The 51,810-nt window shown below is 71.8% G+C and carries 44 protein-coding genes and 2 pseudogenes; 27 read left to right on the top strand and 19 right to left on the bottom strand.

Annotation, left to right across the window (positions count from 1 at the left end; genetic code table 11):
• Positions 1-133: 133 nt before the first annotated feature.
• Positions 134-1,204 (bottom strand): DUF4034 domain-containing protein, encoded by a 1,071-nt coding sequence (locus ABZZ17_RS33265; RefSeq protein WP_356881783.1) that lies wholly within the window; start codon positions 1,202-1,204, stop codon positions 134-136.
• Positions 1,205-1,450: 246 nt separating this feature from the next.
• Here ABZZ17_RS33265 and ABZZ17_RS33260 point away from each other — a divergent pair, with 246 nt between their 5' ends.
• The 5 genes from ABZZ17_RS33260 to ABZZ17_RS33240 all read left to right on the top strand — a co-directional run bounded on the left by ABZZ17_RS33260 (position 1,451) and on the right by ABZZ17_RS33240 (position 5,905).
• Positions 1,451-2,401 (top strand): alpha/beta hydrolase, encoded by a 951-nt coding sequence (locus ABZZ17_RS33260; RefSeq protein WP_356881782.1) that lies wholly within the window; start codon positions 1,451-1,453, stop codon positions 2,399-2,401.
• A 176-nt stretch (positions 2,402-2,577) separates the two neighbouring features.
• Positions 2,578-3,204, top strand: coding sequence for a hypothetical protein (locus ABZZ17_RS33255; RefSeq protein WP_356881780.1), 627 nt, complete (start codon positions 2,578-2,580; stop codon positions 3,202-3,204).
• A gap of 114 nt (positions 3,205-3,318) precedes the next feature.
• Entirely contained in the window at positions 3,319-3,504 is a 186-nt protein-coding gene (locus ABZZ17_RS33250; protein ID WP_356881778.1) for a hypothetical protein, read from the top strand.
• 290 nt (positions 3,505-3,794) lie between these two features.
• Complete coding sequence (locus tag ABZZ17_RS33245; RefSeq protein ID WP_356881776.1) at positions 3,795-5,417, top strand: MFS transporter; 1,623 nt, start codon at positions 3,795-3,797, stop codon at positions 5,415-5,417.
• A 104-nt stretch (positions 5,418-5,521) separates the two neighbouring features.
• Entirely contained in the window at positions 5,522-5,905 is a 384-nt protein-coding gene (locus ABZZ17_RS33240; RefSeq protein ID WP_356881790.1) for a VOC family protein, read from the top strand.
• Between the two features lie 60 nt (positions 5,906-5,965).
• Here ABZZ17_RS33240 and ABZZ17_RS33235 read toward each other — a convergent pair whose 3' ends face one another.
• Complete coding sequence (locus tag ABZZ17_RS33235) at positions 5,966-6,295, bottom strand: hypothetical protein (protein ID WP_356881773.1); 330 nt, start codon at positions 6,293-6,295, stop codon at positions 5,966-5,968.
• Positions 6,296-6,803: 508 nt separating this feature from the next.
• Between ABZZ17_RS33235 and ABZZ17_RS33230 the strand changes: the two genes are divergently transcribed.
• Positions 6,804-7,316 carry a hypothetical protein gene (locus ABZZ17_RS33230; RefSeq protein ID WP_356881771.1) on the top strand — a complete coding sequence of 171 codons (513 nt, stop codon included), beginning with the start codon at positions 6,804-6,806 and terminating at the stop codon, positions 7,314-7,316.
• 425 nt (positions 7,317-7,741) lie between these two features.
• Here the strand turns inward: ABZZ17_RS33230 and ABZZ17_RS33225 are convergent, their stop codons facing one another.
• The 6 genes from ABZZ17_RS33225 to ABZZ17_RS33200 all read right to left on the bottom strand — a co-directional run bounded on the left by ABZZ17_RS33225 (position 7,742) and on the right by ABZZ17_RS33200 (position 14,185).
• Positions 7,742-9,151 carry a hypothetical protein gene (locus tag ABZZ17_RS33225; RefSeq protein WP_356881769.1) on the bottom strand — a complete coding sequence of 470 codons (1,410 nt, stop codon included), beginning with the start codon at positions 9,149-9,151 and terminating at the stop codon, positions 7,742-7,744.
• Positions 9,152-9,312: 161 nt separating this feature from the next.
• Complete coding sequence (locus ABZZ17_RS33220) at positions 9,313-10,554, bottom strand: ABC transporter substrate-binding protein (protein ID WP_356881789.1); 1,242 nt, start codon at positions 10,552-10,554, stop codon at positions 9,313-9,315.
• 26 nt (positions 10,555-10,580) lie between these two features.
• Positions 10,581-11,717: a branched-chain amino acid ABC transporter permease gene (locus ABZZ17_RS33215; RefSeq protein WP_356881767.1), complete on the bottom strand. Its 1,137-nt coding sequence runs from the start codon at positions 11,715-11,717 to the stop codon at positions 10,581-10,583.
• Positions 11,710-12,600 carry a branched-chain amino acid ABC transporter permease gene (locus ABZZ17_RS33210; RefSeq protein WP_356881765.1) on the bottom strand — a complete coding sequence of 297 codons (891 nt, stop codon included), beginning with the start codon at positions 12,598-12,600 and terminating at the stop codon, positions 11,710-11,712. Before ABZZ17_RS33210 ends, ABZZ17_RS33215 begins: the two co-directional genes overlap by 8 nt.
• Entirely contained in the window at positions 12,597-13,391 is a 795-nt protein-coding gene (locus ABZZ17_RS33205) for an ABC transporter ATP-binding protein (RefSeq protein WP_356881763.1), read from the bottom strand. The genes ABZZ17_RS33210 and ABZZ17_RS33205 overlap by 4 nt, the downstream gene beginning before the upstream one ends.
• The gene (locus ABZZ17_RS33200; protein ID WP_356881761.1) at positions 13,388-14,185 is read right to left on the bottom strand and encodes an ABC transporter ATP-binding protein; all 798 of its coding nucleotides are present in this window, start codon (positions 14,183-14,185) and stop codon (positions 13,388-13,390) included. The genes ABZZ17_RS33205 and ABZZ17_RS33200 overlap by 4 nt, the downstream gene beginning before the upstream one ends.
• A gap of 236 nt (positions 14,186-14,421) precedes the next feature.
• Between ABZZ17_RS33200 and ABZZ17_RS33195 the strand changes: the two genes are divergently transcribed.
• Positions 14,422-15,612, top strand: coding sequence for a helix-turn-helix domain-containing protein (locus ABZZ17_RS33195; RefSeq protein ID WP_356881759.1), 1,191 nt, complete (start codon positions 14,422-14,424; stop codon positions 15,610-15,612).
• Positions 15,613-15,706: 94 nt separating this feature from the next.
• Here the strand turns inward: ABZZ17_RS33195 and cpt are convergent, their stop codons facing one another.
• The gene (gene cpt / locus ABZZ17_RS33190; RefSeq protein WP_356881757.1) at positions 15,707-16,240 is read right to left on the bottom strand and encodes a chloramphenicol phosphotransferase CPT; all 534 of its coding nucleotides are present in this window, start codon (positions 16,238-16,240) and stop codon (positions 15,707-15,709) included.
• Positions 16,241-16,712: 472 nt separating this feature from the next.
• Here cpt and ABZZ17_RS33185 point away from each other — a divergent pair, with 472 nt between their 5' ends.
• The 3 genes from ABZZ17_RS33185 to ABZZ17_RS33175 all read left to right on the top strand — a co-directional run bounded on the left by ABZZ17_RS33185 (position 16,713) and on the right by ABZZ17_RS33175 (position 23,503).
• Entirely contained in the window at positions 16,713-18,203 is a 1,491-nt protein-coding gene (locus ABZZ17_RS33185) for an MFS transporter (RefSeq protein WP_356881755.1), read from the top strand.
• A 494-nt stretch (positions 18,204-18,697) separates the two neighbouring features.
• Positions 18,698-21,241 carry a hypothetical protein gene (locus ABZZ17_RS33180; protein ID WP_356881753.1) on the top strand — a complete coding sequence of 848 codons (2,544 nt, stop codon included), beginning with the start codon at positions 18,698-18,700 and terminating at the stop codon, positions 21,239-21,241.
• Between the two features lie 168 nt (positions 21,242-21,409).
• Positions 21,410-23,503: a hypothetical protein gene (locus tag ABZZ17_RS33175; RefSeq protein WP_356881751.1), complete on the top strand. Its 2,094-nt coding sequence runs from the start codon at positions 21,410-21,412 to the stop codon at positions 23,501-23,503.
• 7 nt (positions 23,504-23,510) lie between these two features.
• Here the strand turns inward: ABZZ17_RS33175 and ABZZ17_RS33170 are convergent, their stop codons facing one another.
• A complete protein-coding gene (locus tag ABZZ17_RS33170; RefSeq protein ID WP_356881749.1) occupies positions 23,511-24,149 on the bottom strand; it encodes a TIGR03086 family metal-binding protein in 639 nt (212 codons plus the stop codon).
• A gap of 97 nt (positions 24,150-24,246) precedes the next feature.
• Here ABZZ17_RS33170 and ABZZ17_RS33165 point away from each other — a divergent pair, with 97 nt between their 5' ends.
• Entirely contained in the window at positions 24,247-25,218 is a 972-nt protein-coding gene (locus ABZZ17_RS33165; RefSeq protein ID WP_356881747.1) for a WYL domain-containing protein, read from the top strand.
• Between the two features lie 103 nt (positions 25,219-25,321).
• On the opposite strand, the gene ABZZ17_RS33160 is transcribed toward ABZZ17_RS33165, so the two are convergent.
• Positions 25,322-25,813, bottom strand: coding sequence for an SRPBCC family protein (locus ABZZ17_RS33160; RefSeq protein ID WP_356881745.1), 492 nt, complete (start codon positions 25,811-25,813; stop codon positions 25,322-25,324).
• A 260-nt stretch (positions 25,814-26,073) separates the two neighbouring features.
• On the opposite strand from ABZZ17_RS33160, the pseudogene ABZZ17_RS33155 reads away from it, so the two are divergent.
• Positions 26,074-26,703 (top strand): annotated as a pseudogene (locus ABZZ17_RS33155) (phosphatase PAP2 family protein); the annotation flags it as partial.
• 48 nt (positions 26,704-26,751) lie between these two features.
• On the opposite strand, the gene ABZZ17_RS33150 reads toward ABZZ17_RS33155, so the two are convergent.
• Positions 26,752-27,447 carry a response regulator transcription factor gene (locus ABZZ17_RS33150; protein ID WP_356881743.1) on the bottom strand — a complete coding sequence of 232 codons (696 nt, stop codon included), beginning with the start codon at positions 27,445-27,447 and terminating at the stop codon, positions 26,752-26,754.
• Positions 27,444-28,934: a histidine kinase gene (locus tag ABZZ17_RS33145; protein ID WP_356881787.1), complete on the bottom strand. Its 1,491-nt coding sequence runs from the start codon at positions 28,932-28,934 to the stop codon at positions 27,444-27,446. Before ABZZ17_RS33145 ends, ABZZ17_RS33150 begins: the two co-directional genes overlap by 4 nt.
• Positions 28,935-29,096: 162 nt before the next feature.
• Here ABZZ17_RS33145 and ABZZ17_RS33140 point away from each other — a divergent pair, with 162 nt between their 5' ends.
• Both ABZZ17_RS33140 and ABZZ17_RS33135 read left to right on the top strand, forming a co-directional pair.
• Positions 29,097-30,290, top strand: a complete 1,194-nt coding sequence (locus ABZZ17_RS33140) for a hypothetical protein (RefSeq protein WP_356881741.1) — start codon at positions 29,097-29,099, stop codon at positions 30,288-30,290.
• A 158-nt stretch (positions 30,291-30,448) separates the two neighbouring features.
• Entirely contained in the window at positions 30,449-32,146 is a 1,698-nt protein-coding gene (locus ABZZ17_RS33135; RefSeq protein WP_356881739.1) for a DUF4157 domain-containing protein, read from the top strand.
• A gap of 301 nt (positions 32,147-32,447) precedes the next feature.
• Here ABZZ17_RS33135 and ABZZ17_RS33130 read toward each other — a convergent pair whose 3' ends face one another.
• From ABZZ17_RS33130 to ABZZ17_RS33110, 5 genes are all read right to left on the bottom strand, one after another.
• Positions 32,448-32,591, bottom strand: coding sequence for a hypothetical protein (locus ABZZ17_RS33130; RefSeq protein WP_356881737.1), 144 nt, complete (start codon positions 32,589-32,591; stop codon positions 32,448-32,450).
• A 74-nt stretch (positions 32,592-32,665) separates the two neighbouring features.
• Entirely contained in the window at positions 32,666-33,538 is an 873-nt protein-coding gene (locus ABZZ17_RS33125; RefSeq protein WP_356881735.1) for a hypothetical protein, read from the bottom strand.
• Positions 33,535-33,906: a PadR family transcriptional regulator gene (locus ABZZ17_RS33120; protein WP_356881733.1), complete on the bottom strand. Its 372-nt coding sequence runs from the start codon at positions 33,904-33,906 to the stop codon at positions 33,535-33,537. Before ABZZ17_RS33120 ends, ABZZ17_RS33125 begins: the two co-directional genes overlap by 4 nt.
• Positions 33,907-33,973: 67 nt before the next feature.
• A complete protein-coding gene (locus ABZZ17_RS33115; protein WP_356881731.1) occupies positions 33,974-34,435 on the bottom strand; it encodes a hypothetical protein in 462 nt (153 codons plus the stop codon).
• Positions 34,436-34,813: 378 nt separating this feature from the next.
• Positions 34,814-35,809: an NADP-dependent oxidoreductase gene (locus tag ABZZ17_RS33110; RefSeq protein WP_356881785.1), complete on the bottom strand. Its 996-nt coding sequence runs from the start codon at positions 35,807-35,809 to the stop codon at positions 34,814-34,816.
• A 121-nt stretch (positions 35,810-35,930) separates the two neighbouring features.
• Here ABZZ17_RS33110 and ABZZ17_RS33105 point away from each other — a divergent pair, with 121 nt between their 5' ends.
• From ABZZ17_RS33105 to ABZZ17_RS33065, 9 genes are all read left to right on the top strand, one after another.
• The gene (locus tag ABZZ17_RS33105; RefSeq protein WP_356881729.1) at positions 35,931-36,527 is read left to right on the top strand and encodes a TetR/AcrR family transcriptional regulator; all 597 of its coding nucleotides are present in this window, start codon (positions 35,931-35,933) and stop codon (positions 36,525-36,527) included.
• A gap of 395 nt (positions 36,528-36,922) precedes the next feature.
• A complete protein-coding gene (locus ABZZ17_RS33100) occupies positions 36,923-38,185 on the top strand; it encodes an ATP-grasp domain-containing protein (protein ID WP_356881727.1) in 1,263 nt (420 codons plus the stop codon).
• Between the two features lie 16 nt (positions 38,186-38,201).
• Entirely contained in the window at positions 38,202-39,431 is a 1,230-nt protein-coding gene (locus tag ABZZ17_RS33095) for a SidA/IucD/PvdA family monooxygenase (protein ID WP_356881725.1), read from the top strand.
• The gene (locus ABZZ17_RS33090; protein WP_356881723.1) at positions 39,428-39,805 is read left to right on the top strand and encodes a cupin domain-containing protein; all 378 of its coding nucleotides are present in this window, start codon (positions 39,428-39,430) and stop codon (positions 39,803-39,805) included. The genes ABZZ17_RS33095 and ABZZ17_RS33090 overlap by 4 nt, the downstream gene beginning before the upstream one ends.
• A complete protein-coding gene (locus ABZZ17_RS33085) occupies positions 39,798-40,901 on the top strand; it encodes an FAD-binding oxidoreductase (RefSeq protein WP_356881721.1) in 1,104 nt (367 codons plus the stop codon). Before ABZZ17_RS33090 ends, ABZZ17_RS33085 begins: the two co-directional genes overlap by 8 nt.
• Entirely contained in the window at positions 40,898-42,529 is a 1,632-nt protein-coding gene (locus ABZZ17_RS33080; RefSeq protein WP_356881719.1) for a class I tRNA ligase family protein, read from the top strand. The genes ABZZ17_RS33085 and ABZZ17_RS33080 overlap by 4 nt, the downstream gene beginning before the upstream one ends.
• The gene (locus ABZZ17_RS33075; RefSeq protein WP_356881717.1) at positions 42,526-43,791 is read left to right on the top strand and encodes a hypothetical protein; all 1,266 of its coding nucleotides are present in this window, start codon (positions 42,526-42,528) and stop codon (positions 43,789-43,791) included. Before ABZZ17_RS33080 ends, ABZZ17_RS33075 begins: the two co-directional genes overlap by 4 nt.
• Positions 43,784-45,064 (top strand): MFS transporter, encoded by a 1,281-nt coding sequence (locus ABZZ17_RS33070; protein ID WP_356881715.1) that lies wholly within the window; start codon positions 43,784-43,786, stop codon positions 45,062-45,064. The genes ABZZ17_RS33075 and ABZZ17_RS33070 overlap by 8 nt, the downstream gene beginning before the upstream one ends.
• Before the next feature lie 70 nt (positions 45,065-45,134).
• Complete coding sequence (locus ABZZ17_RS33065) at positions 45,135-46,334, top strand: low specificity L-threonine aldolase (RefSeq protein ID WP_356881713.1); 1,200 nt, start codon at positions 45,135-45,137, stop codon at positions 46,332-46,334.
• Between the two features lie 105 nt (positions 46,335-46,439).
• Here ABZZ17_RS33065 and ABZZ17_RS33060 read toward each other — a convergent pair whose 3' ends face one another.
• The gene (locus ABZZ17_RS33060) at positions 46,440-48,701 is read right to left on the bottom strand and encodes a catalase (RefSeq protein WP_356881711.1); all 2,262 of its coding nucleotides are present in this window, start codon (positions 48,699-48,701) and stop codon (positions 46,440-46,442) included.
• Between the two features lie 354 nt (positions 48,702-49,055).
• Between ABZZ17_RS33060 and ABZZ17_RS33055 the strand changes: the two genes are divergently transcribed.
• The 4 genes and pseudogenes from ABZZ17_RS33055 to ABZZ17_RS33040 all read left to right on the top strand — a co-directional run.
• Entirely contained in the window at positions 49,056-49,592 is a 537-nt protein-coding gene (locus ABZZ17_RS33055; protein WP_356881709.1) for a hypothetical protein, read from the top strand.
• Between the two features lie 131 nt (positions 49,593-49,723).
• Positions 49,724-50,755, top strand: a complete 1,032-nt coding sequence (locus tag ABZZ17_RS33050) for a hypothetical protein (RefSeq protein WP_356881707.1) — start codon at positions 49,724-49,726, stop codon at positions 50,753-50,755.
• Between the two features lie 215 nt (positions 50,756-50,970).
• Positions 50,971-51,555 (top strand): DinB family protein, encoded by a 585-nt coding sequence (locus ABZZ17_RS33045; protein ID WP_356881705.1) that lies wholly within the window; start codon positions 50,971-50,973, stop codon positions 51,553-51,555.
• Positions 51,556-51,732: 177 nt separating this feature from the next.
• Positions 51,733-51,810 (top strand): annotated as a pseudogene (locus ABZZ17_RS33040) (hydrophobic protein); the annotation flags it as partial.

Here is a 51,810-nt window from a genome sequence, read left to right as displayed (position 1 = left end):
CACTCGCTACGACAAAACCCGCGAGTCCTACCAGGCAGCCGTCACCATCGCATCCCTGTTCCTCTGGCTAAAGCCCCTTTGAAGACACTGCCTAGGCCGCTTTTTCCGGTCCAGCCGTCTCTTCCTGTGCCTCTCAGGGGCGACCCGAGTGGAGGGCCGCCAGGCCACGCGCGTGGTGGAATGCCGCCGCGGCATCCTGGTTGTCGGTCCAGGGAGCCGCTCCGCACCACCCGCCGATGAGCCGGAACTGCGCCAGGGCCTCCGCGTACCGCCCCGTCTTCACGAGTACGGCGGCGTACAGGTGCCGTATCGCGGGAAGCCGGCGGTCCGCAGGGTCGGCCTGCGCCAGATCGGCCTGAATGCGGGCGAGCATGGGCTTGGTGGCCCAGGTGCGGTAGGCCGCATCGCCGTCCTGGAGGGCCGCTTCGTACACGGCGTGCAGGTAGATGCCCGAGATCAGGCTTCCGGCCGGAGCCGCGGCGGCGGCCTGCTTGGCGAACTTGAACATCAGCTGGTGGGAGCCGTGCCACTTCTCGCACCAGTACTGGAGGGCCTGCCAGTGCGCGTCGTAGTGCTGCGGCGCACGGTTCGTGACCTCGCTCCACAGGCGGCGGAACTCGTCGTGCGGGACCCCCAGTCCCCGCGCGGCGGCGACCATCGTGATCCACGGCGACGGATCGCCCGGTGCCAGCCTGGCCGCCTCCTGGGCGGCGTACATGGAGGTCGGCAGCAGCTCGCCGAACAGGGCCACCTGCTCATCGGAGGTCTGCTTGATGTACTTCTCGCCGCGCGCAGCCCAGGCGCGGAGCAGCAGGGCGTGGGCGTGTACGACGACGGCGTCCGCGTCCTGCGGCCGCTTGGCGCGCCAGATCCGCAGCCAGCGCTCGTCCTCCACGGCCAGATCCGCGAACACCTCGACGAGCCGCCAGCGCTCCGCCCAGTCCTGGCGTTCCGCGGTGTCCGCGAGGAGCCCGGCGGCGGGTTCCCAGGCGCCGTTGAGGGCGGCCTCGACGGCGAGGCGCAGTGCCGGCTCCTCTCCGGGCGGGCCGGAGCGCCGGCTGTCGAGCTGCTCGCGGGGGACGAGGCCGTAGGCGGAGGCGTCGAAGTGCCGGGCCTTGCGGTTGCGGACGACGTTGCGGGTGGTGTGGACGAGCGCCCAGAGGAGGGTGGCCAGACCGACGACGGTGATGATGTTGGTGAGCACGAGGGGTCATCATCCCTGGTCAGGGTCACGGCAAGCGAACGCTGCGGCAAAGTACCGGACTCGTTTCGGTCTCGGGTCCACCCGCCTTCCTCGAGGTAGGAGCCGTACAGCTGTCTGCGGCCGTGGGTGGGGTGGGTGGTTCGGGGGCTCGCGTTCCGGCTCGGCCCGAACCATCTTCGTGGTACCGCTGTATCAACAATATGGTACGTTCGTATCACGAAGAACGGATCTGCCTGGAGGTGCCCCGTGCCCGAGAACACGACCCGAGCGCGACGAGACATCGGCCGCTACGTGAGCGACGAGCTGCGCGACCGCTACTTCGCCACCTGCGAAGTCCTCTACGCGAAGGGAGCGCCCATCCGATCCGAGACGGACGTCGAGACGAGCTTCGGCACCACCCACGTCTACCGGTACGGACCCACGGACCCGGCAGCCGAGTCCCGCACGCCCGTGGTCCTGATACACGGTTCGGGCGGCTGCTCCGCGCAGTGGTACCCCAACACCGTGGCGCTCAGCGCCGACCGGCCCGTCTATGCCCTCGACACTCCCGGCGACCCCGGCCGCAGCGTCCAGCGCGAGCCCATGTGGCAGCCCGAGCGTGCGGCGCAGTGGATGGACGAGGCCCTCGACGCGCTGGGCCTCGACAAGGTCCACCTGGTCGGCTCCTCGTACGGCGGCTGGCTGGTCATCAACCAGGTCCACCTCAGGCCCGGACGGCTCGCCTCCGTCACCGCCCTGGACCCGGGCGGCCTGGAAAAGGTGGGCCTGCGCTTCTTCGTCTGGATCTTCGCCAGTCTCTTCGCCACCTACGCCCCCAAGGCGTGGCGCCCCCGCCTCGCCGCCTGGCTGGAACAGCCGGTGATCATCGTTCCCGAGCTGCGTACGTGGATCCAGGCCGGCGTGAAGGCCTTCCGGATCCGCCGCCCCGCACCACTGCCGCTCTCGGACGCCGAACTGGGCTCGATCCGCACGCCGTTCTACCTGATCATGGGCAAGCGCAGCCTGCTCGTACACCCCAAGCGGCAGCTGGAACGCGTACCGCGCCTGATCCCCGGCGCCCGCGCCGAGATCGTCGCCGCGACCGGTCACGGCCCGCAGCTCGACCACCCCGACCTGGTCAACGGCCGGATGCTGAGCTTCATGGAGGACGTCGACTCCCTCGATCCGGCGGCGGCCCGGGGTGCCGCGGACGCGTAGCCGCGAGGGCCGCCGACGCGGACTTCCCCGACCTCGCCGCGGCCGTCGAGCAGCAGCGGCGCTCGCCGTCGGTGCTGGCCGGACCCTCGACCGATTGTTGGGGACATGATGAATCCCGCTAGGGTGCCTTGATCACCGCCCCAGGTGACCGAACCGACACCTCCGAGGGGACCATCGTGGCCACTCCACCACCGCAGCAGGGCTCGGTCCCGCAGCACCAGCACAACCCGTACGCCCAGCAGCCCGGCCAGGGCAACCCGTACGCCCAGCAGCCCCAGCAGCCGCCGGGGCACGGCAATCCGTACGCGCAGCAGCAGCCCCCCGGCCACGGGAACCCGTTCGCCGCGGGCCCGCCCCAGCAGGGCGCCCCCGCCCCCTACCCGGGCCACCAGGCACCGCCGCAGGGCGGCCCCGGCTGCCGGCTGTGCGGCGCGCAGCCGGCGGCGCACGCGACCGTCAGGGGTCACCAGGGCCTGGTCCTGATGATGCGCTCGCTGAGCGTGCAGGGGCCGTTCTGCCGTGACTGCGGGACCGCGACCGTCCGGGACATGTCCGCGAAGACGCTCTGGCAGGGCTGGTGGGGGCCGATGTCCCTGCTGCTCACCCCGATCACGGTGCTGCGCAACCTCGGCCCGAGGTCGACGTTCGCCGGGCTCACGGCCCCGCAGGGCGGATTCCGCCCCCCGCTGGACCCCGGCAAGCAGTTGCGGCGGCGCCCGCAGGCATTGGTCGTCTCGGTGCCGATGGCCCTGTCCCTGCTCTTCTACGCGACGTTCATCGTCATCGCCGTGGCCACCGGCTGACCGGCGTCCGACCGACGTGACCGTACCCCCGGAGGCTTCCGCGGCATTCGGGGGCAGGTAGGAACCCTGGCGTCGGCAAGATCGACTGTTGCAACAGGCCCTGGTATTGGCTGTTTGGGGACTCGTCCACTCCTCCGACGACGCGACGGCCCGCCGGTCTTCGACCATGAACTCGGCCGGGCCGACTCCCTGGGCGAGGTCGCCGCCCTGCGGGCCGTCCTGACCGCACGCCGCACCACCCCGCGGGAGCCCGGCCCCGGGATGAAATCGCACATCGCCCGTCGCGTCCGCCTGACCTGAAACACGGGGCGGGACATTTCGCCGCGTGACGACCGCGCCGACGGCGCGACGAAAACGAAGGCGCGGTGCGACGGGTCTGATCGAGGTGGCCGAGGCCCGCACGCAGGCGGCCACCCCCGCTGCCTCCGGCGACACCGCGGACCGCGCGAGCGGTCCGAGAACCGCGGCGGGCACCAGCAGGGCGGGTGGACCGCGTCAGCGACGGTGGGCGTGTCATCCCAATGGGGCGATGTGCGGCACCGTGGATCAGGCAAGACTCTTGCGAAGCCCCACTTCGCCCCGGAGGTTCCATGTCGAAAAACGGCGCGCCCCGCACCGACGTTCCGCGTGAGGCCCCGGCGCGGGCGCCGCTCGTTCTGGCGTCCCTGATCACCGTGGCCGCGGTGGCCAACCTGAACCTGTCGGTGGCCAACGTGGCGCTGCCCGCGATCGGGAAGGCCTTCGACTCCTCCCAGACCGCGCTGAACATGGTCGCCGTCGGGTACTCCCTCGGCCTGGCCGCATCGGTGCTCTATCTGGGTGCGATCGGCGACCGCCACGGGCGCAAGCTGCTCCTGATCCTCGGCGTCGCCCTGTCCATTCCCGCCTGCCTGCTCGCCGCGTACGCGCCGAGCGACACCGTCCTCGTACTGGCCCGGATCCTCGGCGGACTCTCGGCCGGCATGGCCTACCCGACCACCCTGGCGCTGATCACCGCCCTGTGGGCGGGGCCGGGGCGGACGAAGTCGATCGCGCTGTGGTCGGCGCTGGGCGGCGGCATCTCCATGCTCGGGCCGGTGATCGCGGGCGCGCTGCTCCAGCACTTCTACTGGGGGTCGGTCTTCCTCGTCACCCTGCCCCTCGCCGTGGTCGCCCTGGTCATGGCCCTGCTGTTCGTCCCCGCGCACGCCAACGAGTCGACCGAACCGGTGGACAACCTCGGCGGCATCCTGTCCGTCCTCCTGATCGCCGGACTGGTGCTGGGGATCAACTTCGCCGTCGTCCCCAATGAGGGGGCACTGGCCGTCGGCCTCATCGTGGTCGCCCTCGTGGCCGGAGCGGCGTTCATCTGGCGCCAGCGCCGGGCCCCCAACCCGCTGTACGACCTCCACATCGCCCGCCGGCGCACGTTCTGGGTCGCCGCATGCGCGGGAATCATCGTGTTCGGCTCCATGATGGGGTCGGCGTTCATCAGCCAGCAGTACCTGCAGAACGTGCTCCAGTACAACGCCGTCGAAGCCGGCGCCGCCATCCTCCCCCTCGTCGTGATGATGGTGCTCGTGGCACCACGGTCCGCGAAGCTGGTCGAGACGCACGGCGCCCGCACCACCCTGCTGTTCGGCTACCTGTTCCTCTTCCTCGCCTTCGGCTGGATGCTGCTGTTCTGGAGCGAGGACAGCAGCTACTGGCAGATCGGCCTCGCCTACGTCCTCGTCGGCATCGGCGCCGGCTTCGCCGGGACGCCCGCATCGCACTCGCTGACCGGATCGGTGCCCGTGCGACGGGCCGGCATGGCCTCGGGCACCGCTGACCTGCAACGGGACCTCGGCGGGGCCATCATGCAGTCCGTCATGGGCGTGCTCCTCATCGCCGGGTACGCCTCGGCCTTCAGCGCGGCGATCGCCGCTTCCCCCGAGGGCAAGGACGTGTCGGACCAGGTCCAGAGCGAGCTGACGAAGTCGTTCGCCTCCGCCGGCGAGGTCGCCCAGCAGCACCCCCAGTACGCCGACCAGATCGTCGCGGCGGCACGCCAGTCCTTCCTCCACGGCGACGACTGGGCGTACACCGTCGGCCTGGCCGCGATCGCCCTGGGCGCACTGCTGATCTTCTTCAGGTTCCCGCACCGGGACGCCGAGCGGGAACTCCTCCTGCGCTACTACACCGAGGACTCCGCCACCGCCACCCCCGAGCGACCGAACGGACCGGGAGCCTGAGGGGCCAGTCGGCTGACCGACCGCTAGCAGCTCAACCGTGAGCAGGAGCCCCTAAGGTGTGGAGCGGCAGTCGATGATCGATCAGAGGGGAAAGTTCCTTGAAGATGAAGCTGAGTGCGATAACGCTCGACTGCCCTGACCCGCTCGCTCTCGCGGCGTTCTACCAGCAGGCCACCGGCCTCGCCCCCCATCCGAAATCGGACGCCGACTTCGCCGGCCTCAACGGTGAGCACGGGCTCCTCATCGGCTTCCAGCGGGTCGAGGACCATCAGCCTCCGAGCTGGCCCGACCAGACCGTCCCCCAGCAGCTGCACCTCTGCTTCGACGTTGCCGACGTGGAAGAGGCCGAGTCTCGCCTGCTGGAACTGGGAGCGGGCAAGCCGGATCGGCAGCCCGGGGAGGGCAAGTGGCGCGTGCTCACCGACCCGGCGGGGCACCCCTTCTGCCTCGTCAGGGCTGGTCAGGGAACGCAGGAGCCACCCGAGTGAAACGGCACTGCCCGCGCATCGATAGACGGGGCACCCCGCACCACGGCGATGCGTTGGTGGTCAGTGGTCGTGCCGCGCGCCGTGTTCCAGCCGTTGGGTCCGGGGCGCGAGGGCAGCGGTGCCCAGGGGGTTCGGGCGTGGTTGCCGGTCGGGACCTGTCGCGGTGAGGGGGATGCCCAGGCTCTGGCACATTCGGTGGGCGCGGGCCAGGGCGCTGAGAGTCATGGGGGAGGGGTGGGACGTCGGGAGTTCGACGGTGACCTGGCGGGGGCGGTGGGTATGGACGAGCGCCTCGATCTGCAAGGCGGCCGCGGCGCGGTTGGTGATGTCCAATTCCCGGGGGACCTGGATGCGGAGGGTGTCGTCGGTGATCTGATGGGTGATGACCATGGTCAGCCTTCCGCCTTCCGCCTCACCGGTTGGACGGCACCCGCCCGGCGCATGGGATTCCGGTATCAGTGTGGGATGTATGCCGGGCGAGTGCGAGGCGAGCCGGCCTCGCTCGCGCCGCCGCACGCCGATGACGCGAGCCCGTCCGCGGCCGGTCCTCGCAGCCCCGATCCCGCCGCCCTCTCTCTGACCGCCGGCGACCATGCCCTGTCGTACTGGGACTCCCACGGCGCCGGGAGGCCCCCGCTCGCGCCGCAGGAGCACCTCTGAGGTTCAGTCCTTCGCGGTCCGGGCCCCGGCCCTCGGGCCGGTCTGGCGGATGATCGCGCCCGACCAACGCGGTCACGGTGACTCTGACCGGGCCGACGATCGCATCCGCGCCGGCTACCCCGCAGACCTCGTCGTCCTCCTGGCCAAGGCACTAGGCATCGGTCGGGTCGTCTACGACTAGCCTGTGGTCCGCCGCCGGGCGAACGGTGCCCGGCGGCGGAGCGCGGGGAGTACGAAGGTGAGAGGCATCAGGTGGGCCGGCGCAGCGGCCGCCGCGATCGCGGCGGCCGCGGTGGCGGGCTGTTCGGCCGGTGCGACGGCTGCGGACGGCTGGGTCCCGGAGCGGTCCGCGACGGCGAAAACCCCCGCGCGGGCCGGCGGGGATCCCTCGCGTGCCGCGGTCACGGCGGAACTCGCTGCCGCCGCCACGGCCACGGGGATGCCCCGGGGTGAGGTGTGGCCCCTTGCCGAGGGGGAGCTTGCCGACTGCCTAGCCGACTGGGTCGGCAGCGGCCCCGCGGACGAGAGGCAAATGGCGGCCCTCGAAGCCGCCCTGACGGAACGCGGCTGGCAGGTCACGGCCCGGCGAGGGGGAGCCGTACCAGCCGTGGCGCTGACCAGCGGCGCCTGGCGCCTGGAGGTCCACGACGGCGGCATCCTGCAACGCCTGACCATGGTGGCCACCCACTCCGGCCAGACCTGTCGAGAGGCCCTCCGGCGGCAGGAAGCGACGCGGGGGCCGAGAGGGTAGGTCCGTCGGGCGGGCCCGCTGGGTGTGGTCCGGGAGCGGCACCACGCGAAGGAGTTCCGCGCGCACAGGCCAGGGCCGCGCCCGGCCAGGGTGGTCGGGTCGGCGACACGGGCTGCTCGCCGTGCCGGTCGGGTAGAGCATCCCGCCGGTCCCGGTGCCCCGGGGACGACATCAGCGTCCCGCCCGCACGCGGGGAGGCGGCGCGATCGGACAGTTTTAGCGGTACTGGGCGTGCCGTCGGGTGCTCGACTCCACCAGCTCCCTCCCTCATCCTCATCCTCATCCGGCCGGCCGTAACCGGGCGATCGGCCACCAGCAGCCGGCGCAGGCTCCCTGGGCCCCGTACCGACGGGCGTCTCGGACCGGGCATACCCGCCGTCGGCACCCGGGGCCGCTGACCACTCGGTGTCGACGACTGCCGACGCTCAGTCGCCCCCGCAACCCGACCCGCAACCGGAGCCGCAGCCGCCGCCGTTGTACCGGTTGCCCGAGCCGCTCCCACGCCCCCGGGACGACGAGCCGCTCCCGCGCCCCCGTGACGACGAGCCGCGCGGGGCGTTCCGGCGGCGCGCCTCCGCCGCGCGCTGCGCCTCCCGGTAGCGCTCCTCGCGCTCCCGCTCCTCGCGGAGCCGCTCGCGCTGCCGGGCAGCGCCGTCCGCCGGCTCCCACGGGCCCAGCCCGTGGCGGCGGTCCGGGCGGAGCGGGACAGTCGTCACGGTCGCGTACATCCGCCCCATCTCCTGCTGGTGGTATTCGGCACAGGCGTATTCGAGGACGACTTCGTCGCCCTCAGCGAGGGTGCCGTAGAGGACCGCTTCGAAGGGCTCGTGCTCGGGGTCGATGTCGTGGTGCCCGTTCCCCGCTCCGTACGCCGAGCCGCTGCCCAGGAGGCGCGTCCTGGCGTGGGTGTCGCTCTTGCGGGGAACGTACGCGATCAGAGGCGCCGCCGAGCGGGTCCGGGCGTCCGAGCACACCCAGTGGCGCCCGTCCGCCCCGGCGCGCACGCCTACGATCAGGGCCGGCTGCGGCTCCCCGTGCAACCGCCGGGCCGCCCGGTAAGCGAGCTGGCCCCGGCCGTAAATGGTCGTACCGGCCACGAGGAGCACCAGAGCGACGCCCTGTTCCCCGACGGCGTCATAGGCGACGTCGGGCGCGGTCGATCCCCCGAACAGGCCGTCGGCGAGGATGGCGGCGGAGACCAGGCAGAGCACCAGCCCGAGGTAGACCTGCCGGTGTCCGCGGTGGCCGTCCGATTCCGGGGTGCCTTCGGGCAGTGGGAAGCGGCGCCCTCCCGCAGCGGCGAGGGCCAGCGCCCGCTGTCTGCGTCGGGCCCGCAGCCGCAGACAGCTTCCTGTGAACGCGACGGCGCAGGCGGCGAGGATGACCACCCACCCCGCCCTCGCGGGCTGGTCCACGCCGCCGGGCCGGCCGAGAACCAGAACTGCTTCCACGGCGACGAACACGGCCGCCGGTACGGCCGCGACCGGAACGTGCCGGTACCAGAGCGGCAAGGCGGTCAGCAGGATCAGACCCGGATACCTCCGCCAGTCCGTCCCGTCCCCGGGCCCGCTGTGCCAGGCAGCGGACGCGGACGAGAGCCCGAACAGCATGACGTACGCCGCCGCCACCAGGACGGCCAGGACCCAGCCGCCCACGGCCGGGGCGAGAACGGCCGGGACGGCCGCCTTCCGCCACCGTTCGGCGTCGGCCACCGGCCAGGTCGCGACGCCGCCCCGGGACCGGGACGCGACACCGTCCCGGGCCACCGACCAGGTGCCGGCACCGTCTCCGGGCAGAGCCCCGACCGGCAGATACTTGATGTGATACGCCGTCACCGAACCACCGCCACGCGCCCCCGTATGCCCATCCCAGCCCCCTCACTCACCCGTGCCTTCCCGGCCAGTCTGCCCGCCAGGTCCGATGCCTGAAGCGTGCCCGCCCACGGCTTCCACCACAACAGGACCGGACCCGAACCGAGTTGTCCGGCCGGGAATCTTCAGGGCGTGGGCGTGAACTTCGTCGCGGCGGGCGCCGCCGCGGCTTCCTTCACCACCTTCATGCCGCCCGGGACCCCGGCGTCGGGCTTCAGGATCACGCTCTGCCGGGTGGAGGGCGCCTTCGGGTCCGAGAAGTCGTGGGTGATGCCGAAGCCGTTGTCGTAGGACTTCAGGCTCAGCAGCGCCGCACGGATGCCCTCCCGGGTCAGGTCCTTGTCGGCGCACGCCTTCTTCAGCACTTCGCCGAACAGGGCGCCGGCGGTGAAGCCGGCCACCACACCGTTGTCGAGCCCGGAGTCCGGGTACTCCGCCTTGTACGCGGCCGCCAGCGCGGCCGGGTCCGCCTCCGCGGAGCCGATCGGCAGGGCGGAGGAGGCGACGTAGTAGTCCTTCTGCAAAGCAGCACCGGCAGGTGTGGCCAACAGCTGCGGGGCGAAGGCCGAGTTGTTGCCGACGATCGGCACGTTCCAGCCGCCCGCCGCGGCCACCCCGACGAGCGAGGCGGCCTGGCGGGGCCCGGCGCTGATCACCACGGCCTTGACCCCGGCCTGCTTGAGTGCGGCGACCTGGGCCGTCATGTCGTTGTCGGTCGGCTTGATCTTCTGCTCGACGACGGTCAACCCGGCCTCCGCGGCCACGGCCTTGGCCCCGGTCAACGCGTTCTCGCCGTAGTCGCCCTCGAAGTACACGTGCCCGATCCTGTCGCCCGAGGCGATCCGCTTCTGGTCCAGGAGGAAGCCGACGGCGTTGATGGTCTCCACGTCGTACGTCGCGCCCACCGTACGGATGTACGGGCTGCCCAGCAGCGAGGCCGACCAGGCCTGCGGGATGACCAGGCCCTTGTCCCGGCCGTCGATCCGCTCCTTGACCGCCGAGACGAACGGGGAGCCGATGAACTGGGTGAAGCCCAGCACCAGGGGCTCCAGTTCGGTGTAGGCGGCGAGGGCCTTCTGCGGGTCGTAACCGTGGTCGCGCACCTCCAGCTCGACGGTGCGGCCGCAGATGCCGCCGGCGGCATTGGTCTGTTTGGCCCACAACTGCTGGGCCTGGGTGACGCTCTTGCCGAGGGACGCGTAGACGCCCGTCATGTCGGTGAGCGAGCCGAGCCGGATGGTCTTGTCGCTCACCCCGACCCCGGCCTTGACCCCGCCCGCGGCCGGCTCGTCCCCGGCGGTGCCCGCGGCGGGCTTCGCCTTGCCGCTGCACCCGGCGGCGCCGGTCAGGACGAGCGCGGCCGCCAGGGCCGCGGCAGAGAGCCTTCTTCTGTTCACGTTCGCTCCTTCGGGGGTGTGGTGCGGTTCCGGACGGTCCGGGTGACGCCCGTGAGGCCGCCGGGCAGGAACAGGACGACCGCGACGACCGCCGCGCCGTAGAGGTAGCGGGAGGCCTCGCCCGGCGACACCCCGCCCGTTCCGGGGGCGGACACCAGCGGGAGGGCGTCGCCGTAGCGGGTGAGCAGTTGCGGCAGCAGGGAGACGAAGACGGCGCCGACGACGGCGCCCGAGACCGTACCCAGGCCGCCGATCACGATCATGGCCAGGTACTCCAGGGACAGGACCATGCCGAAGTAGTCGGGCACGGTCCGCTGGAAGACGAGGGCGAGCAGGACGCCGGCGAGCCCCGCGTACATGGACGACAGGACGAAGACGGCGGCCCGGTACCGGGCGACCGCCACCCCCATGACCCCCGCGGCGATGCTGTGGTCGCGCAGGGCGTTCATGGCCCGGCCGGGCCGGCCCCGCAGGACCCCGCGCGCGAACAGGGCGCCGCCGAGGAGAGCGGCCAGAGCCACGTACCAGAGCTTCTCCGCGGAGTGGAAGGGGACGGAGGCGATGACGGTCTCGGTGTCGTCGAAGGTGAAGCCGAAGAGGGACAGCGGCTCCACGGCACGGCCGTTGAAGCCGCCGGTGAGGCTGGTCGCGTTGAACAGCAGGTGCTGGCCGATGAAGATCAGCGCGAGGGTGGCGATGCCGAGGTACGCCCCGCGCAGACGGCCGGCGATGGGGCTGAAGAGACCGCCCGCCGCCCCGGCGAGGGCGACGGCCAGGGCGGCCGCGAGCCAGCCGGGCAGGCCGAGCCCGACCAGGGTGTGGCCGCCGGACGCGCCGCCGTCCCCGGCGAGCGCGCAGTACCCGTACGCGCCGACGGCGAGGAAGAAGGCGTGGCCCATCGACAGCTGACCGGTGGCCCCGGTGAGCAGGTTGAGCCCGATGGCCCCGATGGCGGCGGCGATCGCGAACAGCCCGGCCTGGAGCCAGAACCGGTCGAGGTAGAACGGCAGCGCGAGGAGCACCAGGCCCGCGGCTGCCGCGCACACGCTCCGGACGCTCGCCGACCGAGGCCGGCCGGCCGCCCGGGAGGCGGCGGCCCCGGTGCGCCGCACGGCGCTGCGGGTGTCAGACACGGGCGAGCTCCTTCGTGCCGAGGAGTCCGGCGGGGCGGACCAGCAGGACCGCGACCATCACCAGGTACGGAGCGAGGTCGCCGATGCCGCGGCCGAGGAAGGCCAACTGGCTCTGGTAGCCGGTGGCGAGCGCCTCGGTGACTCCGATGATCAGGCCGCCCGCCAGAGCGCCCGACGTGGAGTCGAGGCCGCCGAGGATCGCGGCCGGGAAGGCCTTCAGCGCGGCGAGGGAGGTGGCCCGCTCCAGACCGGGGGTGGGAAAGACCGTCAGGAAGAGCGCGGCCACGGCGGCCAGGGCCCCCGCCACCGCCCAGGCCGCGAGCGAGACCCGACCCAGCCGTACGCCCATCAGCGCTGCCGTCTCCGGCCGTTCGGCGGTGGCGCGCATGGCCACGCCCCAGGAGGTGTGGCGGAACACGAGCAGGAAGACCGTGATCAGCAGGCCGGCGGCGAGGATCGCCGCGATCCTCGTCTGGGGCACCGTGACCGGCCCGAAGTGGACGACGCGATCGCCCCACGGATCGCCGAGCGAGAGCACGTCCGTGCCGATGCGCCGGGTGAGGTCGGTGATGAGGAGGATGTCGACGCCGATGGTCACGATGGCGAGCACGTTCTGGTCCTGGCCCCGGTAGCGCCGCATCACCAGGAACTCGATCGCCGCCCCCACCGCCGCCGCCGTGAGCACGCCCGTCAGGAGGGCGCCCCAGAAACCGAGCTCCTCGTGCAGCGTCGCCGTGACGTACCCGCCCGCCAGCAGCAGGGAGGCGTGGGCGAAGTTGACCACCTCGGTCGCCTTGAAGATGACCACGAAGCCGAGGGCGATCAGCGCGTAGACGGATCCCATGGAGAGCCCGCCGAGGAGCAGTTCGAGGAAAGTGGTCATGCGGCCGGCTCCTCCTCTCCGAGGTACGCGCGGACCACCGCGGGATCGTTCTGCACCTGCGCGGGAGTTCCGCCGCCGATGCGCCTGCCGAAGTCCAGTACGGTCACCGCGTCCGCGAGCCGCATCACCACCCCCATGTCGTGTTCGACCAGCACGATCGAGATGCCGAGGCCATCCCGGACGCCGGCGATGACGGCGGCCGTACGCTGCCTCTCGTCCGCCGTCATGCCGGCGACGGGCTCGTCCAGGAGCAGCAACCGGGGCTCGGTGCACAGCGCCCGGGCCAGCTCGACGAGCTTCTGCTTCCCGTACGGCAGGGAACCCGCGGGCGCCGCCAGGTGTTCTTCCAGGCCGACGAACTCGGCTATCTCCCGCACCCGTTCACGGTGCCGGCGCTCCTCCCGGGCGGCGGCGGGCAGCCGCAGCCCCGCGGCCAGGAACCCGGACCGCATCAGCCGGTGGCGGCCCAGCAGGAGGCTGTCTGCGACGCTGGTGTGCGGGGGCAGCGCCAGGTTCTGGAAGGTACGGGCGATGCCGAGGTCCGCGACGGCGTGCGGGGCGAGGCCCGTCAGCTCGGCGTCCCCGAACCGGACGCTGCCGGCGGAGGCCCGGTACACCCCGGACAGCACGTTGAAGCAGGTTGACTTGCCCGCCCCGTTGGGCCCGATGACGGCGTGGACGCTGCCGGGTTCCACAGCGAAGGACACGGAGTCGAGGGCGGTCAGGCCGGAGAAGCGGACGGTGACGTCGGTGACGGTCAACGGCGGGGGAGGGGACGGGGGCGCGCTCACGCCGACCACCTGCCCAGCTCACGCCGCTCCCGGGAGGGAGCCGGTACGGAGCCGTCCCCATCGGAGATGCCGAGGTAGCGGCGCCGCACCTCGTCCGAGGCGGCCAGCTCGGCGGCCGGGCCGTCGAGGGTCACCTCGCCGACCTCCAGGACGTACGCGTGGGAGGAGAGGCGCAACGCCAGTGCGGCGTTCTGCTCGACGAGGAGGACCGAGGCGCCCGAGGCGTTGATCTCGGTGATGGTCTCCGCGATGGTGGCGGCCATCCTGGGCGCCAGCCCGAGGGTGGGTTCGTCGAGCAGCAGCAGGCGGGGGCGGGCCATCAGGGCGCGTCCCAGTGCGAGCATCTGCTGCTCGCCGCCGGACAGCAGCCCGGCGCGCTGCCGCGCCCGCCGGCCCAGTACGGGGAACAGCTCGTGGACCCGGGCGAGGGAGCGGGCGGTGTCGGCGCGGGATCCCGCGCGGCCGCCCAGTGCCCCGGCCCGCAGGTTGTCCGCGACGGTCATCCGCGTGAACACCTGCCGCCCCTCGGGGACCTGTACCACTCCCGCGGCGACGACCCGGTCCGGACCGAGTCCGTCCAGCGGCCTGCCGTCGAAGCTGATGCTCCCGCCCGTCACGGCGCCGCGGTGGAACCCGAGCGACCGTGACACCGCGCGCAGCAGCGTCGACTTCCCCGCGCCGTTGCCGCCGAGCACGACGACCACCGCGCCGGCCGGCACGTCGAGCGACACCGAGCGCAGGGCCCGGACCGGCCCGTAGCCGACGGACAGCGCGCGCACCTGTAGCGAACCCACGTCCTCCTCCTTCCTCTGCACGGCCCAGACGGGCACAGCCCAAACGGGCCTTCGCAGGGCCTTCCATGCGGCCTCTGTGCTGGCGCACACCCCAACACCGGGCCGGGGCACCCGTCCACGCCCGGATGCGGAATCGCTGCCGATGACCAGCCGGAACCGGAACGCGTTGTGCACCGGCACAGACCTGCTGCGCGCGCCCCTGACGGCGGCCGAGACGGGTGGCATCCTCGGCGGCCATGGGCGGCGGACGCAGAACGCGCACGGAAGAGGAATGGACGGTCCTGCTGTCGGCGGCGGACGTGCTGATAGCCGACATCCCCGGACTCACCGACCACCTCATCGAGGACCTGGCGAAGCACTCGCCGCTCTTCGACCTGGCGGTCCCGCGCGACGAGCACTGGCAACAGGTCAGCGAGGCCATGCACTACGGGATCGAGGCCTTCGCCGCCCGCCGGTCCGCCCCGCGCAAGGACCTCGCGTACGCCGAGGAGTTGGGCCGCCGGCGCGCCGAGCAGGGGTTGCCGCTGGACCTCCTGCTCTACGCGTACCGCAGGGCGGGGCGGCTGACCTGGGACGCGCTGCTGGACATCGTCACCGAGAAGGAGCCGGAGGCGCTGCCGGTGCTGGCCCGCGCGGCCGGGGCCATGTGGGCGGGCATCGAGCAGCAGGCGACCGCGACCGCCGAGGCGTACCGCACCACGGAGGTGGAGATGCGCCGGCGCAGCGACGAGAGGGTGCAGGCCCTCCTGGACGCCCTGCTGGAGGGGGACACCTCGCAGGCCCTGGCCGCCCAGGTGGCACTCGCCCTGGACCTGCCCGAACAGGGACGGTACGTGGTGGTGGTGCTCCCGGCCGACCGGGGCGAATCGGTGCACCGGGTGGCGGCGGCGAACGGGATGCGGCTGTTCTGGCGGATGCGCACCGAGCGGGAACTGGCCGTGGTGGCGTTGGGCGACTCCTCGCCGGCCGACCTCGCGGCGGAGCTCGCGGACCGCTGTCCGGGACCGGGCGGCATCAGCCCGGTGGTGGACGGACTGGCCGAACTGGGCCGGGCCCGGCGACTGGCGGAGACGGCGCTCCGCACCTGCGGGCAGGAGGAACGGGTACTGGTGCAGCTGGCCGACCGGCTGCCCACCGCGCTGGTGGTGCGCCAGCCCGAACTCTCGGCGGAGCTCGTCCACGCCGTCCTCGGCCCCCTGCTGGACCTGGACCCGGCGGACCGGGCGATGCTCCTGGAGACCCTCGACGCCTGGCTGGCGGCGGAGGGCTCGGCGGGCCGCGCCGCGAGCCGGCTGTACTGCCACCGCAACACGGTCTTCAACCGCCTGCGCCGACTGGAACACCTCACCTCGACGTCCCTCTCCCGTCCCCGCGACCTGATCGCCCTGACCTTGGCACGGGACGCCTACCGCCTGTCGGGCGGCTGACCACACCACCCACAGACGAGTCCGGTGAAAGCGTGGCTGGACAGGAGAAATCGCTCGATGCTGCCGTCCAGGCAGCCGGGAGCCGTTCCGGCGATCAGCTGACGTGGGCGGCGATGGTTCTCGCACAGACCAGGGACTCGGTACGGGTCGTGTCCACCTCCAGGTCATAGACCACGGCCTCGTGCACCACATCCGCCTGCGACGCGGCCATCCCCCGGATGCGGTCTCCTCGTGCGAGCTCACGGCCTGCGGCGACCGCGCCCTCACACCTGACGCCGACCCACAGCACGGACAGTTCGCCGAGGGCCTTCCGCCACCGCCGCTGGGACCCTGCTCCGCCGAGGAAGACGTCATCGATGATGACCCCGGCGCCTGCCCGGGCCATCGCCGCGACGCCGTCCATCCAGGCCGCCTCCAGCGCCCGGAACTCCACCCCGACGTTCACCCCGCCGTCCGCCGCGAACACGATCCCACCGTCCGACGCCCGCATCTTCGCGGGCAGGGCGTCGACCAACGAGTCGCATCCGAACGTCAGCCACGGATCCGGCAGTACTGCCTGCAGGCACCGTGCAATCCCGGACTTCCCCGAGCTGGAACCACCGTTGAGAATGATCACCTGAATCGTCACCGCGCCACGGTACGGCGCCTGCCCCGTGGGCACGCAAGGGATATCGGGACACACTGCTCTGCTGGCACAACCCGGTGAACCTCCCGGGCACGGCACTCGGAGCAGCTCGTCCGCGGCCCCGCGCACGACGTCGCACAGCTGGTGTGCGGCGGGGACCGGGGGTGTCGTATGGTGAAGCGGTTCCTGTGCCGAGGTATCGGTGGCAGTGACCGGATTCCCTGTTCCTTTGCGTATGTCGATCTTGAGGTGACGTCCTATCAACCAGGCCGTGTAGTCGTCCGTGTTCCCCGCGTGCTGTGTTGTCGCACGTGTCCGGGGGCGGACGTCGCGCTGGCCTGAGTTGCGTCACCCTCCCCGCAGTTTTCCGTCTTTCCCGGGTGCAGCTCTGCCGTCTGCCCCGGGTTCCGTGTTTTCCGGCCCCGGTGCGGCTGTCGGCAGGGCTCCCCGTTTCATTTGGATCAGGAGTCCCGTCGTGTCTTCCTCCGCGCTCGGAAACGAGCCGCAGCACACCACCCAGTCCCCGGACCATCCAGCACCGGACCACCAAGCTCCCGACCACTCGAAGACGGCCTCGGCCGCCCGGATCGCCCTCGTCGTGCTCCTGGTCGCCGAACTCATGGACATCCTCGACCAGTCGGTCGTCCTCACCGCCCTGCCCGCGATCCAGTCGTCGACCGGTGCCGGACCGGCCGCCGTGCAATGGCTGACCGCCGGCTACTCACTGACCGTCGCCGTCGGACTGATCACCGGCGGACGTCTGGGTGACATCCACGGACGACGCAAGATCCTCCTGATCGGCACCGTCGTCTTCACCGCGGCCTCACTGCTGTGCGGCCTCGCGACCGGCACCGGTGTGCTGATCGGTGCCCGCGTGCTCCAGGGCGCCGGAGTGGCCCTGATGATCCCGCAGGTCCTGGCCACCCTCCACGTCACCTTCGAGGGCGAGAGCCGCAGCAAGGCCTTCGGCCTCTACGGAGCAGTCCTCTCGCTCGCCAACGTGCTGGGCCCGGTCCTGGGGGGCCTGCTCACCGAGGCCAACCTGTTCGGACTGTCCTGGCGGCCGATCTTCCTGATCAACGTGCCCGTCGGCATCGCCGTACTCGTCCTGGGACGCAGGTTCATCCCCGAGTCGACCGTCCGGAAGGCCGACCGGCTCGACCTGACCGGCATGCTGCTGTCCGCACTGGCCATCGTCCTGATCATCTTCCCGCTCAGCGAGGGCCACACCCACCACTGGCCCCTGTGGTGCTTCGCCATGCTCGCCACCGGCCTCCTCGCGCTCGGCGCCTTCCTGCGCCACCAGCAGCGCGAGCAGGACGCTCCGCTCGTCGCTCTGTCCCTCTTCCGGAGCGGGCAGTTCTCCGGCGGGCTGACCGCGCAGCTGACGCTCGGCCTGCTGTGCGGCCTGTTCTTCATGACCTGGACGCTCTACCTCCAGCGCGGTCTGGGCATGAGTCCCTTCCACGCGGCCCTGGCCTTCGTACTGCTCTCCCTGGGAGAACTGGCCGGTGCGACGATCGCGGCGAAGAGCGGCGGGCGTTTCGCCCGCCGCCTGCCCCAGGCCGGAGCCCTGATCACGCTCGCCTCGACGGCCGCCTACGGACTCCAGGCCGACAGGCTTCAGGGGGACCTGACCCTCGCGGCGATGACCGCACCGGTGGTACTGATCGGCTTCGGCCTCGGCATGGTCGGCGGCCCGCTCGCCGACATGACGCTGGCCAGGGTCCCGCACGAGGACGCCGGGTCCGCGTCGGGCCTGTTCAACACCGCCATGCACCTGGGCATCGCCTTCGGCACCGCGCTGACCGCCCTGGTGTTCTTCGCCACCACCGGCGGTTCACCCGACGCAGGACCCAACCGCGACGCGTTCACCACCGCGCTGTGGTGGGTCGGCAGCCTCCTCACCCTGATGTGGGCCCTGATGTTCTGCCTGCCCAAGGAGGCCAACAGCCAGGCCGACTGACCCACCCCCAGGCCCCGGCACGACGCCGGCCGGGGCCTGGGCCTTCCCCATGGTTCTCCGTAGGCCGTTACCGCGAGACCGGGGCACGGCCCAGTGGTCTTCGGGCCGGTCGTGGCCGCTAGAGTCACCGGCCATGGGGGATCGGATACGCGTGAGGCACTGCAAGCAGTGCCGTCGGCCGCTCGACGAGCGCGGCCGGTGGCGGCGCCCGAAGCGGTTCTGCAGCCGCCGGCACCGCCTGGGGTACTGGGTGGAGGAGATCTTGGACGCCGTCCTGGGCTGATGACTCGCCCCGCTGACCGCACGGTGTGGGGTTGCGGCGCCAGGGTCGGGTTCAGTGCTGGTGATGCAGTGCCGTTTCAGCGGTGAAGCACGTCACTCACCCGGGTGAGTCCCGGTGCCGGCCCCTGTTGTCCGGCGGGTTCGACCCGCTACAAACCGGATGGTGACCCGCATCGCTCACTCCCCGCGCCGCCCCAGGTCAGGAGAATGCCGTGGATGAACTGCTGCGCTTTACGGTCATCCGGCCGGCCGAGGCGGTCGAGGGCCGCTTCCCGATCAAACACTCCACCCCGCCGAACACCGCAGGCGCCACGAGCGCCACCGGCGGCGAGATTCCGCCCGAGCACCCCGGCACCCTGGAGGAGATCCTGGGGCGGACCGTGCTCAAGGCGGCCCACCTCGCCTTCAACACGGCCCTCGGGGACGGCCCCGACCACACCTGCGCCGCGATCTCGACCGCCGCCGAGCAGAAGTACGGCAAGAAACCCGCCCAGTTGGTCACCACGAACGAGTGGAAGCAGGACCTGGTCACCCTCGCGGACGCCGCGATCGAGATCCTCCGGGCCGGCCACGACAAGCCGTCGAGCGGCCCCCGCCTGCTCCTGATCCTGCAGGGCATCGACCTGGTCCAGCGGTCCGCCGGTGCCACCACCGGTACGTTCCGCAGGCGCCCGGTGGAGATCGCACCGCCCCCGCAGCCCCAGGGAGCGACGGCGGCGGCCGACGAGGGGCCCGCCGGTACCGGTGGCGGAACCACGGCCGCCACCGGACGCCGCCAGAGCCCGCCCCGACCGGGCCTGTACGCGAGCCGGGGCATGGCTTTCGAGGTGACCGCCGACCCCGATCCGCAACCCGGCTCGGGCGGGAGCGGCTACGAGAACCCGCCCACGGGGAAACTGCCGTTCGGCAAGCCCGGCGTGCTGCGCCCGATCGGCGTGGGCGACCTCATCGTGGTCCGCGAGCACATCCTTCGCTACCAGGGCGGCGAACTCTCCCACATCGAGAACGTGTTGAAGTCGGAGCTCCGCGAGCGCGAGACCCGGCGCTTCGAGCGTTCCGAGGACACCTACTCGACCGAGACGGAGACCTCCAAGGAAGAGGAGCGCGACACCCAGACCACCGACCGGTTCTCCCTGCAGCGCGAGGCGAGCAGCGTCGTCAAGGAGGACTCCAGCCTCAAGGCCGGCCTCAACGTGACGGCACGGTACGGCTTCAGCGTCGAGGTCAAGGCCGACGTGGCGGTGGCGCAGAACCGGAGCGAGGAGAACTCCCTCAAGCAGGCATCCACGGTCTCGCGCGACGTCACCAGCCGCGCCGCGTCCAGGCTCTCCGAGAAGACCAAGCAGTCACACATCCGCAAGACCATCGCGGAGTTCGAGGAGTTCAACAAGCACGCCTTCGACAACAAACCCGGCGCGGCCGGCATCGGCGGCGCGAACATCAGCGGCCTCTACCAATGGGTCAACCGGGTCACTCGCGCCCAGATGTACAACTACGGCAGCCGGCTCCTCTTCGACACCATCGTCCCCGAGCCCGCCGCCTTCCTCATCGACGCGGTCCAGCGGCAAGGCCAGACGACCCTCGTCGCGGAACTCCCGGCGCCGCTGACCGAGGACGCGTCCGAGGTGACCGAGGCGAGCTACCGGCACATCGGAAGGCGGTACCGGGCCACCGGCCTGGAACCGGCACCCGGCGACTGGGCGGACGTCGGCAAAGCGCTCGAAGGAGCCACCGGCGAGGAACCCGGCGCGGTCAACAAGACGCTGGAGATCGCCCTGCCCGACGGCTACGAGGCGATCTCGCTCCACTGGACCTTCAAGGGCAACGGCATGGCCCCGCCCGGCGGATCGACCTTCCCCAGCGTGCAACTGGCGGTCGGCGCCGCGGGGACCTGGGACAGCACTGCCTCCACCTACACGTTCGCCAGCCCGGTCCGCAATTCCCTCGGCATCGGTGTCAGTTCCTTCGAGACGCGCAATTTCGTGGCCACCTTCGACGTGCGCTGCGCGCGCACCCCCGAGAGCCACGAGAAGTGGCAGAACAAGACGTACGACGCGATCGTCACCGCGTACACGGGGATGAAGCAGGCGTACGACAAGGCGGTGTCGGAGGCGCAGGTCCAGGCGCTGGGGGGACCGCAGGGGCGCAACCCGGCCGAGAACCGCGACCTGATCCTCGGTGAGCTGAAGAAGGCGTGCATCAGCCTGCTCACCCAGGACCTGTTCGACGGCTTCGGCGCCATCACGGTAGATCCCGTCGAGAAGTTCCCGCAGCTCAACCTGGAGCGCGCCCGGGAGCAGGGTCCGTACATCCGCTTCTTCGAGCAGGCCTTCGAGTGGGAGAACATCCAGTACCTCCTCTACCCCTACTTCTGGTCCCAGAAGTCCCGGTGGCGTGCACGGGCGCTCACCAGCGACATCGACCCGACCTTCGCGGAGTTCCTGCGCGCCGGCGCCGCCCGGGTCGTCTTCCCGGTCCGGCCCGGCTTCGAGGACGACGTACGGTACTTCGTCCAGTTCGGGAAGATCTGGGGCGGCGGACCCGTACCCGGACTCAACCAGCCCGACTACGTCCCCATCTCCGAGGAAATCCGCCGCGCCACCGGCGCCCCCGGCGACGAGCGCCCCGTCGGGGACCCGTGGGAGATCGAGGTTCCCACCGAGCTCGTCCGGCTCAAGACCAAGACGGCGCTGCCCGTCTGGGAGCAGGACGCGAGCGGTGCCTGGAAGGAATCGGCCGCCACCGCCGAGACGTGACCGGACCGGCCCCCCGCCCGAACCCCGCACCGGGAGATGCCCATGGCGCAGCGCCCCGCGCGCCCAGCCGTACCGCGGTCGCCGAGCCGCCCCGCCAGGCCCGCGGTCGGCGCCGGCCCGCCCGCTCCGCCGCCGGCGCCCGCGCGGCCCGCTCCGCCCCCCTCGCCGGTGCCGCGCCCCGCCCAGGCACCGGCGGGCCCGCCCGTACCGGCACCGCGGATCGCGCCGTACCTCTTCGGGTTCGACCGGGCCGAGGCGCCGGCGCCCGGCTGGCTCACCGAGCTGTACGACGCCTCCAACCTGCGGTTCGCCGGTGCCTACATCGACGGGCCCCCGGTGCCGGGCAACCCGCCCGAGAGCTTCACGGTCTCCTCCAGGAGCCGGGACCGGCACTGGATGGACCGGCTGGCCGCGGTGGCGGCCGATGGCTGGGGCACCGTCTTCTTCTACATCGGCTACAGCAGCTCCCACGACACCTCCGCGCATCCGTCCACGCACCCGCCCGCGGGCCAGCCGACGCCGGAGCGGGGCCGGCTGCACGCCCAGCACATCAAGACGATCATCGGAAGCCGCAACCCGGGCTGGGCCGGCGGTGTGGTCATGATCGACAACGAGAACTCGGCGAAACTCGACCTCGACGGCCGCGCCGAGCAGCCACTGCGCGACTACTACCTGGCCATGTGCGAGGAACTCGCACTGCCCGGCCCCGGCGACGCCCCGCCCATGCGGCCGGGGTTCTACCTCCATTCCCCCGTCGCCGTTCCCCTCCTGCGCGCCCGCCCCGACCTCTTCGTCTGGGACGTCGAGATCGACGTCAACGACCCGGGCAGCACGAACACGGTCGTCCCGCCGTTCGACCCCGCGCACCCCACCCGTATCGAAGTGGGCGAGCCCCACACCTCGGTCACCCTGAGGCCGGTGCTCGTGACACCGCCGCCGGGCGCGGCCGCCCCCGCCTGGAACGCCTGGCCCGTGGGCCGCCAGTTCCGCTTCTACGTCGACCGCATGCCCCAGCGCGGATCGCCGATCACCCGCGTGCGACGCTCCCTCACCCCGACGACCCCGGTCGACTTCGACTGCGCGCTGGTCCGCAACCCCGCCTTCCCCGTCGCCGAACCCAGGGTGACCGCCTTCGGGGGCCGTCCCGACCCGCAGGTGCTGCGGGGCACGTTCGCCGAACCCGTCCGCGGCGGCGACACCGGCACCCCGCCGATGATGCCGCTGCACCTCCTCGGCCTCCGCCGGCCCGGGCCGCACCCGGAAACCACCCCGGCCCTGGCGGTGGAACCCGACGCACCGATCGTCGCGGTACCCCCCGAGCGGCCCGCCGTCGTCTTCTCCCAGCTCCGGGGCGGCGTACCGGTCGAGTGGCGGCTCCAGCGCAACGCCTGGGTCCGTACGGTCGTGCCCACCCTGACGGGGATCAGCGCACGGCGGATCCGCGCCCTCGCCGCCGCCCGGCAGCAGGACCGGTCCGTCCACCTGTTCACCGTGTCCTCCGCACACCGGCTCTACGCGCAGCGCCGCCCGGCGGACGGGCCCTGGAGCGAGCCCGCGCCGATGGCGGGCGACCTGCGGCTGCACCCCTTCAGCTCCCCGGCCGTCGCCTCGCGCGGACGCACCGTCGAGGTGGTCTTCCTCGACCGCGACGGGCGTCTGGTCAACGCCTGGTGGTCACGCGGCGGCGAGTGGCCCGGCAAGGCCCACACCGTCGTCGACAAGGCGGCCCCCCTGCTGCCCGGGGGCGCGCTCGTCGCCCTCGCCCCCACCCAGGACGACCTGCTCGCCCTCGGCATCGGCCGCGACCTGCGACTGCACCTCGCGGACTACCGGGCCGGCCGGGGCTGGGAGCCGCCCCGGCCGCTGGGCCGGCCCGAAGACCGCCTGACCCCGCACGCCCGTTTCGCCGCCCACGTGGTGACGCCCGAACTCGTCGAGGTGTGCGCCCTCACCCACCGGCTCCAGCCCGTCGTGTACCAGCTGCGCCTCGGCGAGGGCGAGTGGCAGGCGGCCGACCCGCGGCCGCTGCCCGCGATCCCTCCGCGGCCGCCCCGCGACTACCGGCCGCCCGCCCAGCACTCGCCGGTCGAGCCGGCGTACGGCTGGGTGTTCAACCCGTTCGGTGACGTGACCCTCGGGCGTACGACGACGGGTCGAAGCTTCGTCACGCTCTCGGCGCACACAGGAGGCAAGACGGGAGGGAAGGCGGCGGCCGTATCCCGGTTCCTCGACGGCAACGAGGAGTGGTGGCTCTACCGCTGAACCGTCCTCAGGGCCGACGTCCGGCCCAGGCCACCAGCCGGTCGATGGCCGGGGCCCCCGGGTCCACGGCCACCACCTCTGCGAAGGGGATCGGCCCGCCGCGGGCTTCGGCCGGCAGCGCGCGGCGTACGACGCCGATCACCCGCTCGATGAGGGCCGGGTCCCAGTCCGGGTCCTGTCCGGTCGCCGTGGCCAGATCCCAGGTGTGCACCGTGAGCTCGTGCGTGTAGACGGCCGCGGCGGCCGCGCCCGGCAGGACGCCCATCGGCAGGCGCAGCTGCCGGCCGAGGACGCCCGGATCCGCCCACACCTCGGCGACTTCACGGGCACCCGGAACCCAGGCCGCCGCCCACGCGCCGTCGGCGATCTCGTCGGCGAAGGAGGGGACGCTGAACGGGTCCTCGCCGCGCCCGATCACCGAGATGCGGCGCACGACGGCGACGAGGTGGCTCAACAGCCGCCGTACGTCGAACTCCTCGCAGGGGGTCGGGGCGTCGTACCGATCGGGCCGGACGGCGGCCAGGGTCCGGCCCGCCAGCTCGACGGCCGCGGCGAGGTCGGTCCGCGGATCGAAGGAGGAGGAGGGGTCGGCGACGGTACCGGTGGAGTCGGACGGGGTCTCGATGAGCTGTTCGGTTTTGTTCATGGGTTCATCCTGTAAGGAAAAGTGGCCACCTTCTGGCCTGTTTTCCGAAGAGAATGAAATGCGACGAGACGGCACCCATCAAGGAGGACACGGGCACATGAGAGCCGACCGGCTGGTGGCGGCGCTGCTCTTCCTCCAGGAACGCGGCCGCGTCACCGTCCCCGAAGTGGCCGCCGAACTGGAGGTGTCCGAGCGCACCGCGCGCCGGGATCTGGAGGCCCTGGCCGCGGCCGGCATCCCCGTCTACTCGCAACGCGGCCGCGGCGGCGGCTGGTCCCTCGTCGGCGGGGCCCGTACCGACCTCACCGGGCTGACCGCCGACGAGACCCGGGCGCTCTTCCTCGTCACCGGCCCCCTGTCGGCCACCCCCGAACTGCGCACCACCCTGCGCAAGCTGGTCCGGGCCCTGCCACCGACCATGCGGGCGCAGGCCCAGGCCGCGACCCGCGCGGAAGTCGTCGACGCCACGGACTGGTCCCGCAACGCCGTCACCGCCGATGCCGCCCACCGCTCCGCGCTCCAAGGCGCCGTCGTGGACGGGATCCGCGTCCGCCTCGGGTACGCGGGCGTCGGCAAACCAGCCGGCGAACGCACCGTCGACCCCCTCGGGCTCGTGGCCAAGGCGGGCGTGGACTACCTGGTCGCCGGTACGGACAAGGGCCTGCGCACCTTCCGGCTCAGCCGGGTCACCTCCGTCGAGCCGACCGCCGAACCGGTGACCCGGCCGCCCGACTTCGACCTCGCCACGGCGTGGCGGACGCTGTCCGGAGCCTTCCAGGACGGCATGTACGCGGTGACCGCCCGGGCCCGCGTCCACCCCGACGCGCTGGCCCTGCTGCAACGGCTCCTCGGCGGCCGCGTCCGCGTCGGCGGTCCGCTGCCCGACGGCTGGACCGAGGTGTGGGTCGACGGCCCGGCCGCCAAGGCCCTGGCAGGACATCTGGCCGGGCTGGGCGCGCGGGTCGAGGTACTGGAGCCGCCGGAGGTACGACAGTGGCTGGCCCGGATCGCCGCCGAACTCACGGGGATGTACGCGGGGGAGGAATCGAACGCACCCCACGGCCGGTAGTTTCCAGTCCAGTCCAGTCCAGTCCAGGACGGGCAGGGCCGGGCGATCGGCCGACGCCGGAAACGGCGGCGAAGGGTACGACCCACCGCCCTCCCCGGCTCGCTCAGTCCGTCGCTTCGCGGACATCCTTTCCCTGCTCGGCGAACGCCTTGAAGTCCCGCATGTGCTGTTGCGACTGCTTGCGGAAGGCGCCGGGCATCAGGAGTCCCACCAGCTTCATCAGGAATCCGCTGAACCGGTATTCGTTCTCGCTCTCCCAGAGCGTCGTTTCGGGGCCGGCTTCGGTCAGCCGGTCGCGCACGGCGCTCCACATGCCCTCGCCGACGATCTCGCGGTCGAAGTGCACGACGCTCGTCTTCGGGATCTCGCGCAGGTCTGCCGGTTCCCGGCGGGTGATGGTCTCGGTGCACTCGATCTTCCGCTGGCCCATCTGCATCACGACCCGCGACGTGGTGCCGAGCTGCCCGTGCTCCCCGCTCAGCGGCTCGTGGAGCACCAGGCCCCGCAGCCATTTCGGCAGGTGTGCCGGGTCGGCCAGCAGCTGGACGACCTTCTCCCGAGGCAGGGCGATCTCGATGGATTCGGTGTATTTCATGGGGCGCATCGTTCTTTCCTTCTGAAGGACGGCAAAGAGCGGCTCGTGCGTCAGTGGATCGTGTCCGCGGGGAACCATACGGGTCGCCGACTCACGATTCCCGCGCCCAGCGAAGGCGAGGCGACGTGTCGGCTGATAGTGGGCGGGCCCGGCCACCGCCCGTGGCAGCCGGCCCGTACCGGTCAACCCTGACGATCGTCGGGGTAGCGGGCTGTCCTTCGGCCAGGGTGCTCTGCCTGCGGTGTTCCTACCGTCGGCACATGGATTCGATCAAGCGATATGGATGGGGCCGACGGCTGTCGATGGCGGTCGCGTCGGCCGGGCCAGGCACAGCGGCCGTGGTCTCGCTGGCTCCCGACGGCACACTGGGCACGAACGAACCGGTACACGTCACGGCAGGCCTCTCAGCGAGGGCCTACCGGTCGCTGACCGGGAGTGTGGCGGACGGGCCGCCGTGGGCCGTGACCGTCTTGGAAGCGGCGAGTGAGGGCACTTTGCTGTTCCTGGGCCTGCTCATGGCCTGGGTCGGCTGGAGCGCCCTTCGCCGCCGTGACGTGCTGGGCCTGGCCGGGCTGGCAGTGGCGGCCGTCGGCACCGTCGTCGCCTACGGAACCAGCGAGGCGGTCAAACTCCTCGTCGACGAGGAACGTCCGTGCCGCGCCCTGCCAGGGGTCGCGGCCCTCGCACCGTGCCCGGCGCCGGGCGACTGGTCGTTCCCCAGCAACCACGCCACCCTGGCAGTCGCGCTGGCCGTCGGTGTGGTCTTGATACGGCCTCGGCTCGCGGCCCTGGCCCTGCCGGTGGCCGCGGCGGCCGCCCTGCTGCGGGTCCTGGTCGGGGTGCACTATCCGCACGACGTCCTGGCGGGCACGGCGCTCGGCGCGACGGCCGTGGTGACGGTGCGGCTCCTCGTGCTGCCGATGGCCGTACGGGCGGTGTCAGCGTTCCTCGTACGTCAGCCGGCCGGACGGCACCGGGACCACGTCGGCCTCGTGCGCGACCACGGCCGCCGCGGCCCGGTTGTCGACGCCGAGGCGGGCGAGGATCGAGCTGACGTGGGCCTTCACCGTCCCCTCCGCCAGGCGCAGGCGGCGCGCGATCTGCCCGTTGGAGAACCCGCCGCCGAGGAAGCCGAGCACCTCCCGCTCCCGCGCGGTCAGGGCCTCGACGCGGGCGCGGGCCGCGGAACGGCGGCCGGCCTGGGCGCCCGCGCCACCGGAGGCGAGATGTGCGACGACCCGGGCCGCGACCTTCGGTGACAGGTAGGCGGCGCCGTCGGCCACCGCCCGGACACCCGCGATCAGTTCCTCCGGCTCGCCGGACTTGATCAGGAAGCCGGTGGCGCCTGCGCTCAGGGCACGCAGGATGTACTCGTCCTCGCCAAAGGTCGTCAGCATCACCACCCCGGTTTCGGGGACGGTCCTCCGTATCTCGGCGGCGGCTTCGATGCCGCCGGTTCCGGGCATCCGGATGTCGAGGACGGCCACGTGCGGGCGGTGGCGCTGTACGAGTTCCACCGCCTCGTGGCCATCGGCCGCCTCGGCGACGACGGTGATGCCGGGATCGGTGGCAAGGACGGCGCGGACGCCCGCGCGGATCATGGGCTCGTCGTCGGCGATCAGGATCCGGATCATCGGACTTCCTTCCCGGTGTAGTTGTCGGTGGAGACCAGGCGTCCGGCCCGGAAGCAGAGACGGTAGATGTCCCCCGAGCGGTCGTCGAACGGGTCGGCGGTCTGTACGTAGAACTCGCAGGCCGCATCCTGCGGTGCGGGCGTGGGCGCTGCCGGGCGACGGGTCGTCTGGCGCTCGGGCAGGTACGGCGTCACGTCCGCGCGTGCCTGACCCACGCGCAGGAGGGCGTAGTCCTGCGGCGCGAGTACCGACTCCCGTGCCGTCACGGTGTCCCACGCCCGTATCCCGCCGACGAGCAACGCGGAGGTGCACAGCGGTACCAGGACGGCCGCGGCGGCGGTGCGGCCCAGTCGGCGACGGGCACTGCGGTGCTCAGGAGGCAGTACGTCACCTGGACCATCGGGCTGGGCGCGGCGTGGCGGGGGCACGGTTCCGGGACGGTGCGGGAGCGTGGCCCGGACGGCGAACCCGCCGCCCTCGGGGCCCGACGCGAAGCTGCCACCGGCCAGTCGGACGCGTTCGTCCAGGCCGATGAGACCGAAGCGGTGGCCGTCGCCGGACGCGGACGCCCGGGACTCCGGTGCGCTGCGGGCAGCGCGGTCGTGGTGGGCCGTAGAGGCGCCGGGCACCGGCTCGTTCGTCACACTGACCTCGGTCCGTCCTTCCGCGTGCCGGACGACGACGGTCGCCCGGTGCCCGGGCGCGTGCTTGGCAACGTTCGTCAGCGCCTCCTGCACGACCCGCAGCACGGCCCGCTCGACGACCAACAGCGCCTCACCGGGCGCCACTTCGCCCTCTACGCGGAGCCGGACGTCGAGCCCCGCCGCGGCCGCCCGGTCCACCAGGCCACCGAGTTCGGTGAACCCGGCGCCGGGCTCGGACCCCGGAGCCGGATCAGACGGCTCGCGCAGCACACCGATCACCTCACCGAGCCGGTCCACGGCGGCTCCCGCCCGGGCGCGGATGTCCCCGGCGGTGGCCCGGTGGTCCTCAGACAGACCAGGAGCCAGATTCAGTGCCCCCGCGGACAGGGCGATGAGGCTCAGGTCGTGGCCGATGAGGTCGTGCATGTCCTGCGCGATCCGGGTCCGCTCGCGCAACCGGGCCTGTTCGGCGACCAGATGCTGCTCCCGCTCCAGCCGTGCGGCCCGCTCCCACCCGGCCCGCACCAGTTCGCGGGACTGGCGCAGGAACCGGCCCGCGAACCACGGCAGCATCCCCGCCACGAGCAACAGCCCCACGAACTGGCTCGCCCAGCCCAGCCACGCCGGCACCAGGAGCACAGCCACCACCGCGGCCGCGAGCACCCCGGCCAAGGCCGCCCCCGTGCTCCGGTTCCGCCCCGGCCGCCAGCCCGCGAGGAAGGCGCAGACCGCCGCCGGCAGGCCCCACCACAAGGTGGCGACACCGCTGCCAACGGCCGTCACCGCCCCGATGAAGAAACCTGCGGACAGTACCGGTGCCGGCACCCGGACCTTGATGATCATCGTTCTCACGAACGCGACCCTACGGAACTCCGCCGACCCACGGCACTGCCGAAAGTGCACTACCGCGGGACACGATGCCCGCGTGGGCTGAGCTGGGGTGTTCGCCGTTCGTCCCCCTTCCGGGAAAGGGGCGTTGTCGGTGGGCGCTGGCAAGGTGGGTGCATGACGGATGACGAGAGTGCCCGCGTCACGCGGATCCTGAACGGGTTGCCGGCGGCAGCCCGACAACTGCTGGTGGGGACGGACTGGGAGTCGCTCCAGCACGCCTACGGCTCCGGCGAGGACATACCGGTCTCCCTGTGCTCCCTCGTGGACGAAGACCCCGAGGTACGGTCCGAGGCGTTGGCCGCGCTGGACATGGGAGTACTGCACCAGGGCTCTCTGTACACCGTTACCGCGCCCGCGGCGCTGTTCGTCGCCGCGATCCTCGACCACCCCATGGGCCTCGCCGAGCACGAGGGGCACTTCCCGTGGGACGACGGGCCGCCGCGCAGCTTGCGGGCCGCCCTGCTCGTCTGGCTGGGGCAGGTCGCCGAGTCGGCCGCCTATGGGGAGGATCCGGTGCGCGCCCGAACCGACTGGCAGTGGACGCCATGGCACGACGAGATGCGACGCGAGCACGACCCGGCCGAGTTCGCCGCGCTGCGCGCGTGCCGGGACATACGTCCCACCTTGTACGACGCCGTCGAGCCGTTCCTCTCCTCGCCGGATCCCCACGTCCGTGAGGCCGCGCTCGGCGCCGCGGTACCACTGCTCCTCGCCCCAGGGCTCGCCGACCGGGTGCCGGGGGCCGCCACGCGGCTGCGGGCCCGGCTGGGCCCCGGGGACGGGCGACGGGAGCGAGCGGGTGTGGCGCGGGCGCTCAGCCTGTGGGGAACGGACACCTCCGACCTGCTCGCCGACTCCGACCCAGCTGTGCGGGTCTGCGCCGCACTCGGTCCCACCCCTGTCGATCGGCCACGCGCTCTCGCCGTCCTCCTTGAGGCGTTGCGGGACCCGCGAACGACGGACGGATGGTTTCCCGAGCCGCTGTCCGGGCTCGACGGGTGGTTCCGGTTCACCGTGCTGTGCTCCGCGCTCGCCCTGGCCGACACCTTCGAGGAGGTGGCACAGGCGGTGCTCGCCATCGTGGCCGCCGGCGGCGCGTCGGTCACCGACCACGAACGCGGGCCGATCCTGCTCAGAGCCTTTGCCGGCGGCTACGACCCGACCCGCCCGCTCACCCCCGCTCAACGCGACCTGTTGCGGGCGTTCGCGGACAGCGACGAGGCGACGGGCGGCATCGGCGGGAACGTGTTGTGGTTCCGCGCGGCCGGGCTGCCCGAGAACCGGGAGGGGATCGCCGCTCTGCTGTGACGTGCCCGCCTCGCCCCCGTCCCCTGCCGGCCCGTCGGGAAGGACCGAACGCCGCCTGCCAGTGCCCTCGGCAGTGCCCTCGCGGACCTGTCCGCTGCGTGCCCACTGAGATAGGCATGGTGGATTCAGGTGACCTTGTGCAGCGGAGAGGACAACGCGTGCGGACCTCAGAACGCGGTTACAGCCGGCCGAGCGGCGTGGATGCGACGAAGTCCGCCGGCAGGCCGGCGGCCTCACCGCTGAGCAGCGCCTGGATCCGGCACATCCAGCGCGCGGCCGCACCGTCGGTCCGAGGAGCTGCCGTCGGGCAAGAAACCGACCATGCCCAGGTACAGCGCTCCGCTCTCGAGCTGGGCGTCACCTCACCGGCCGAGCCGATGGAGCACGGCCTGCGGGCGGAGATGGAGCAGCGCTTCGAGGGAGCCGACTTCAGCGGGGTCCTCGTGCACAAGGGGCCGCAAGCCCGTGAATCCGCTGCCCTTCTGGACGCCAAGGCTTATGCCAGCGGCCCCCACATCGTCGCGGGCGGCGAGATGACCAAAAAGGAATGGGCACATGAGCTGACCCACTATCTGGATCAGCAGTCGGGTGAGGTTCCGGGCACGAACAACGGAGCAGGAGTGAGCATGTCCAGCCCCGGCGACTCGGGGGAGCGGCACGCCGAGCAGAGGGCCAACGAGGTCATGAGCGCGCCGACGAGCGTGCAGCGCGTGACGGGCACGCCTCACCAAGGAAATCCTGCACGCAAGAGCCCCTCCGGACACCCGGGGGGAGGTGGTTGTGCCGCAGGAGACGGCTGCGCCGGCGACGGCCAGGCCGTCCAGCGGCTCCATGTCATCAAGGCGGGCTCTGCGGAATACCCCACGAAGAAACCTGATTCCAAGGACTTCTTCGTCGGTCAGGACACGAACGAACAGGGAAGCTGGTTCGACGCGTACTCACCCGATGAGCCGCCCAAGCCCCACCTCGTGTACCACGGGCAGGTGGATCTCGCGGTGTCGGACGCGTGCGACCTCGCCGTGGAACACGCGGGCCGGGGGCAGGAACCGAAGAACTTCTTCGCCACCGACGAGCAGTTCCGAGCCTCCGCCAAGCAACTTCCCGGCGCGAACAAGGGCGTGGGCATCTCCCTCTCCAAGACCGGCCGGACCCTGACCGTCGACGGAGCCGGCAAAAAGGTCACGCTTTACGAGATCGAGCCCAAATTCCGCGAACGCAAGGGCGAAAAGAAGACCAAGGGCCTCGATGTGCGGGTGCCGCAGCGCTGCAACGAGATGATCTGGTTCGTCACCAGAAAGCCCGGCATCGCCAGCGGTGCCGACAAGATCTACTGGGGCGTCGTGGAGCAATTCCTTGTGCGCCTGGACCCGGAGGGCGGCTGGAAGGGCAAGTACCAGGAGGCCGTCAACTTCGGCGTGCGCGGTATCGAGGGCCAGAAGACCTACGTCGAGATCACGCACGGCATGAGCGGCCGCTTCCAGCAACTGGTCCAGCGAGACGCACAGAGGGCTGAAGCGCTCCTCAGGGAACTGGGAGTCAACGAGCACGCCCCCACACCGAACGTGGGCGAGGGAATGACGGTCATCGCGCAGCCCGACGCCAGCCAGGCCGACCGCGCGAAGGGCCACACCCCGTACCACTTCGGGGCTGCCGTCGCCAGGAGCGGAAACGACTACATCACGATGGAAAACTACTACCGCGAACAGCCCGAAGGCGGCATGGACACCACGAGCAACGATGATCCACTGTGGTACTTCCGCATGTACGGCCAGGAGTCGGGCCGTACCTGGCACGAAGGCTGGACGGGCACGGGCGCGTTCCTGGGTGCGACGATCACCCTGAGGCTGCGTGGCTGATCACATGGATTCCGCGACCGGATCTCGGACAGCCGTGAACCCACCGGATCCTCAGATCGTCGCCCGCCTCCGCCTTCTCCAGCGGACCGCCGGGAACGCAGCCGTCGTACGCATGCTGGAAGGACCGGCCGTGCGCGACGCGGCAGCCGGAGACGAGCCGCAAGCGCGTCGGCGCGCCCGGCCGGGGGCAGTTGGCTGATCTGGGAGAGGCGATCGGGGTCCCGGTGGGCAGGTGTGAGGAGTCGGCGGCCTCCGCACGCCTGACCCCGTACGACGGCGTTCCCGGAGCGGAGGCGAGCCCTCATTCCCGCGGAGTTCTCGGGCGTTCCTTGACGGCGACCGTGAAGGCCACGGTGATGATGATCAGGACTCCACAGAGCAGCATGGCGCCGATTCCGTAGGCGAACATCCGGACTGCCGACCAGACCAGCTCTTCCTTCGTCACCGTCACGGAACTCCCATCTGAGCGGCGTGTCGTCCCGCGTCTCAGCGTGCTGTGTGTCCGTCGTCGGGGACGCGTCAGGCCTTGGTGACCGGGTGTCGGCCTCTGCGGCGGCGGATGCTCACCGCGGCCGCTGTGGCGAGGAGGAGGCCGAGCAGGAGGGGCCAGGTGAAGATGGCGTAGCTCGCGTGGGTCATGTCGAGCAGGACGAAGGGCAGGGCTGCGAGGAGGACGGCGGGTGCCGTATCGATCCGTGTGAACACCTGCCGTCCCGCCAGGGCGAGTCCGGCTGCTGCCGGGAGCGCGAACCGGAGCCAGCCGGCTCCGTCGGGCAGGGGGCCCAGGGTGAGAACGCCGGTCAGGAGCGTCGTCCACAGCAGGACGGCACCCAGCCCCGTCGCGGTACGGACGCGCGGCTCGGGTCGCAGGTCCGCCGGGCAGAGCAGGGCCAGGAGTATGACGAGGAACAGGGGAATCCGGAAGAAGAAGGTGAACGCGACGCCGCCGCCCAGCCGGAACACGTCGACCGCGACCGTGGCCGCGAAGCCCGCCACGATGGTCCAGGTGCCCGGGGCCCATCGGCCGCTCAGTGCGATGGCGGCACCCAGCACCATGACGAAGTGGGTGACCGTCAGCAGCATGTAGGGGACGGCCACGACCGGAGGCAGGGTGGGTGCTTCGGCGGCCGGTACCATCACCTTGATCCACCAGAGCGCGTTCGCGCCGACCGCGGCGACGGCGAACGGGGCCAGCGCCGCCAGGAGCCGCCCGGGACGCCGCGCCGAGCCGAGCCCCAGGCGCATGCGCAGCGCGTGCCCGCTGATGTCCAGGGCCTCCCGTACCCGGGCCGCCCGGCCCGCTCCGTGGGTGGCCTCGCGGTACGCCTCGGCGATCTCATCCCCGAACTCCCGGCGGAAGGCGGCCGGGTACAGCTTCAGGAGCGCCCTCACGCCGTCACCGCCCCGTCGGAGAAGCCGAGCAGGCCGGGCACGGCCGCCGCGCCGAGCCCAAGACGCCGGGTGGCCTCCCGGGCGGTACGGGCGATCCGGTCCGCTTCCGCGGCCAGGACCTCACGCCCGTGCGGCGCCAGCGCGTAGCTGCGCCGCATCCGGCCGTCGACCACCTCCTCCTCGTGGATGGCGATGAGCTGCTGTTCGAGGAGCCGCTCCAGGGCCCCGTACAGCGTTCCGGTACGCATCTTCGTCCGGCCTTCCGAGATCTTCTCGACCTCTTGCGCGATGGCGTATCCGTGCCGTGGGGCGTCGGCGATGGCGGTGAGGATGAGGAGAGTTGGCTCACGCAGAGCTTGATCATTCACGAACGTGAGGATAGCTCGGCTACTTGCATATGTCGATGGCCGAGCTATGTCGCGGGGCCGTATGCCGTCAGGTCCGGCGACGCACGGCCGAAGCGAGCAGACGCGGGGCGACGGGCGCGAGCAGCAGGCCGAGGAGGGCGGTGCCGGAGCCGGCCGCGATCGTGGGGTTGACCCAGGCGGCCACCATCTCGGTGACGTGCGCACCCCCAGGAGAGTCCGCACAGACCACAGACACCGGGAGTACGGACACGGTCGTCAGTACTCGGGCCCGTGCCTGTCCAGGGTCCCCGAAGTCGCTCGGCGGGCCGCACACATCGACCGGGTCCAGCATGTTGCCGAAGCCGGTCAGATGACCCGACACGAAGGCGGCGAGCGCGAGGCAGAAACCCATCGCGGCGGCCAGGAGGCACACAACACCCGCCCACTCCCGGCCCTTGTCCCGACGAAGGTCCGGGAGGAGCGGGCGCAAAACGGCGCACGCCCCGGCGATGGCGAGCAACAGGACAGCCAGAAGGAGGAAGAAGATCACGCTTGGAGTGACAACTGAGAGGCGGCGGCGGTTGCCCGACGTGGCGTACGCCCCTGCCCCCGGGCGGCTCGTGCCGGGCCGTCAGCAGGGAGGGCGGTGGCCGCCCCGCGCCGGCACTGGTCGTCCGGACGAGATGATCGCCGCCTCCGGGCGGGGGACCGGGCTGCCGTGCGGCTGGAGCAGGACCGGCGGTGCCACGACGACCCCCACCTCGGCGGCGGCCATGCCGACGTCGCGCTGCGAAGCGCAGGATGCCGTCGTTCTCGGGATCGGCGGGCTGCCGGCCCGCCCACAGCGCCCAGTCGGCGACGAGGTCGCCCATCGTGCCTTCGCCGGCGGTGTTCCGGGTCCTGGTACCCGCCCGGGGCGGAACGGCTTCTAGGCGACCGTCAGCACGATCTTGCCCTGGATGTGTCCTTGAGATGCGCGTTCGTGCGCGGCCCGGGCGTCGGCGAGGGAGAACGTGCTGTCGATGGCCACGCGGACGGTGCCCGCGTCGAGCAGGCGTCCCAGTTCGGCGAGCTGGGCGGCATTCGAGCGGACCTGGGTGCCCGTGACCGTGACGCCGAGCTTCGCGTTCTCCTCCTCGTCGAATTCGCCGAAGAAGACGGGGAACTGCGAGCCGCCGCGCTTGAGCGTGCGCAGGAACCGCTTGCTGTGGGGGCCGCCGACGGCGTCGACCACGAGGTCGACGTCGTGTGCGAGCTCCTCGGGGCGGCTCTTGGTGTAGTCGATGAACTCGTCGGCGCCGAGCTCGCGCAGGAACGATTCGTGCTTGCCCGAGGCCACGGCGATGACGCGTGCGCCCTTCCACTTCGCCAGCTGGAGCGCGAAGTGCCCCACGCCGCCGGCGGCCCCGTTGATGAGCACCGTCTTGTCGGCGTCGAGCGGCACGGGACGGTGCCGGGCCGCCTGGAAGGGGGAGGGGTGGTCGTGTCCGAGCTCGATCAGGAACTGCCAGGCGGTGAGCCCGGCCATGGGTGCCCCGGCGGCGTGCGCGTGATCGATGCCGGCCGGCTTGAGCGCCAGGTCCGAAGCGGGCGCGGCCACGTACTCGGCATATGTGCTGCCTTCGAAGCCGGGGAAGCGCAGGAGTCCGAAGACTTCATCGCCGACGGCGAAGGTGTCCACATCCGGGGCGACCGCCTCGACGACACCCGACAGGTCCGTCCCCGGGATCACGGGCAGGCTGAACTTCGGTCGCACCTCGGGAGGCAGGTTGGGCATCCCGTCCCGCAGGTACCAGTCCGGGGGGTTGAGCCCGACCGCGCGCACGCGAACGAGCACCTCGCCCGGTCCTACCGCGGGGATGGGTACTTCCTCGTAGTGCAGAACCTCCGGGCCGCCGTGCTCGTGGAGCCGGATCGCCCTCATCGTGTGCGTCATCGTTTCGTCCTGCTCGCGCTGGGGGATAGGCTTAACGGATCAGTGATCCATATAAGCGGATCACTGATCCGAATATATGGACCACTGAACCGTTTAGTCAAGGGGACCGATGCGTGCCGACGCCAGGAAGAACCGCGATCACCTGCTGGCCGTAGCGGGAGCCGCTATCACCGAGGAGGGCGTCGATGTCTCCCTGCGTGACATCGCGCGCAGGGCGGACGTCGGGCTCGCCACGCTGCTGCGCCACTTCCCGACGCGCGAGGCACTGCTCGAAGCGCTGCTCCGCACGAGCTTCGACGAGCTGACCGCCAAGGCGGGAGCCCTGGAGGCCTCCGACTCGCCCGACGACGCTCTCGTCTCGTGGGTGCGCGACTGTGTCGCGTGGACAACGGAATATCGAGGCGCTATCGCGCTCATGGCGGCAGCCATGGAGGACACGGATTCCGCGCTTCACGCCTCGTGCGTCACTCTGCGCGCCGCTGGCGCGCGGCTCCTCACCCGCGCCCAGGACGCGGGCGCGGTGCGGACCGACATCGATGGCGCCGACCTGTTCGCGCTGGTGGCGGCGCTCGCCTGGCTCGGCGATCAGCCTTCGCTCGCGCCCCGCGCCGATCGTCTCTTCGACGTCGTCGCGAGCGCGATCCTGGTCGGCGCGGCGAGTGGTGGTGTCGTGGAGGCCGAAGGCCGCCCTCGCGTCCGTGGTTGAAAGCGGGGCTCGACCAGCACAAGCCGGCGGGCCTGTCGTCACCGGGTGGTCCGGAGCTCCGCCTGGTGGATGGCCCAGGCCGCGTTGACGAGGCCGATGTGGCTGAAGGCCTGGGGAAAGTTGCCCACCCCGGCCGGTTCTGTTCCTGGCGCGCGCCGGAGCCGGCCGAGGGGACCCCTTGCCAGAGAGCCCTCACCACGGCTTTCGGTCACTTCCGGGACCCGAACATGCGCTGACTGAGCCCTCGTTCCGGAAAATGTGTGGCTCGGGTTCGCTCCCGCGGATATTTTTGCGGTGATCCATTGACCGGGGCCAAGACGCCCGGATAGAAAGATCACGATCAGGGCCGGGAGCACAAGTCCGGTCCGTACAGCGCTGCTTCGGGGGATTTCGCTTTGCCGCACACAGATGCACTTCGTCCTGCCCGCGTCCTCGTGGTCGAACCCGCCTCCTCCGGGGGCGCCACCCTGATCGGCGTCGCGGCCGAGATGGGGCTGCGGGTCGTCGTCGCCACCGCCGACTCCGGCGACCGCCGGCTCTCCGACGCTGTCCGCGCGGCGGCCGACTCGGTGCTGACGGTGGAGACCAACGACCAGGCCGCCCTCGAAGCGGCCGTGCTCGAACTGCACCGCGCCGAGCCGTTCGAGGCGGTGCTGCCGGGCTCCGACATCTATGTGACGGCGACCGCGCGCGTCGCCGCGGCACTGCACCTGCCCGGCCTGCCCGTGGCGACCGTCGACCGGGTCCGGGACAAGAGCGTCATGCGGGCCGCGGTCGCGGAGGCCGGGCTGCGCACTCCGCGCTTCGCCCAGGCGACCACCGACGCCGAACTGCGCGCCGCGGCCGAACGGGTCGGTTTCCCCTGCGTACTGAAGCCGGTCGCCTGCTCCGGCAGCATCCACGTCAGCCGCGCCGACGACCTCGACCAGCTCACCGCCGCGTTCCAGCGGCTCGTGACCGACCCGGAGCCCGACATGGGCAAGCTGCACGAGCACCGGGTACTCGTCGAAGAGTACGTCCAGGGAGCCGAGTTCAGCGCTGACGGCTATGTTCTGGAGAGCGGCGAGGTCACCGTCGTCGCCCTCAGCCGTACGCTGCTCGGCCCCGAGCCCGACTTCGTGGAGCTGGGCCACCTCACCCCCGCCCTCGTCGACGACACCACCCTGAAGAGCGTCGAGGCGTACGTCGGCGACGTCGTCCGCGCCGTCGGCATCACCAGCGGCCCCTTCCACTGCGAACTGCGCCTGGCTGCCGACGGTCCGGTGCTCATCGAGATCGGCGCCCGGCTGCCGGGCGACCGGATCGTGGAGCTGCTGCGGCTCGTGACCGGTGTCAGCCTGCCCAGGGTGGCCGTCGCCACCGCGCTCGGCATCAGCTTGGAGGCGGCCGGCGCCTTCGCGCGGCCGCAGGCCGGGAGCGCGGGCATCCGCTTCTTCTCCGCCGCGGGCCGCTCCTCGTACCAGGAGCTCACCGGATGGTCCGAGCTGGAGGCGCTGCCGGAAGTCACCGAGTCCGCCGTGTACTTCGCGCCCGGTGAAACCATCCCGGGCGTCCAGGACTGCCGCTCGCGCCTCGGCCACGCCCTGTTCACCGCCGACTCGCCGCAGGAAGCCCTCGACCGCTGGCAGGCGCTCGGCGACCTCGTCGTCCCGGCCTGACCCGGCGGATCCCACCATGGACGCACACATACTCGACTACGCGGCTGTCGGCGTCGGCCCCGCGAACATGAGCCTCGCCGCGCTCGCGCACCCGGTCGAAGGGCTGCGCGGCGCCCACCTGGAACGCCGTGAGAGCTTCTCCTGGCACCCCGGACTGCTGCTGCCCGAGGCCACCCTCCAGGTCTCGCTGCTCAAGGACCTGGTGACCCTGGTCGACCCGACCAGTCCCTTCTCGTTCCTGTCGTTCCTCGCCAGTGAGGGCCGGCTCTACCGGTTCCTGGCCGCCGACTTCCCGGCCGTCCTGCGCGCCGAGTTCAACCAGTACCTCCAGTGGGTCGCCGGGCGGCTGCCGAGCCTGACGTTCGGGGCGGACGTAAGCAGCGTGGACTTCCACGACGGAGCCTTCCACCTCCGCACCGGGGAAAGTGATGTGACGGCGCGTCATCTCGTGCTCGGTACGGGTCTCACCCCGTCCGTTCCCGAGCCGTTCCGCCCCTTCCTCGGCTCCACCGTCTTCCACTCCGGGGAGTTCCTGCTGCGGGCGCCCGAGGTGACCGGACGGCGGGTCGTCGTGGTCGGCGGCGGCCAGAGCGGCGCGGAGATCGTGCGCCACCTGGCGGTCGGCGCGGCCCCCGAGAGCATCACCTGGGTCAGCCGGCGCTCGTCGTTCCTGCCGATGGACGACTCGCCGTTCGCCAACGACCTCTACACACCCGACTACGTACGTCGCTTCCACGCGTTGCCCGCCGACCACAAGGCCCGGCTCCTGGAGCGGCAGAAGTACACCAGTGACGGCATCGACCTCCAAGTCCTCCAGGACATCTACCGGTTGAGCTACCGCGACGAGTTCATCGAGAACAACCCCGGCAGGCTGCGCTTCCTGGCGGACAGCGCGGTCACCGCGATCGAGGGCGGCCCCGGCGAATGGAAGCTCGTCGTCGAGTCCTCGGGCCCGGACGCAACCGCCGTGCTCGGCGCCGACATCGTGATCCTCAGCACCGGATACGCCTACGCGCTGCCGGACTTCATGGCTCCGCTGGACGCGCGGCTGCGGCGGGACGGCGGGAAGCTCGTCGTCGGCGAAGACTTCTCGGTCGCATGGGACGGACCTGCGGAGAACCGGATCTACCTCCAGAACGGTGCCCGGCACTCCTGGGGCGTCGCCGATCCCAATCTCAGCCTGCTCGCCTGGCGCAGCGCGGTCATCCTCAACAGCATGCTCGGCGCGACGAGGTACCCGGTATGACCACTCGTCAGGTCCCGCAGTTCCAGGCCGATGCGGTAGGCGTCCTGGTCCCCTTCGGTCCGACCGAAGTGGAACCCGACGGAGTGACCGTCGCCGAGGCGGACTTCGCGCGTTCGGTCTTCCCCCACGTGCCGTTCAAGGCGGCCCGCTTCACCGTGCCGCCGGGCGGAACCAGCTCGCCCGACCAGCACGCGGTCCAGGAGATCTGGGTGGTCCACGCCGGATCCGGCACCCTGGAGGTGGACGGCGAACGGTCGCTCGTCGGGCCCGGCTCCCTGGTAGGCTTCCCCTCGCAGGCCCTCCACGAGATCTTCGCCGACCAGGGCGAGGAACTGGTCATCTACTCCTTCTGGTGGTCGGCGCCCGATGAGTGAGCGCACCACCGGGACCGGTGAGGTGCCCCACTACGACCTCGCCGTCCTCGGCGCGGGCGCGGTCGGCGCCCTCGCCGCCTACTACGCCGTGCGGCGGGACCCGGGCCGCCGCGTCGCCGTGATCACGCACATGGGACGGGGGACGGGCGCGACCCGCCTCTCGGCCGGGTTCGACACGCCCACGGGGCACAACCCGGCCCAGCGCGCCCTGGCCGCCCGCAGCACCGCGCTCTTCGACGAGCTCGCCGCCGGACTCGGCGACGCCGGACGCACGCCCGTCGACGTCCGCTGGCTGGTGGCGCGCGAGAACACGGCCGCGCTCGACGTGACCATGGCCGACGGCGGCCGCACCCGCCCGGTCACCAGGGAGCAGCGGGCCCAGCTCGACCGGACGTTCCCCGGGCTCGCCCACGGCGACCACGAAGTCCTGCTGGCCAGCGAGCCCATGACGGCCGGTCAGCCCCAATGGCTCACCGACCGGCTTCTCGACGAGGTCCTCGGCCGCCCGGACAGCACCCTCCTGCAGGGCTTCCGGGTCACCGAGGTACGCCGTACGGGCGGGCGCGTCGAACTGGTCGCCGCCGACGGCAGCCGGATCACCGCCGCCAAGGCGGTCCTCGCGCCCGGCCCCTGGGTCCTCGACGGCCCGGTGGCGGCGGCGGCCCGCGAGCGCGGGGCCCGGGTCAAGAAGGTGGTGGCGTTCCACATCATGACGCCGCCCCCGCCGGGCGCCCCGGCACTTGTCCTGGAGGACGCCGACGCCTTCCTGCTGCCCCACCACCCCGGCGGCCACTGGATCTTCAGCATCACCTCGCCCGACTGGGACCGAGGCCCCGACGAACCGCTCGCCATCGACGCCCGCGACCGGGAACTGGCCCAGGTCCTGCTCGCCCGGCACGTACCGGGATTCCTGCCGCACCTGCTCGGCGGCCGCGTCTTCAGCGACTGCTTCACCCCCGGCCATCTGCCGGTCGTGGACACGGTCGGCGGCGAGGACGTGGTCATGGCCATCGGCGGCTCCGGCTCCGGCTACCGACTCGCCCCGGCCATGGCCGAGGACGCACTGAACCTGCTCGACGGGAGAACGCGAACATGAGCCTGCTGACCGGGGACACGCACACCCCCCGGCACTACCTCCTGGTGCCGCCCGAGGCCACGCCCAACGGCCCCCTGCACCTCGGCCACATCGGCGGCCCCTTCCTGTGGTCGGACATGATCGCCCGGCATCTGCGGGTCCGGGGCGACCTGCCGTTGGTGATCACCGGCAGCGACGTGTACGAGTCGTACGTGCCGATCAGGGCGCACGCCGAGGACTCCACGCCCGGCGAGGTCGCCGCCCGCTACGGACAGCGCATCCAGGACGACTTGGCCGCGCTGCGCATCGGCATCGACGCCTTCATCGTCCCCGATCAGCAGCCCTGGCGAGAGCAGTTCGAGCAGGAGGTCGCCGCCTCGATCGAGCGGCTGACGGCCCGGGGCGCGGTGCTCACACGCACCGAGCGCGTGCCCCACTGCGCGGCGTCGGACCGCTGGGTGGTGGGCGGCTGGCTCCAGGGCCGCTGCCCCGAATGCGGTGCGGGCATCACCAGTTACTTCTGCGAGGAGTGCAGTGCGCACTTCCAGCCCGAGTCGGTCGTCGAGCCGCGCCCCCTGCTCGACGAGGGGCCGCTGACCTGGCGGGAGATCTCCAGCCTCTTCCTGCGCCTGCCGGACCGCGACCTCCTGGACAGCACGCTCGGGGACCTGGGCGTCGCCGAGCGCTACCGGGCGACCGTGGCGCGCTTCCTGGAGCGCGACGGCATGACCGTACGGCTGAGCGCCCCGCAGACGTGGGGACTTCCGCTGCCCGCGCCCGACCCGGACGTGCCGCACGCCCTGTTCCCGTACGCCGGGATCTTCATGTTCGCGCGCCTCGCCGGCGCCGTCCACGGCCGGCTCTCCGGCACCGGCGTGAACGCCTTCGACCCCGACTCCGGGGTCACCACCATCACCACCCTGGGCATCGACAACGTGATCCCCACCCTGGTCTCGATCGTCGGCACCAGCCTGCTGCACGGCGACATGAAGCCGTACGACCGGTGCCTGATCAACAACTTCTACCGGCTGGCCGGGCGGAAGTTCTCCACCAGCGCCCGGCACGCCATCTGGGCGGCGGACGTCGCCGCGTCGCCCGCCATCGGCGTGGACACCGTCCGGTACTACCTCGCCGGGGCCGATCTGGAGTCCGGGGCGGCGAGCTTCGAGACGGCGGACTTCCTCCAGACCGCGAACGCCACGCTCGCCGACGGACTCGGCAAGCAGATCGACGCCGCCTGGAGCCGGCTGCCCGACGGGCCGCCGCAGGCGCCCGCCCCGGCCGTCGCCGACCTCCTGGAATCCCTGCTCGCCGAGCAGTCCGCGGCGCTCGACGGCACCCGTGTCTCGACCCCGCGCGCGGTCGCGGCGCTCGACCGCTGGTGCGCCGACGACGCGGTCGCCCACGCGGCCGAGGACGGCGCCTACTGGTGGCTCAAGGGCCTGTCCCTACTGGCGTTCCCGGTGATGCCGGACCTCGCCGAGCTCGTCTGGCAGGGCCTCGGCGGCGCCGGAGAGCCTCGCGCGGCGGCCTTCCTCGCCAGGACCCCGGCCCACCGTGACCGGCCAGCGCCCGGCTTCAGCCGGGTGAGCGCCGCCGATCTCGACGCCTGCCTGCCCGACACCCTGCGACCGGGAGCGTACGCGTGACCGACCGGACCACACCGCTGTACGTCGTCCTCAACCGCTCCGGCGACGAGTTCGGCGAATACCACCGGTTCCTCGACGCCCACCCCTGCCGGATGGTGTACCTCACCACGCCCGGCGGGCTGCCCGCGCTCGACCAGGACGGGGCGACCGAGGTCCATGTGCGCGACAGCCTCGACCACGACGACCTGCTGCCCCTCGTACGGGAGATCGCGGACCGGCACGGCACGCCCGAGGCCGTCTTCGGCCAGTCCGAGTACGACGTCCTGACGGCCGCCCGGCTCTCGGCCGCACTCGGCGCCCCCGGCGGCTACGGCCTCGACCTCGTCCAGCGGTTCAAGGACAAGCTCGCCATGAAGAGCGCGGTGGAAGCGGCCGGACTGCGGATTCCCCGGTTCCGGAGCCTCGACGACGCGCCCTCGGCGGAGGCGGTCGTCGACGCCCTCGGCGGTCTGCCCCTGGTCCTCAAGCCGCGCGCCGCGGCGGGCTCCCAGGGAGTCACGGTCGTCCACAGCGCCGACGAACTGCGCGACGCGCTCAAGGACGTCGACCCCGAGGCGTACGAGTGCGAGGAGTACGTCGACGGGGACATCTTCCACGTCGACGGCGTCCGCCGCTCCGGCCGCCTCCACTTCGTCACCGCTTCCCAGTACGTCCACACCTGCCTGGACTACGCACACGGCCGCCCGCTGGGCTCGGTCCTGCTCGACCCGGGCGCCGAGCGCGACGAGCTCACCACATTCGCCGACCACTGTCTGAGGGCGCTCGGGCTGAGCGACGGCGCGTTCCACCTGGAGGCGATCCGCCGGCCGGGGGGCGAGCTGGTGTTCCTGGAGGTCGGGCTGCGGCCGGGCGGCGCTCAGGTGCCGTTCCTGCACGTCGACCTCTACGGCATCGACCTGTTCGCCGAAGCGTTCCGGGCGGCCCTGGGCCTGCCCCCGCTGTGGCAGCCCACTGAACCGGCCGGGCCCCCGGCCGGCGGCTGGCTGATCTACCCCGCCCCGCGCGAGCTGCCCGGACGGGTCGTCGCGCGTACCTCGCCCGCGTCGGCCGTCCCCGAGGTCTACCACGAGGAACTGCCCGCGATCGGCCAGATCATGACCGGGCCCGGCAGCTATGACGAGGGCTGCGGGATCTTCCGGTTCCGAGGGCGGAACGCCGCAGGGGTTCGCGCCGCCGTGCACACCGCCATGGAGGTGTACGGGCTGCGGACCGAGCGGGCCGAGGGAGCCGAGCGGGCCGAGGGAGCCCAGCCGCATGGCTGAGGCACGCCCGTACGGCGCCGTGCTGCACGCCTGGTTCCGGGAGATCCTTCCGGCCGCCGGGAACGCGCGCAGACTCGGCGTCCTCACCCTCATCCAGTCCCTGGGGCTAGGGGTGTTCCTCACCTCCAGCGCCGTGTTCTTCACCCGGACCATCGGCATCCCCGCCCAGCGCGTGGGCCTCGCCCTGTCGGTCGCCGGGCTCTGCGGCCTGCTCTGCACCGTGCCCATCGGCCGACTCGCGGACCGGCTCGGCGCGGCCCGGGTACTCACCGTCAACTTCCTGCTCGCGGCCGCCGCCTTCACCGCGTACTGCCTGGTGGACGGCTTCGCCGCGTTCCTCGCGGTCGCCTGCGTCATCGCGGTCCTGGAGACCTCGGCGGGCGCGCTCCAGGCGTCGCTCACCGACGCGCTGGTGGGCGAGGCGGAACGGGTCAGGGTGAGCGCGCAGATGCGCAGCCTGTTCAACCTGGGCTTCCTCGGCGGCGCAGCGCTGGCCGGAGCCGCCATCGCGGCCGGCACCTCGACCGCCCTCTACGCCACGGTCCTCGCCAACGCCGCCCTCCAGCTGGTCTCCGTCGCCGTACTGCTCGGAATGCGGCTGCCCGCGGGCTCCGCGCCCCGGCCCGCCGCCGCCGAGGCGCCGGGCGGGGTACTGCGCAGCGCCGCGCTGCGGGACGTGCGCTACGTGGCGGTCGCGCTGGTGTGCGGCGCTCTGGAGCTGTACCACCCGTTGCTGACGGTCGGTCTGCCGCTGTGGATCGTCACGGCCACCGACGCGCCCGCGCTGCTGGTGTCGGGGCTGCTGATCCTGGACACCGTCCTCGTGCTGTTGTTCCAGGTCAGGGTCAGCAGGGGCGCGGGTACCCCGGCGGGAGCGGCACGCATGCTGCATTGGGCGGGGTGGGCACTGGGAGCCTCCTGCCTGGTCTTCTCGGTGAGCGGGGGACACGGCGCGCTCCTGGACAGCGCGGCCCTGCTGGGCGGCGCGCTGGTGCTCGTCCTCGGCGAGCTGTACCAGGCGTCGGCGAGCTGGGGCCTGTCCTTCGGGCTCGCCCCGGCGGGCCGGCAGGGGGAGTACCAGGCGGTCTTCTCCCTGGGGCGCGGGCTCCAGCAGTTCGCCGGACCGTGGCTGATGACCTCCCTGGTCGTCGGGGCGGCGGCGACCGGCTGGCTGGTCCTCGCGGCGCTCTTCGCCCTGCTCGGGCTCGCCGCGCCGCCGTTGGTGCGCGGCCTGGAGAAGGCCCGCGCGCGGACGGAGCCGGCACCGGCCTGAGCGGACCGTCCGGCGCCCGTCCGGACCACGAATGTCACACCCGTACGACCGAAACAAGTGAGCGAGCACCATGACCCTCCAGCGACGACACGACCCGGCCGAGCGCGGCTTCGCCAGCGACAACTACGCGGGTGCGCACCCCGAAGTCCTTGCGGCGATAGCCCTGGCCAACGGCGGCCACCAGGCCAGCTACGGTGCCGACGTCTACACCGAGCGCCTCCAGGAAGTGGTGCGCGGCCACTTCGGCCCCACCGCGCACACGTACCCGGTCTTCAACGGCACCGGCGCGAACGTGTTCGCGCTCCAGGCCATGCTCGACCGCTGGGACGCCGTGGTCTGCGCCGAGTCGGCCCACATCAACGTCGACGAGGGCGGGGCGCCCGAGAAGGTCGCCGGGATCAAGCTCCTGACGGTGCCCACCTGGGACGGCAAGCTCACCCCTGAGCTGATCGACCGTCAGGCCTGGGGCTTCGAGGACGAGCACCGGGCCCGGCCCAAGGTCGTCTCGATCGCCCAGTCCACCGAACTCGGCACCTGCTACACGCCGGACGAGATCCGTGCGATCTGCGACCACGCGCACGACCTCGGCATGCTCGTCTACCTGGACGGCGCCCGGCTCGCCAACGCCGCCGCCACCCTCGGCGTGCCCCTGCGCGAGATGACCACCGACGCCGGCGTGGACGTCCTCTCGCTCGGCGGCACCAAGAACGGGCTGCTCTTCGGCGAGGCGGTGATCGTGCTCAACGAGAACGCGGTGCGCGGCATGTCCCACCTGCGCAAGACGAGCATGCAGCTCGGCTCCAAGATGCGTTTCATGTCGGTGCAGTTCGAGGCGCTGCTCGGCGGCGACCTCTGGCTGCGGTCGGCGGCCCGCTCCAACGCGATGACCCAGCGGCTGTACGAGGCGGTGCGCGACCTGCCGGGCCTGGAGATCTCCCGCCCGGTGCAGGCCAACCAGATCTTCGCCGTCCTGCCGCCGGCCGTCACCGAGCGTCTCCAGAAGCGTTTCCGCTTCTACACCTGGGACGAGCAGGCCGGCGAGGTCCGCTGGATGACCTCCTTCGACACCACCGAGGGCGACGTGGACGCGTTCGCGGCGGCGATCGCGGAGGAACTGGCGGCGGAACGAGGCCAAGGGCCGGCGGGCGCGCTGACCCCGGCCGAGCGCGAGGAACTGGTGCAACTGCGCCGCAGGGTCCGCGAGATGGAAGAGACGATCGCAGCGCTGGGGAAGGCCCCCGCCTCCTCCGCGAACCGCACGGCGAAGTAGCCGACGGCCTGCGCCCGGACGGCGCCCCTCGCCATCGCCGCCGGATTCCTGCGGGGCGGACCACGGGGACCAGAGCCGGCCCGACACTGCCGGGCCGGCCCTGGTTCAGAGCGTGCTGGGGAACCTGTCCCAGGCGCGGTGTTCCCCCAACGCCCGGGCGATGCCCTTGAAAGCAGCGGAGGGGCCGCCCGCGAAGGCGGTCCCTGGACCGTCTTCCTCGATGCCGACGGCTTCCCGGATGCCGGAGGTGTCGTTCCAGCCACCGACCGCCTTGCCGTGTCGGTAGGCCTCCTCGACCAGGAGTACGACACGGGGATCGGGGCCGTCAGGTTCGGGCGCGCCGGCCTTGGCGTCGCGGGCGCCGTGGGCGTCGGCCGCAGCCCCAGGGGTGCCGGCGAGGAGCAGGGCATCGAACTCGACGGAGCGCGTGGCGGCGAACGTCCGCTGGACCGTGACCGGGTTCTTCCCGGTTCCGAGTGTGCCGCCGGTGGGGGCGATCACCAGGGGTACCATTCCGGCTTTCAGGACGGCGTCCCGCACCGTTCTGACCCCCTTCAAGTCGGACCCGGAGTCGGCGACGATCCCCACGACCCGTCCGTCGAGCGGCCACGTGCCGCCGACCTGGGACAACGCCGGGCTGGGAGCCGGTTTCCCGAGGGGCTGCGCGGGGGCCGGCGCGGGAAGCCCGAGACCGGTGGCGACCTCTTGGCAGAGCTGCGGGTCGATGTTGGCCAGCACCGTCAGGGCGCGTTCCTTGACGGACTGCTCGTAGCACTTGCTCAGTTCGAAGGTGTAGGCGGCGATGATGTGCTCGCGTTCCACCGGCGTCATGCTCAGCCAGAACAGGCGGGGCTGGCTGAAGTGGTCGTCGAACGACGCCGGGGCCTCGCGCACCTTCCGCGCCGCGGCCAGTTCGACGGGGACCTCGATGAACGCGCCCGTCTCCGCTCCGGCGAGGAAGGGGCAGCCGCCGTCGAGGCTGTTGGGCCGGTACGGGGCCGTGCCCGCATGGACGGCGCTCTGATGCATGCCGTCGCGGAGCATGTCGTTGACGGGGGCATGCGGCCGGTTGACCGGGATCTGCCCGAAGTTCGGTCCGCCGAGCCGGCTGATCTGGGTGTCGAGGTAGGAGAAGAGCCGGCCGGCCAGCAGCGGGTCGTCGGTGACGTCGATGCCCGGAACCAGATGGCCGGGGTGGAAGGCGACCTGTTCCGTCTCGGCGAAGTAGTTCGTCGGATTGGCGTTCAGCGTCATCAGCCCGATCGGCTCCACCGGCGCGAGTTCCTCCGGGACGATCTTGGTGGGGTCGAGCAGGTCGATCCCCTCGAAGGTCTGCTCCGGAGTGTCGGGGAAGACCTGGATCCCGAGCTCCCACTGGGGGAAGGCACCCGCCTCGATGGCATCGGCCAGGTCGCGGCGGTGGAAGTCCGGGTCCATCCCGTTGGTGATCTGCGCCTCCTCCCAGACCAGGGAGTGCACGCCCAGCTTCGGCTTCCAGTGGAACTTCACCAGGGTCGTGGCACCCTTGGCGTTCACGAGGCGGAACGTGTGGACGCCGAAGCCCTCCATCATCCGGAACGACCGGGGAAGCGCCCGGTCGGACATGTTCCAGAGGGTGTGGTGGGTGGCCTCGGTGTGGAGCGACACGAAGTCCCAGAACGTGTCGTGCGCGCTCTGCGCCTGCGGGATCTCCCGGTCTGGGTGCGGCTTGGCGGCGTGGATGATGTCGGGGAACTTGATCGCGTCCTGGATGAAGAAGACCGGGATGTTGTTGCCGACCAGGTCGAAGGTGCCCTCGCCGGTGTAGAACTTCGTCGCGAACCCGCGCGTGTCGCGCACCGTGTCCGCGGAACCCCGCGATCCCAGGACGGTGGAGAAGCGCACGAACACGGGCGTCTCGACGCCCTTCGCCAGGAACGCCGCCCTGGTGACCTTCGCCGCGGTGCCGTATCCCCGGAAGACCCCGTGGGCGGCCGCGCCGCGCGCGTGCACCACCCGCTCGGGGATCCGCTCGTGGTCGAAGTGGGTGATCTTCTCCCGCAGGTGGTGGTCTTGCAGCAGCACCGGCCCCCGCGCACCCGCCTTCAGCGAATGATCGCTGTCGTACAGGCGCGCCCCCTGCGCGGTCGTCAGGTAGGCGCCGCTTTGCGCCACCGCGGCCTGGGGCGCGCCGGTCGGCCGCCCCGTCGGGCCGAGGGTGTCCGGGCCCCTCTGATCCGGCTTCGGAGGCAAGGGCTCACGCGGCCTGGTCGGCTCGACACCCGCCGCAGGCTCCGGCGCGGGCCGGCCCGGCGTGGCGCCGGAATCGGCCCGCTTCCGCGGAGTGGCCTTCTTGGCCGTGGCCTTGGCCGCCTTCTTCTGCACCATGCGTGACGTCTCCTCTTGCCCAGGCCGTGTGGCCCGCGAGATCCTCTGCAGCTCAACCGGAGTGCGGGGCCATGCCCCAGGCGCAACCCTTCCGCCCGTGCTCGACTCCGGCCTCCCGAGTACGCCCATCTCGGCTAAGGCCGCGTCCTATGCGGTGAGGCGGACGAGTCGCTCGTGGGAGCCCAACGGCTGCCCGTCCTCGCGTTGTCCCGCGAGTCGGGCCGTGCCCGACCGTTGCCGGCGGTAGGGGAGTGGCACCCTGCCGCCGAGGACACCGACGCGGCGGCCAAGGTCCTGGCCCGTCTCGCCGCCCCACTCCCCACGCGCGGGGTCGGTAGCGCAGGGGTGCGGGCCGTGGATCGGGATCGGCGGCTCCAGCGGATCTGGCGCACGGCGGTCCACCCCCTCGACGCAGGTGCGGTCAGCCGGCCGACCGCCGCCCTTCTGGCCGCTGTCGCACGCGCCTTCCTCCCCTGGTTCGCCACCCCGAATCCGCCGCCCGCTGCGGCGGCTCCGCGCTACCCGACTCCCCAGGGCACCGCGGACGGCTTGCCGGTCCCGCCGACCGCGGCGGGTGAAGCCCTCCTACCCGACCTGATCTCGCTGTTCACCTCACTGGCGGCCCCGAGTCCGCCCGGGGCCGCTCCACGCACGCCCGCAGCCGTTGCCTGGCAGGTCCAGTACGCGGGCCGGTTCCGGCACTACGGGAGGCCCACACGCGACGTATGGACGGCCGATACCTTCCGCTGCTCCAGGTGCGTGAACGCGGACGGCCCTTGGACGGTGGCCTGCGACTGGCGTCTGGTGACCCTGGGCTGCCCGTGCGGGCTGGTGACCGACCGGCACGGCCTCACGTTCTCCGAGGTCTTCCTCGTCCTGCCGGACATGTGAGCCGGCGTAGCCAACCGCTCGCAGGCCGACCGACGGCAGCCGCAGGAGCGCGCTGAGCGACCGCGTTGGCGAAAGGTGCCAACTCAAAGCCATGATCGATTCTTTGGAGAGTCGACGGTGGGGGTGTCGGTGTGGAGGCGTGGCGGACCGACCCGGCCTTCGCGATGTGCCGGGTTCTGGTGGATGGGGCGGACCTGGCCACGTTCGCGGGAGGCCCGTTCGATGTCCGGGCGGTGGTGGCCACCATCCGGCCCGAGACCGAGCACGGACCTGCTCTCGACGACGTTCCCTGGGGAAACTTCCCCCACGGGGACACGGTCAGGGAGGCCGTTCGCCAGCTGTACACCGACGGTGGGTCCGTTCGCGAAGCGATGGGCGTGCTGTGCGGCATGTGCGCCGATGACAGCAGGGCCGCCGCGGCCGTCGCCGTACCATTCCTGATCCCGGTCGCCACCGACATCCACCATCCACACCGGGCCGAAGCTCTCGGCGTACTGGCCGGTCCGGCTCGCGCCCGACACACCGGTGTCGCCTCCCGCGGCGAGTTCCTCCTGCACCGCGCCGGCACCCAGCACGAGGGCCACGACGACTACGACGACTACGGCGTCGAAGTGACCGGCTACCCGGCAGGCTGGTCGGTAGCCGCAGCCCGAGCCGCGCTCACCACCGAAACCCCCGCGCTCCTGCCCCTCCTCCACGACTCCGACCCCGCCACCCGGATCGACGCCGCCTACGCCCTGGCCACCACCGCCGACCTGGACCACACGGTCCGAACCGCTCTCGCCACCCGGCTCATCACGGAGCGGGACCCCATGGTCCGCGCCGCGCTGGTCCTCGCCACCGCCGAGACGACCCGCGCCCACCCGCACCCGCCGACCACCACGTGGATCCGCGAGCAGTGGCAAGACCGGACGCAGCCCCCGGAGGTCCGCTTGGCCGCTGCGATCGGCTGGCTCTGCCTCACCGACGAACCCGCTCCCGATGCCCTGCACGCCACCGTCGATGCCCTCGCCACTGGCGAACGCGCCCACGCCATGGGCGCCCTGCCCTGGATGACCGCCGCTGCGGGAGCCGGTGAACCGGGCCTCCTGCGGTGCGTACGCCGAATGCTCCATCCCGAAGAGCCCGAACCCAACGACGACCCCTGGGCCCCACTGCCCTGAACGACGAGTGACCAGCGACGACGCTGGGACCCATGCCGCCCGTGCTCCTGCACCCGATCCGGATTCCCGACCGGGCCGTGTGCGCGAGCACGCGAAAAGGGGAGGCTCGCTTCGGGCCTACTCCCGCGGGCCAACTATCCGGTCGGTCGGGATCACGTCGCGGACCACGTACGGGATCTTGAGACCACGAGCAGCCCATGGCAGGCTCATGCCGCATGATCGATGAGTTCGCGAAAGACAACCTGCACGGGAGACTGCGGCGGGACCGCAAAGCGCTGCTCTGGAAACTCGACGGCCTGTCCGAATACGACGCCCGCCGGCCTTTGACAGCGACCGGGACCAACCTCCTCGGCCTGGTCAAACACGTGGCCACCGTCGAAGCCAGGTACTTCGGCGAGGTCTTCGACCGCCCTTCCCCGGAACCGCTGCCCCGGTGGCAGGACTACAACGGCAGCGATCTGTGGGCGGCCGAGGACGAGACCCGCGGTCAGATCATCGGGTTCTACCAGCGCACGTGGGAACACTCGGACGCGACGATCAACGAGCTTCCCCTCGACGCCCCCGGCCACGTGCCGTGGTGGCCGGAGCCTCATCCCAACACGAACCTGTTCGCCATCCTGGTCCACGTCCTCGGCGAGTCCAACCGGCATGCCGGGCACGCCGACATCCTGCGCGAGGGCCTCGACGGCCGGACCGGGCTGCGCCCCGAACACGAGGAGCAGATCGACGGAGAAGCCCGCGCGGCCTACTTCGCGAAGGTCGAGCGGGCCGCCAGGTCCGCCGCACCAATCAAGGCGTAGAGGCACTGTGGGCCGGAAGCAGGTGGGCGTGCCCTCCGTCGGAGGGCTCCTCTCCCTCGCTCAGAACGGCAAATGCGGGGCCGTACGTTTTCCCGTCCGCGCTGATAAGAAACAGGTAAGTTTCCCGTGCATGGGTGGGGGGTGTGGGGGCATTCGGTTGTCTGGAGGTTGATAACTATGGTTCCCCTGCTTCTCGTTCTTCTGCTCGCTCTGCTTCTTTTCGGTGCCGGTTTCGCGGTGAAGATTCTCTGGTGG

The sequence above is a fragment of the Streptomyces sp. NPDC006512 genome (genome assembly GCF_040611935.1).
Classification (GTDB): Bacteria; Actinomycetota; Actinomycetes; order Streptomycetales; family Streptomycetaceae; genus Streptomyces.
The sequence above is the reverse complement of the archived record's forward strand: the minus strand, read 5'-3'. Positions and strand labels throughout refer to the sequence as shown.

Coding starts and splice junctions, on each gene's coding strand:
- ABZZ17_RS33245 (WP_356881776.1), top strand. CDS start 3,795: ATGTCGAAAAACGGCGCGCCCCGCACCGACGTTCCGCGTGAGGCCCCG.
- ABZZ17_RS33240 (WP_356881790.1), top strand. CDS start 5,522: ATGAAGCTGAGTGCGATAACGCTCGACTGCCCTGACCCGCTCGCTCTC.
- ABZZ17_RS33235 (WP_356881773.1), bottom strand. CDS start 6,295: ATGGTCATCACCCATCAGATCACCGACGACACCCTCCGCATCCAGGTC.
- ABZZ17_RS33210 (WP_356881765.1), bottom strand. CDS start 12,600: ATGACCACTTTCCTCGAACTGCTCCTCGGCGGGCTCTCCATGGGATCC.
- ABZZ17_RS33195 (WP_356881759.1), top strand. CDS start 14,422: ATGGGCGGCGGACGCAGAACGCGCACGGAAGAGGAATGGACGGTCCTG.
- ABZZ17_RS33170 (WP_356881749.1), bottom strand. CDS start 24,149: ATGAACAAAACCGAACAGCTCATCGAGACCCCGTCCGACTCCACCGGT.
- ABZZ17_RS33165 (WP_356881747.1), top strand. CDS start 24,247: ATGAGAGCCGACCGGCTGGTGGCGGCGCTGCTCTTCCTCCAGGAACGC.
- ABZZ17_RS33160 (WP_356881745.1), bottom strand. CDS start 25,813: ATGAAATACACCGAATCCATCGAGATCGCCCTGCCTCGGGAGAAGGTC.
- ABZZ17_RS33150 (WP_356881743.1), bottom strand. CDS start 27,447: ATGATCCGGATCCTGATCGCCGACGACGAGCCCATGATCCGCGCGGGC.
- ABZZ17_RS33145 (WP_356881787.1), bottom strand. CDS start 28,934: ATGATCATCAAGGTCCGGGTGCCGGCACCGGTACTGTCCGCAGGTTTC.
- ABZZ17_RS33140 (WP_356881741.1), top strand. CDS start 29,097: ATGACGGATGACGAGAGTGCCCGCGTCACGCGGATCCTGAACGGGTTG.
- ABZZ17_RS33110 (WP_356881785.1), bottom strand. CDS start 35,809: ATGAGGGCGATCCGGCTCCACGAGCACGGCGGCCCGGAGGTTCTGCAC.
- ABZZ17_RS33105 (WP_356881729.1), top strand. CDS start 35,931: ATGCGTGCCGACGCCAGGAAGAACCGCGATCACCTGCTGGCCGTAGCG.
- ABZZ17_RS33095 (WP_356881725.1), top strand. CDS start 38,202: ATGGACGCACACATACTCGACTACGCGGCTGTCGGCGTCGGCCCCGCG.
- ABZZ17_RS33090 (WP_356881723.1), top strand. CDS start 39,428: ATGACCACTCGTCAGGTCCCGCAGTTCCAGGCCGATGCGGTAGGCGTC.
- ABZZ17_RS33085 (WP_356881721.1), top strand. CDS start 39,798: ATGAGTGAGCGCACCACCGGGACCGGTGAGGTGCCCCACTACGACCTC.
- ABZZ17_RS33080 (WP_356881719.1), top strand. CDS start 40,898: ATGAGCCTGCTGACCGGGGACACGCACACCCCCCGGCACTACCTCCTG.
- ABZZ17_RS33070 (WP_356881715.1), top strand. CDS start 43,784: ATGGCTGAGGCACGCCCGTACGGCGCCGTGCTGCACGCCTGGTTCCGG.
- ABZZ17_RS33065 (WP_356881713.1), top strand. CDS start 45,135: ATGACCCTCCAGCGACGACACGACCCGGCCGAGCGCGGCTTCGCCAGC.
- ABZZ17_RS33060 (WP_356881711.1), bottom strand. CDS start 48,701: ATGGTGCAGAAGAAGGCGGCCAAGGCCACGGCCAAGAAGGCCACTCCG.
- ABZZ17_RS33045 (WP_356881705.1), top strand. CDS start 50,971: ATGATCGATGAGTTCGCGAAAGACAACCTGCACGGGAGACTGCGGCGG.